The 57,563-nt window shown below is 40.9% G+C and carries 42 protein-coding genes; 38 read left to right on the top strand and 4 right to left on the bottom strand.

Translation table 11 applies throughout. The features are described 5' to 3' along the window. The first annotated feature begins 173 nt into the window (after nt 1-173). The 22 genes from AN214_RS17070 to AN214_RS16965 all read left to right on the top strand — a co-directional run bounded on the left by AN214_RS17070 (nt 174) and on the right by AN214_RS16965 (nt 33,892). The gene (locus AN214_RS17070) at nt 174-551 is read left to right on the top strand and encodes a hypothetical protein (protein ID WP_054980828.1); all 378 of its coding nucleotides are present in this window, start codon (nt 174-176) and stop codon (nt 549-551) included. A 141-nt stretch (nt 552-692) separates the two neighbouring features. Continuing rightward, nucleotides 693-1,148, top strand: coding sequence for a GAF domain-containing protein (locus AN214_RS17065; protein ID WP_054980825.1), 456 nt, complete (start codon nt 693-695; stop codon nt 1,146-1,148). 1 nt (nt 1,149) lies between these two features. After that, nucleotides 1,150-1,440 carry a hypothetical protein gene (locus tag AN214_RS17060; protein ID WP_054980824.1) on the top strand — a complete coding sequence of 97 codons (291 nt, stop codon included), beginning with the start codon at nt 1,150-1,152 and terminating at the stop codon, nt 1,438-1,440. A 17-nt stretch (nt 1,441-1,457) separates the two neighbouring features. Beyond that, nucleotides 1,458-2,108 carry an RNA chaperone ProQ gene (gene proQ, locus AN214_RS17055; protein WP_010560011.1) on the top strand — a complete coding sequence of 217 codons (651 nt, stop codon included), beginning with the start codon at nt 1,458-1,460 and terminating at the stop codon, nt 2,106-2,108. An 11-nt stretch (nt 2,109-2,119) separates the two neighbouring features. Further along, entirely contained in the window at nt 2,120-4,144 is a 2,025-nt protein-coding gene (gene prc, locus AN214_RS17050) for a carboxy terminal-processing peptidase (protein WP_054980823.1), read from the top strand. Nucleotides 4,145-4,281: 137 nt separating this feature from the next. After that, the gene (gene nhaC, locus AN214_RS17045; protein WP_054980822.1) at nt 4,282-5,742 is read left to right on the top strand and encodes a Na+/H+ antiporter NhaC; all 1,461 of its coding nucleotides are present in this window, start codon (nt 4,282-4,284) and stop codon (nt 5,740-5,742) included. Nucleotides 5,743-5,760: 18 nt separating this feature from the next. Continuing rightward, the gene (gene pepN / locus AN214_RS17040; RefSeq protein WP_054980821.1) at nt 5,761-8,364 is read left to right on the top strand and encodes an aminopeptidase N; all 2,604 of its coding nucleotides are present in this window, start codon (nt 5,761-5,763) and stop codon (nt 8,362-8,364) included. After that, on the top strand, nt 8,354-8,581 hold the full coding sequence (locus AN214_RS17035) for a DUF2835 domain-containing protein (RefSeq protein ID WP_054980820.1): 228 nt from the start codon (nt 8,354-8,356) through the stop codon (nt 8,579-8,581). Before pepN ends, AN214_RS17035 begins: the two co-directional genes overlap by 11 nt. A gap of 277 nt (nt 8,582-8,858) precedes the next feature. Next, on the top strand, nt 8,859-10,952 hold the full coding sequence (locus AN214_RS17030) for a DUF1302 domain-containing protein (protein WP_054980819.1): 2,094 nt from the start codon (nt 8,859-8,861) through the stop codon (nt 10,950-10,952). 10 nt (nt 10,953-10,962) lie between these two features. After that, nucleotides 10,963-12,330, top strand: a complete 1,368-nt coding sequence (locus AN214_RS17025) for a DUF1329 domain-containing protein (protein ID WP_054980827.1) — start codon at nt 10,963-10,965, stop codon at nt 12,328-12,330. 47 nt (nt 12,331-12,377) lie between these two features. Further along, entirely contained in the window at nt 12,378-13,364 is a 987-nt protein-coding gene (locus AN214_RS17020; RefSeq protein ID WP_054980818.1) for a YCF48-related protein, read from the top strand. A 2-nt stretch (nt 13,365-13,366) separates the two neighbouring features. Then, nucleotides 13,367-15,691 carry an RND family transporter gene (locus AN214_RS17015; protein WP_054980817.1) on the top strand — a complete coding sequence of 775 codons (2,325 nt, stop codon included), beginning with the start codon at nt 13,367-13,369 and terminating at the stop codon, nt 15,689-15,691. Nucleotides 15,692-15,894: 203 nt separating this feature from the next. Further along, complete coding sequence (locus AN214_RS17010) at nt 15,895-20,733, top strand: NAD-glutamate dehydrogenase (protein WP_054980816.1); 4,839 nt, start codon at nt 15,895-15,897, stop codon at nt 20,731-20,733. Nucleotides 20,734-20,799: 66 nt separating this feature from the next. Further along, nucleotides 20,800-21,810 carry a quinone-dependent dihydroorotate dehydrogenase gene (gene pyrD, locus AN214_RS17005; RefSeq protein WP_054980815.1) on the top strand — a complete coding sequence of 337 codons (1,011 nt, stop codon included), beginning with the start codon at nt 20,800-20,802 and terminating at the stop codon, nt 21,808-21,810. Between the two features lie 114 nt (nt 21,811-21,924). Next, nucleotides 21,925-22,458, top strand: coding sequence for a cell division protein ZapC domain-containing protein (locus AN214_RS17000; RefSeq protein ID WP_040641629.1), 534 nt, complete (start codon nt 21,925-21,927; stop codon nt 22,456-22,458). Between the two features lie 66 nt (nt 22,459-22,524). Then, nucleotides 22,525-24,657, top strand: coding sequence for a bifunctional 23S rRNA (guanine(2069)-N(7))-methyltransferase RlmK/23S rRNA (guanine(2445)-N(2))-methyltransferase RlmL (gene rlmKL / locus AN214_RS16995; RefSeq protein ID WP_054980814.1), 2,133 nt, complete (start codon nt 22,525-22,527; stop codon nt 24,655-24,657). After that, entirely contained in the window at nt 24,650-24,874 is a 225-nt protein-coding gene (locus AN214_RS16990; RefSeq protein ID WP_054980813.1) for a glutaredoxin family protein, read from the top strand. Before rlmKL ends, AN214_RS16990 begins: the two co-directional genes overlap by 8 nt. A gap of 2 nt (nt 24,875-24,876) precedes the next feature. Next, nucleotides 24,877-26,787, top strand: a complete 1,911-nt coding sequence (locus AN214_RS16985; RefSeq protein WP_054980812.1) for an ABC transporter ATP-binding protein — start codon at nt 24,877-24,879, stop codon at nt 26,785-26,787. A gap of 11 nt (nt 26,788-26,798) precedes the next feature. After that, nucleotides 26,799-28,553: a DUF3466 family protein gene (locus tag AN214_RS16980; protein WP_054980811.1), complete on the top strand. Its 1,755-nt coding sequence runs from the start codon at nt 26,799-26,801 to the stop codon at nt 28,551-28,553. Nucleotides 28,554-28,728: 175 nt separating this feature from the next. Beyond that, nucleotides 28,729-29,415 carry a translesion DNA synthesis-associated protein ImuA gene (gene imuA / locus AN214_RS16975; RefSeq protein ID WP_054980810.1) on the top strand — a complete coding sequence of 229 codons (687 nt, stop codon included), beginning with the start codon at nt 28,729-28,731 and terminating at the stop codon, nt 29,413-29,415. After that, nucleotides 29,415-30,809 (top strand): DNA polymerase Y family protein, encoded by a 1,395-nt coding sequence (locus AN214_RS16970; protein WP_054980809.1) that lies wholly within the window; start codon nt 29,415-29,417, stop codon nt 30,807-30,809. The genes imuA and AN214_RS16970 overlap by 1 nt, the downstream gene beginning before the upstream one ends. Continuing rightward, nucleotides 30,809-33,892 (top strand): error-prone DNA polymerase, encoded by a 3,084-nt coding sequence (locus AN214_RS16965; RefSeq protein ID WP_054980808.1) that lies wholly within the window; start codon nt 30,809-30,811, stop codon nt 33,890-33,892. The genes AN214_RS16970 and AN214_RS16965 overlap by 1 nt, the downstream gene beginning before the upstream one ends. A gap of 53 nt (nt 33,893-33,945) precedes the next feature. On the opposite strand, the gene AN214_RS16960 is transcribed toward AN214_RS16965, so the two are convergent. Next, nucleotides 33,946-34,458, bottom strand: a complete 513-nt coding sequence (locus AN214_RS16960; protein WP_054980807.1) for a DUF2062 domain-containing protein — start codon at nt 34,456-34,458, stop codon at nt 33,946-33,948. On the opposite strand from AN214_RS16960, the gene AN214_RS16955 reads away from it, so the two are divergent. From AN214_RS16955 to tcdA, 7 genes are all read left to right on the top strand, one after another. Then, on the top strand, nt 34,438-36,681 hold the full coding sequence (locus tag AN214_RS16955; protein WP_082428611.1) for a DNA internalization-related competence protein ComEC/Rec2: 2,244 nt from the start codon (nt 34,438-34,440) through the stop codon (nt 36,679-36,681). The two genes, AN214_RS16960 and AN214_RS16955, sit on opposite strands and share 21 nt — an antisense overlap. A 69-nt stretch (nt 36,682-36,750) precedes the next feature. Continuing rightward, nucleotides 36,751-38,484 carry a lipid A export permease/ATP-binding protein MsbA gene (gene msbA / locus AN214_RS16950; RefSeq protein ID WP_054980805.1) on the top strand — a complete coding sequence of 578 codons (1,734 nt, stop codon included), beginning with the start codon at nt 36,751-36,753 and terminating at the stop codon, nt 38,482-38,484. Further along, nucleotides 38,484-39,455, top strand: a complete 972-nt coding sequence (lpxK, locus tag AN214_RS16945; RefSeq protein ID WP_054980804.1) for a tetraacyldisaccharide 4'-kinase — start codon at nt 38,484-38,486, stop codon at nt 39,453-39,455. The genes msbA and lpxK overlap by 1 nt, the downstream gene beginning before the upstream one ends. Continuing rightward, entirely contained in the window at nt 39,445-39,642 is a 198-nt protein-coding gene (locus tag AN214_RS16940) for a Trm112 family protein (protein ID WP_010560034.1), read from the top strand. The genes lpxK and AN214_RS16940 overlap by 11 nt, the downstream gene beginning before the upstream one ends. After that, nucleotides 39,630-40,385, top strand: a complete 756-nt coding sequence (gene kdsB, locus AN214_RS16935) for a 3-deoxy-manno-octulosonate cytidylyltransferase (RefSeq protein WP_054980803.1) — start codon at nt 39,630-39,632, stop codon at nt 40,383-40,385. The genes AN214_RS16940 and kdsB overlap by 13 nt, the downstream gene beginning before the upstream one ends. Before the next feature lie 4 nt (nt 40,386-40,389). Continuing rightward, the gene (locus AN214_RS16930) at nt 40,390-41,058 is read left to right on the top strand and encodes a pseudouridine synthase (RefSeq protein ID WP_054980802.1); all 669 of its coding nucleotides are present in this window, start codon (nt 40,390-40,392) and stop codon (nt 41,056-41,058) included. A gap of 13 nt (nt 41,059-41,071) precedes the next feature. Beyond that, complete coding sequence (gene tcdA, locus AN214_RS16925; RefSeq protein ID WP_054980801.1) at nt 41,072-41,875, top strand: tRNA cyclic N6-threonylcarbamoyladenosine(37) synthase TcdA; 804 nt, start codon at nt 41,072-41,074, stop codon at nt 41,873-41,875. Nucleotides 41,876-42,202: 327 nt separating this feature from the next. Here the strand turns inward: tcdA and AN214_RS16920 are convergent, their stop codons facing one another. The 3 genes from AN214_RS16920 to AN214_RS16910 all read right to left on the bottom strand — a co-directional run bounded on the left by AN214_RS16920 (nt 42,203) and on the right by AN214_RS16910 (nt 45,229). Further along, nucleotides 42,203-42,619, bottom strand: coding sequence for a SufE family protein (locus AN214_RS16920; RefSeq protein ID WP_054980800.1), 417 nt, complete (start codon nt 42,617-42,619; stop codon nt 42,203-42,205). 2 nt (nt 42,620-42,621) lie between these two features. Then, complete coding sequence (locus AN214_RS16915) at nt 42,622-43,824, bottom strand: aminotransferase class V-fold PLP-dependent enzyme (protein ID WP_054980799.1); 1,203 nt, start codon at nt 43,822-43,824, stop codon at nt 42,622-42,624. A 118-nt stretch (nt 43,825-43,942) separates the two neighbouring features. Then, complete coding sequence (locus tag AN214_RS16910) at nt 43,943-45,229, bottom strand: citrate synthase (RefSeq protein WP_010560040.1); 1,287 nt, start codon at nt 45,227-45,229, stop codon at nt 43,943-43,945. A 389-nt stretch (nt 45,230-45,618) separates the two neighbouring features. Between AN214_RS16910 and sdhC the strand changes: the two genes are divergently transcribed. The 9 genes from sdhC (at nt 45,619) to glnS (ending at nt 57,436) form a co-directional block, all read left to right on the top strand. After that, entirely contained in the window at nt 45,619-45,993 is a 375-nt protein-coding gene (gene sdhC / locus AN214_RS16905) for a succinate dehydrogenase, cytochrome b556 subunit (protein WP_152960794.1), read from the top strand. Next, the gene (gene sdhD / locus AN214_RS16900; RefSeq protein ID WP_010560042.1) at nt 45,987-46,334 is read left to right on the top strand and encodes a succinate dehydrogenase, hydrophobic membrane anchor protein; all 348 of its coding nucleotides are present in this window, start codon (nt 45,987-45,989) and stop codon (nt 46,332-46,334) included. The genes sdhC and sdhD overlap by 7 nt, the downstream gene beginning before the upstream one ends. Continuing rightward, on the top strand, nt 46,335-48,107 hold the full coding sequence (gene sdhA / locus AN214_RS16895) for a succinate dehydrogenase flavoprotein subunit (RefSeq protein ID WP_054980798.1): 1,773 nt from the start codon (nt 46,335-46,337) through the stop codon (nt 48,105-48,107). An 11-nt stretch (nt 48,108-48,118) separates the two neighbouring features. Then, on the top strand, nt 48,119-48,829 hold the full coding sequence (locus AN214_RS16890; RefSeq protein WP_010560044.1) for a succinate dehydrogenase iron-sulfur subunit: 711 nt from the start codon (nt 48,119-48,121) through the stop codon (nt 48,827-48,829). Between the two features lie 91 nt (nt 48,830-48,920). Further along, nucleotides 48,921-51,734, top strand: coding sequence for a 2-oxoglutarate dehydrogenase E1 component (locus tag AN214_RS16885; protein ID WP_054980797.1), 2,814 nt, complete (start codon nt 48,921-48,923; stop codon nt 51,732-51,734). A gap of 10 nt (nt 51,735-51,744) precedes the next feature. Continuing rightward, entirely contained in the window at nt 51,745-53,226 is a 1,482-nt protein-coding gene (gene odhB, locus AN214_RS16880; RefSeq protein ID WP_054980796.1) for a 2-oxoglutarate dehydrogenase complex dihydrolipoyllysine-residue succinyltransferase, read from the top strand. A gap of 166 nt (nt 53,227-53,392) precedes the next feature. After that, nucleotides 53,393-54,559, top strand: coding sequence for an ADP-forming succinate--CoA ligase subunit beta (sucC, locus tag AN214_RS16875; protein ID WP_010560047.1), 1,167 nt, complete (start codon nt 53,393-53,395; stop codon nt 54,557-54,559). Then, on the top strand, nt 54,559-55,431 hold the full coding sequence (sucD, locus tag AN214_RS16870; protein ID WP_010560048.1) for a succinate--CoA ligase subunit alpha: 873 nt from the start codon (nt 54,559-54,561) through the stop codon (nt 55,429-55,431). The genes sucC and sucD overlap by 1 nt, the downstream gene beginning before the upstream one ends. A 337-nt stretch (nt 55,432-55,768) precedes the next feature. After that, nucleotides 55,769-57,436, top strand: a complete 1,668-nt coding sequence (gene glnS, locus AN214_RS16865) for a glutamine--tRNA ligase (RefSeq protein ID WP_054980795.1) — start codon at nt 55,769-55,771, stop codon at nt 57,434-57,436. The last annotated feature ends 127 nt before the right edge of the window (nt 57,437-57,563 follow it).

Below are 57,563 nucleotides of genomic sequence, written 5' to 3'. Positions count from 1 at the left end.
GATGGCTGAGTGGTCGAAAGCACCGGTCTTGAAAACCGGCATAGGTTAATAGCCTATCTAGGGTTCAAATCCCTATCTCTCCGCCACTTATTCTTATCTTTATACTTAAGTCTACTGTTAATTATTTATCTATTTGCCATGCTTATCGTGTGTTTAACGCATTTGGCGCGATTATGGATAAAAAAATTGTACTTAAGGGTGTTGCCTACTCGTTGTTTTCCCCCTTTTTAATTGGTTGTTTAATCGGTATTTATTATGTTGCAGTATTAGATGGCGCAACAACTAAACTATTTTTGTCGATTGTATTAAGTGCGGTTGCAAATGCACATGTAGTAGGGTTAACAATGGCGATATGTGTTGTACCTGTTTACATGTATTTGCAAAAGCGAAATAAATCAAATAACACCGCAATGATAATGGCAGCGATATTTGGTGGTGCGTTATTTAGTTTTATGTTTAATGTCGCGTCAGGGCAAGTATTTGTTGTAAATACGTTAATGGCAACTCTCGCAGCAGGCATATTTATTTTTACATTAAAACAGCAAAAATAGATTTCAGAGTCGAATAATTAGTAAACAATTAAGTGAATATTTAGCGATATTCACTTTTTTTAGCTTAAAAAGGTTTCATTTGTTGTTATGAAAGAGTACCTTTAAGCTTTGTGAATATTGAATTGTTAACTTTTCTACGTAATGAATAAAGAAAGCTTATATCAAAGTCTGAACAACCAAGTAGTTGCTTTGATTGAAGACGAAACCAACCTGATAGCGAACCTTGCAAATGTAAGTGCTTTGTTAAATCTTTCACTTGAAGATATCAACTGGGTGGGGTTTTATTTACTGGAAAACGACACATTAGTTTTGGGACCGTTTCAAGGTAATCCAGCGTGTGTTCGTATCCCTGTTGGTAAAGGTGTATGTGGTACAGCATTTGCCGAAAAACAAACACAGCGCATTGACAATGTTCACGACTTTGAAGGGCACATTGCGTGTGATGCCGCATCAAATTCAGAAATCGTGATTCCACTTATTAAAGACGGCAGTTATATTGGCGTGCTTGATATTGATAGCCCAAGCCTAAGTCGTTTTGATAGTGATGATCAAACTGGCCTAGAGCGAATTATGGCGTCATTGGCAGAGCATCTTTAATATGAAGGATTGGCTTAGCGTACAAGATTATTTATTTGGTATAGATCAGGTAGGTGATTGGGAAGGGCAAGAAGAAATCGTTGCGGAAAACCTGAATGAATTGATTCATGTTGCATGGCAACAATTGCCTGATGAAACAGACGCAGATACGATAGACAAGATTATTGAAGGTATTTGGCAACATTTACGCGGTGATACTGCAATTTTGGAAGCCGAACACGAAGAATTAATCGATTGGGTGTTACATTACGTGACAAACCAATTGGAAAACAACTTAGACGAAGAGATTTAAAACTTAAGGTTAAACACATGGACTCTACTAACAAGCTAAAAGACATCAAAGAGGTATTAAATTACCTTTTCACAGAGTTTCCAGCCTGCTTCAAAGAGAAAGACGGCATCAAGCCGTTGAAGGTTGGTATCTTTAAAGATATTGCTGAGCGCATCGAAAACGATGAGCGCGTAAGCAAAACACAGGTTCGCCAAGCGCTTCGTAAATATACGTCTAACTGGCGTTATTTAGAATCTGTTACAAAACATGAGTTCCGTATTGACCTTGATGGTAACGATGCAGAAAAAGTTGAGCAAGAGCATGTTGAGCATGCAAATAAAGCATTAGAAGAAAGCCGTGCTAAACTTGCTAAACGTAAAAAACCTGCACCGCGTAACGCTGGTGAAAAGAAATCTTACAAAAAGAAAGGCAATTTTGCTGATAAAAATGCTGCAAAAGGAACTAAATTTAGTTCTAGCAACACTAATAAAGACAAACCTGCCCGTCGTTCTAATAAAGTAGAAGCGCTACCTTCAGGTGATATTAAAGTGGATGCTGAGGTAAAAGTTAAACTTGGCCAAGCTTTAGTAAAAGGTACTATCACCGAAGTGAACAAGGAAGACATTCATGTAGTGCTTGTAACAGGCATGCAGGTGAAAACAAAAGCAGAGAGTCTATTTATCGTATAAGGAGACAGTGTATGAGTGAGAAGTTTAGGCTTATTCCACTGGCGGCAGCGCTATTTTCAGCAAATTTATTTGCTTCTGCCGATAATATTAGCATCGAAAACTTACCTGAGTTAAAACAGGAAATTCAGCATATTGCTGCAACCAAGCGAATAACCAATTTATTTACTCGCTCGCACTACAAACTTATTCGATTAGACGATGACTTATCGAGCCAAATCTACGACCGATTTATCGAGTCGATTGACAGTAACAAAAGCTTGTTCCTGCAATCAGATTTGGCTAAATTCGACCATTTCAAGTATGAAATTGATAATGCATTAATTAAAGGCGATATGTCTTTTGCGTTTGAAATTTTTAACTTGAATATGCGTCGTCGTTTTGAACGCTTTGAATATTCACTTTCTTTACTTGATAAAGAAATGAAATTTGACGTTGAAGACAATTACTTTTTTGATCGCGAAGATGCAAAAATTCCAACCACAATGGCGGAATTGCATGAAATTTGGCGTCAACGCGTAAAGTACGACGCGCTTCGCTTACAACTGACAGGCAAAGAATGGCCTGAAATCCAAGAAATTCTGAAAAAACGTTACCGCTACACGCTAAAACGTATTTCACAAACAAATAGCGAAGATGCTTACCAAATTGCGATGAACTCATTTGCAAGAAGCATCGAAGCGCACACTTCTTATCTATCACCACGCCGCGCTGAACAGTTTAAGCAAGACATGCAGCTTGAACTAGAAGGTATTGGCGCAGTGTTAGGTGTTGATGAAGATTACACTGTGATCCGCTCACTTGTCCCAGGTGGCCCAGCATCTAAAACCGAAAAACTAAAATCTGATGACCGCATTATTGCTGTTGCACAAGGTCAAGAAAGCTTTGTTGATGTAATCGGTTGGCGCTTAGATGATGTAGTAGACCTAATTAAAGGGCCGAAGGGCACCAAAGTAAGGTTGCAGTACTTAAAAGGCTCTGACTCACACGGTACCCCACATGAGGTGGAAATTATCCGTGATAAGATTCGCCTTGAAGATAAAGCAGCTAAATCAAGTGTATTTGAACCCGTTTACTCAGAACTTGATACTAAAATCGGTGTCATTGAGATCCCAGGTTTTTATAACAACTTGTCTAAAGACGTTAAAAAAGAGCTCGCTAAATTACAAGAACAGAACGTAGACGGTATTGTTATCGACCTGCGTGGTAATGGCGGTGGTTCGTTATACGAGGCGACACAATTATCTGGTTTGTTCTTCGACAAAGGCCCAGTTGTTCAAATACACAACATTAACGGCAAAGTTGAAAAACAAAAAGATCGCGACGGCGTTACCTATTACGACGGCCCGTTAACAGTATTAGTTGACCGTTACAGTGCATCAGCGTCTGAAATTTTTGCTGCGGCAATGCAAGACTATGGCCGCGCAGTTATTATTGGTGAACAAACCTTTGGTAAAGGTACAGTGCAACAGCATCGTAGCTTAACAAAAGCATTTGATTTATTTGAAAACCCGCTTGGCAGCGTGCAGTACACAATTGCTAAGTTTTATCGTATTAATGGCGGCAGTACGCAGCATAAAGGCGTGATCCCAGATATCACATACCCATCGCCAATTGATCCCGCAGAGTGGGGTGAAAGCCAAGAAGACAACGCATTACCTTGGGATCACATTCGTAAAGCGAATTATTCAAAGCTTGACGATTTAACGCCAGCGATTACGTTTTTGACTGATAAGCATAAAGAGCGTATTGCAGGCGAGCCTGAGTTTATCTATCTCAATGATGACATTGCCTTGTATCAAAAAGAGAAAGACCGTGCATCAGTGACGCTTGTTAAGGCAAAACGTGAGAAACAACGCGAAGAGGACAAGCAAAAATCACTCGCTCGAGCAAATGAAAGGTTAAAACGTCTAGGGCTTGATGCAATTGCATCACTAGACGATGCACCAGACGTACTTGATGAAATCGACCCGGGACTTGAAGAAGCGGTTCATATAACATCAGATTTTATTAAGTATGGCCGTTACGCAAAACATTAATTTATAACTAATGTAGTAAGCGCCGATTTTCACAAAGTCGGCGCTTTTTTATGTAAAACTAAAAATAATAAAACTCAACGCTTCGTGCTTAGACAGAAGTCAGTTGATAAATAATGACAACAATTTGAGGTATCTTTGTGAAGCAAGTAAAACAAGCGACCTTTTTAGACGCGTTAATTCCAATTAGCGTTTTAGTGCTACTGCTTGGCACATCCGTTTATCTATACAGCGACGATTCGTCGTATGGCCCAAACCAAATAGCGTTACTATTTTCAGCCGCAATAGCAGTGATCATTGGTCTTAAAAATGGTTTTAAATGGGCCGAACTAGAAGAGGCGATGATTAAAGGCATCACCATTTCTCTTGGCGCCGTATTAATTCTACTTATGGTAGGGGCATTAATAGGCACTTGGTTATTGTCGGGCACAGTACCTTCGTTAATTTATTTTGGCTTGCAGCTGATAAACCCGCATTGGTTCTATGCCGCAAGTTGCATATTGTGCGCTATTGTTGCCTTGAGTATTGGTAGCTCATGGACAACAGCTGCAACAATCGGTGTTGCCTTGCTCGGCGTATCAACGGGTCTTGGCCTTGATCAAGTTGTCACTGCGGGCGCGGTTATTTCGGGTGCTTACTTTGGTGATAAATTGAGCCCATTGTCGGAAACGACAAACCTAGCACCGGCTGTTGCTGGCAGTAATCTATTTGATCATATCCATCATATGCTTTGGACTACTGTGCCAAGCTTTGTTATCGCGCTGATTATTTTCTTAGTAATGGGTTTTAATGCTGAAGGCGTACCAAACGAAGGACGCATAGAAGAAATCTCTAATATTCTACTGCAGAATTTCAATATTGGTATTGAGATGTTAGTGCCTTTAGTTGTGTTACTGACATTAGCAATTAAAAAAATGCCTGCTTTCCCGGCGGTTGCCATTGGTGCGCTATTTGGCGCGGTTTGGGCGATTATTTTTCAACAAGACTTAATTGCAGGGCAGATTGAGTCTGGTGTATCTCACTTTGTTGGTACGTTTAAATTGGTGTGGGCCGCGCTATTTGACGGTTTTAGCATTACAACTGGTGATGCCAAAATGGATAGCTTATTAAGTGGTGGCGGTATGTCGGGCATGCTCAATACAACTTGGTTAATTATTTGTGCGTTAATGTTTGGCGCGGTAATGGAAAAAGTGGGCCTACTAAAAGTCTTCGTTTCCAGCATTTTGAAAATTGCAAAAAGTACCGGCTCATTGATTGCGTCGACAATTGCTACTTGTATTGGCACTAACCTAATTGCGGCAGATCAATATATGGCAATCGTAATGCCTGGACGCATGTATAAAGAAGAATATGAAAAACGCGGGCTTGCCAACGTTAACTTGTCACGAACATTAGAAGACGGCGGTACTATCACAAGTCCTCTTATCCCATGGAATACCTGTGGTGCGTATATGCAAAGCGTACTACTCATTAACCCGCTTGATTATGCGATGTATGCATTCTTTAATTTAATTAATCCATTATTGGCAATTATTTACGCCTACTTAGGCATTAAAATCTTAAAAATTACGCCAAAGCATTTACAGACAAGCGATGAATAATTTTGTGGAGCAAACGTTATGACAACACAAGAAAAATTAACTAACCAAGCTAAGTTCAGAACTGACTATAAAGCACCGGATTACACGGTTTCGTCACTGTATTTAGAATTTGACTTAAAAGCCACGCAAACCCGTGTATTGCAAAAAGCGCAGTATCATCGTGTCGGCGAGAATAATGAGTTATGGCTTGATGGCGTCAATCAAACATTATTGTGCATTAACGTAAATGGCTTACCGTTTAGCGATTATGAAATGTCAGAGCTGGGTTTGACGCTTAAAAACTTGCCAGCAGAGTTTGAACTACATATCGAGACTGAAATTGATCCACAAAACAATACGTCACTTGAAGGGTTATATTTATCCGATGGCGCTTACTGTACACAATGTGAAGCGGAAGGGTTTCGCAAGATAACTTATTTTCAAGACCGACCAGACGTATTAACGAAATACACAGTAAAGGTGATTGCAGATAAGGCGTTTACCCATTTATTGTCAAATGGTAACAAAATTGAGTCTGGCGAATTACCCGATGGCCGTCACTTTAATACATGGCAAGATCCTTACAACAAACCGAGCTATTTGTTTGCATTAGTGGCAGGTGATTTTGATGTATTACATGATAACTTTAAAACGCGCTCTGGCCGTGATGTAAAACTCGAGCTATTTGTTGATAAAGGTAATCTTGATAAAGCTGATCACGCTATGGCATCGCTTAAGCGCGCGATGAAATGGGATGAAGAGCGTTTTAACCTTGAATACGACCTTGATATTTACATGATTGTTGCGGTTGATTTCTTCAATATGGGGGCAATGGAAAACAAGGGGTTAAATGTATTTAACTCAAAATGTGTATTAGCAAACCAAGCTACCGCGACCGACCGAGATTATCACACCATCGAAAGCATTGTGGGTCATGAATATTTTCACAATTGGACAGGTAACCGAGTAACGTGTCAGGATTGGTTTCAATTATCGTTAAAAGAAGGTTTAACGGTATTTCGCGACCAAGAATTTAGCTCAGACATTGGCTCACGTGCATTAAATAGAATTGATGCGGTAAAAGTGATGCGTGGACCGCAGTTTAGTGAAGATGCAGGCCCGATGGCGCACCCGATCCGCCCTGAAAAAGTTATAGAAATGAATAACTTTTATACCGTTACTGTATATGACAAAGGTTCAGAAGTGATCCGTATGATGCATACAATTTTGGGGGAAGAAAACTTCCAAAAAGGCATGCAATTGTATATTGAACGCCATGATGGCACAGCGGCGACATGCGATGACTTTGTTAAAAGTATGCAAGACGCATCTAACATTGATCTTTCGCTTTTCTCGAAATGGTATAGTCAGTCAGGTACACCAGAACTTGCGGTAGAGCGAGAATTTAATGAAGCCGACAATACACTAACCCTGACTGTGTCGCAGTTTACACCAGCCATGCAAGATCAAAGCGATAAATCGCCATTGCATATTCCAATCGCACTAGAACTTATTTCACCTGGAGGTAAATCACAACCCTTAGTTATTGACGGTAATAAGATTGAACGCGTTATCAACCTAACAGATTCACGTCAGCAATTTATATTTGAAAATATTGCAAAAGACACTGCGGTCGTCTTTTTGGAAGATTTCTCAGCGCCATGTAAAGTGAAGTTTGAACAATCTCTTTCTGAATTAATCACGATTGTTAAATATGCGCGCAGCGATTTTTCGAAGTGGGATGCGATGCAGCGTATAATGGTTGACGCGCTAAAAGCCGGCATCGATAACGGCACGCAACTTGATGAAGAAATAGTGGCGTTGTTTTGCTATTTACTTACCTCAAACGTTAAGGACCTCGCGTTATTAAGCGAGCTTTTAACACTGCCGAGTTTTGATACGGTTGCAAGTGATTATCACCCAATTCCTGTAGATGCCATTACTGAACAAGTGCATGCAGTAAAATCATTTTTAGCGACTACATTGTTAAGTGATATCGCCGCGCGTTATCAAACACTAAGCGAAAACGGCGATTTAGATGCAACTAGTATTGCAACGCGTGCATTAAAAGGTCGCTTACTAGATTATCTTGCAGCGGCAGATTGGCAGGATGTAGAGAGTGAGATTGAGACGCAGTTTATCAGCGATAACATGACAAATAGCTTAAATGCACTGTCAGCAGCATGTGAAAATAAACGAACCAGCCACGAAAGCTTACTCGAGCGTTTCAAAGATAAATGGCATCACGATGTATTGGTATTGGATAAATGGCTTGCATTGAAAGGGCGATTAAAGGGTGACAATACAACAAATGTGATCCGCGCCATGTTTGAAAGTGGTGAAGTTGATATTACTAACCCAAATCGCGTACGTGCATTGCTAATGAGTTATTGTATGTTTAACCCGCAATCATTTCATGCGCTAAATGGTGAAGGGTATCGTTTGCTGACGGATTTACTGATTAAACTCGATAAAATTAATCCACAAAACGCAGCACGTTTAATTACGCCGCTGTTAAGCTTTAAGCGTCATACCGATGAACGTCAAATGCACGTTAAAGCGCAATTACAACGTCTCGCTGATTTACCAGACCTAAGCCCTGATTTGTTTGAAAAGGTGAGTAACGCGTTAAATGGAGCGTAACACCTACTACTTTTCAATTAATTTAAACTATCAAGAGTGTATGGCCTACTATAAAGGCCATTACACCAGCATTCAGGTACTAAGTGATTGTGGTAAAACAATTCGCTTCGCCGCAGAAAAATTACGACCTTTTATGTCATCAATTGGCATAAAAGGGCGTTTTCGTATCCATTTAACCACCGAAAATAAATTTATTTCAATAGAGAAAGTTAATTAAAATCATATGCTTATTTGTCTTTTTGGGGGCGTTCTTAGAACTTTTTCAAGTTCTTTTCATTAAGCACTTTTCATTTCGATTGTTTAACTGGTAAGATGTCTTACCTATGTGATTAGAAAGTAGAATATCAAATAACAAGAGCGAATATGTAATCGAATTAATAGATTACGCTATATCTCATGTTTTACTTGTAATTTTATGAATTGCTTTCTATCGTTACAAGCATACTAAAAACAATAACTTGATAACAAAACAGCCCGCCATAGGGGGAATATATATGATAAAAAGTCCTCTTTTTGTCAAAAATAAACTGGCTTTAGGTGTTACAGCCGCGTGTATGGCACTTGCAAGCCAAAGTGCTTCAGCTGCATCATTTGAAGTTGGTGGTTTTGAAGTACAATTTGACTCTACTTTTTCTTACGGTACTAGCTACCGTTTAGAAGACCGTGATTTCGATACTCACATTGGTAAATCTAATCACCCTCGCTTTGATTGGACAGGATATCATCCTGCACTTAACCCAATCTACACATCAGACCAAATCTGGGCTGAGCCAGGTATTTACTCAAATAATGGTGATGCCGGTAACCTTAACTTTGATAGCGGTGAAGCATTTTCACAGTTATTAAAAGGCACCCATGAATTAGAAATACGCAAAGACAACTTCGGTTTCTTTACACGTTTTATGTATTTCTATGATTTTGCTCTTAACGATAAAGACTTAGCATACAAAAACCCGACATCAGGACAGGGCGTTGACCCATGTGCAAATAAAGAGTCGGAAGAGCTTGTGTGTAAAGATCTTCGTTTACTTGATGCATTTGTGTATGCAGATTTTGATTTGAATGATGGCTACAACCCATTGTCAGTTCGTTTAGGTCAGCAAGTAATTAACTGGGGTGAAAGTGCCTTAATTTCACATGGTATTAATATTAACCCAGTCGACGTGGATCGTTTAAAAGCGCCAGGTGCTGAAGTTAAAGAAGCCTTTATTCCTGTAGGTATGCTTTGGGCATCACTCGGTATTACAGAAAATGTTTCTGCTGAAATGTTTTATCAATATCAGTGGCACGAAACACGCCTTCCTGTCGCTGGAACCTATTTTTCTACCAATGACTTTGCGGCGGTAAACGGTAATGCTAACAACGTTCAGCTTGGTTTTACATCAAACCCAGATATCGATTTAGCTTATTTAACTAACTCACTAAACAGTATGTATGGACAGTGGGGCCAAGTTGTTGCCGCTCAAGGTATGGATCCATCAAGCGCTGAAGCGCAATCGCTACTTGCTAGTATGTATTTAGCGCACCCAACTAAAGTTGCGATTAAAGCCAATGGCGACAAAGCACTTAAAAAACCAAAAGATTCAGGCCAGTATGGTTTGAAATTAGGTTGGTTTGTCCCTGAGCTTAATGAAACTGAGTTTGGGTTTTATTACGTAAACTACCATGAGCGCAGACCGTTAATTTCAGGTAAGGCGTCAGATTTTACTGCTGCTGGAATTGGGCACGACTTAGCGTATATCGCTACAAACACCATTACTGCAGACAACATCACTAATTTAAAAGGCTTTACTGAAGCACAACTTGAATATCCAGAAGATATTCAAATGTACGCACTTAGCTGGAACACCGCCATTGGTGAAACAGCGTTTGCGGGTGAATTCACTTATAGAAAAGACGAGCCATTACAAATTGATGACGTTGAATTGCTATATGCTGGTATGGCTGAGCAGTTGGCAAACCCAGGTGTGCCAGATGCGGTACGTCAGGACATGTTTGCAGGCATCTCACAAGTAGAAACGGTATCACCAAGTGAAGTTGCACAAGGCTATATTCTACGTGACTCTGCGCAGCTTCAATTTAGTTTGTCACACTTATTTGGTCCATCTTTAGGTGCTGATAGTTGGGCAGTCTTAGGTGAAGTAGGTGGTGTACACGTTATTGATATGCCAGAGTATGATGAGCTTCGTTTGAATGTGCCAGGTACAGGTCGCAGCGGTATTATGCAAGGTCCAGCTGATGATTACACAGCGCTTCACTTGCTATTATCTAACGGTCCTGAAACGGAGCAGTTTGCATCAGCAACATCATGGGGTTATCGCCTAGTAGCTAAAGGTGAATACAACAATCTATTCGCAGGTGTGAACTTCTCACCTCGTGTTGTATTCTCACATGATGTGAATGGTACAACACCAGATCCAATGTTCTTATTTGTTGAAGATCGTATGTCTACTTCTGTTACCCTTAATTTTAACTATCAAAACCAGTGGTCATTCGACTTTGGTTACAATAGTTTCTGGGGGGGCGGTAAAGCCAATGGCTTAGCAGACCGCGATTATGTTTCATTTAATATTAAGTATTCTATTTAAGGGTAACAATATGATTAAAAAACCTACCCTAGTGGCTCTAGCATTGTGTAGCGTATTTAGCGCTTCACAAGCTTTAGCTAAAATTTCACCAGAACAAGTTGCTCGTTTAGGTCAAGATTTAACACCACTTGGTGCTGAAAAAGCGGGTAATGCGGATGGCTCAATTCCATCATGGGAAGGTGGTATTACAAAAGCACCTGACAACTATAAAGTAGGTGATCACCACCCAGATCCATTTGCTGACGATAAAGTATTATTCACTATCGATAAGTCGAATGTTGAACAGTATAAAGAGATGCTTTCTCCTGGTCAGGTAGCGATGTTTGAAGCTTATCCAGATAGCTTCAAAATGAATATTTACCAAACACGTCGTAGTGCGTCATATCCACAGTTCATCTATGATGCAACTAAAAAGTATGCAACAACGGCAGAGCTTGTTGAAGAAGGTAATGGTATTAAAAATACTGCAATCGGTATTCCGTTCCCAATTCCTGAAACAGGTTTAGAAGCAATTTGGAACCATATCTTACGTTACCGTGGTCTTTCGATTAAGCGCTACGGTGGTCAAGCGGCTCCAACGGCAAGCGGCTCATACAACATTGTTGGCTTTGATGAAAAACTACTGGTTAAGTATTCAGAGCAAGATGCGACTCCTGAGTCACTGCAAAAGTCGAATATCCTGTTTAAGTTTAAACAAAAAGTAACGGAACCTGCGCGTTTAGCAGGTACAGCACTACTTGTTCACGAAACAATGGATCAAGTATTAACACCACGCCAGGCATGGACTTATAACACGGGTCAACGCCGTGTTCGTCGTGCACCAAACGTAGCATATGATGCACCGGGAACAGCGTCGGATAGTTTACGTACAACTGATGACTTCGATATGTTTAACGGTTCACCAAACCGTTACGACTGGAAGTTATTAGGTAAAAAAGAAATGTACATTCCATATAACAGTTACAAGCTACATAGCAACGAGCTGAAATATGATGACATTTTGAAGCCAGGTCACATTAACCCAGAACACGTACGTTATGAAAAACACCGTGTTTGGGTAGTAGAAGCGAATCTTAAAGATGGTACGCGTCATATTTATAAGAAGCGTGTATTCTTTATTGACGAAGATAGCTGGCAAATTCATGTTGCAGATCTTTATGATAACCGCGACCAGTTATACCGTGTAGCAATGGCTCATGGTGTGAACTATTACGAAGTACCAACTCATTGGAGTACTTTGGATGTTTATCACGATCTTAACTCACGTCGTTACTTAGCAATTGGCTTAGATAACGAAGAGAAGATGTATGACTTCCAAGAAATGTTCAAAGACACCGAGTTTACTTCAAACGCATTACGTCGCTCTGGTCGACGCTAAATAATAATACGGCCCGCGAGGGCCGTTTTTCTCACAACGCTACCTATATGAAAAAATATCTATTTTTAATCGGCTCTCTATTGACGACTAGCGCAATTGCGCAAGTAACACCACAGGCGGCAATTCCAGCTAAACTTGCGGCTAAAAACCTCTTAACCGATATTACCCGTGTCGGCAGCCAAACTTTGGCAGTTGGTAAGTGGGGAAACATTGTTTATAGCAATGACAACCAAGAGTGGCTACAAGCAAACTCTCCAGTCCAAAGCTTGCTAACGGGAGTTTATTTTATAAATGCAAATGTTGGTTGGGCGGTAGGCCACGACGCAACGATTTTGCATACTACAGACGGCGGAAAGAACTGGACAATTCAGCAGTTTTTACCTGAATTAGATAAACCGTTACTTGATATTCTGTTTTTTGATGCCAATCACGGATTAGCAATTGGCGCGTATGGCTTAAGTTATCGCACAACTGATGGCGGTAAAACATGGCAAAAAGAATTTTATGATTCGCTGTTGTATGAAGAAGATCGTGCGTACCTGAATGACTTAAAAGAATCAGATCCACAAGGGTACAAAATAGAAACCCAAGCGATTTTGCCGCATTTTAATAAAATATTTTTAGATGGCGAAACACTGTGGCTAGTGGGTGAGCTAGGTTTAATGGCAACCAGTAGCGATATGGGTAAAACATGGCAACGTCTAGATGAAATCTATGCCGGTTCATTTTTCTCATTCAATAAATTAGATAATCAATACCTAGTAGGTGGTCTGCGCGGTACTGCGTTTTCTAGTACTGATGGTGTTGAGTGGACACAATTAGAAACTGACACCACAGCATCAATAAATAATATTGAAATTGTCGGTAATAAAGCGGTGCTTTTGGCAAATAGTGGTGTGTGGTTTACCTACAGTGATAACCAGTTAGTTAAATTTGTTACAAAAGACGGCAAATCACTTTTGGCGGGTGCGAAGAATAATAATGAATTAATCGTCGCATCAGAAGCGGGAATACATAAACTTAGCGTGCAGTAATTATGAATTCATTATTAACAAAAATAGAAACAAGTCTTTTTAGACACCGCTTAGCAGTATTGTTTATCTTTATTGCGGCCACTGTATTTTTAGGTTTCCAAGCTACTCAAATTAAACTTGATGCGTCGTTTAATAAGAATATTCCGTTAAATCACGAGTATATGAAAACCTACCTTAAGCACGAAAAGCAATTTGGCGGTGCTAACGGTATTCTAATTTCAGTGTGTGATACACGTGGTGACATTTTTAATGAAGAGTTCTTTACCCAGCTTAAAAATGTGCACGACCAGTTATTCTTTATTCCGGGCGTGAATCGACCGCTTGTAAGTTCGATATTTGCACCGAGCGCGCGCTTTGTTGAAGTAGTAGAAGACGGCTTTGCCGGTGGACCAATTATTCCTGCAGATTTCAAAGCCGACGCGCGCGGTCTTGCAACTGTTAAATCAAACATTGAAAAAGCAAAAGTTGTTGGCCGTATGGTCGCGAACGATTATTCGTGCGCTATGGTAACAGCTCAGCTGATGGAAACTGATCCAAAGACGCAAGAAAAACTGGATACCTTAGTATTTGCTGAAAAGCTTGAATCGGAAATTCGCAACAAATTCACTACCGATAACGTATCTATTCATATTATCGGTTTCGCTAAAATGGCAGGTGATGTTGCTGATGGCGCTAAAGATGTAGTGTTGTTTTTCTTGATTGCAATTTTAATTACAACTGTAATGGTATGGCTTTTCTGTAAGAGTATGAAGCTAACCGTGTTACCAATTGTGTGCTCACTTATCGCTGTAATTTGGCAACTTGGCTTATTAAATTTAGTTGGCTTTGGACTTGATCCAATGTCAATTTTGGTACCATTTTTGGTATTTGCTATCGGTGTAAGTCATGGTGTGCAAATGATCAACAGTATTGGTCAGAAAGTTGCGAAGGGCTTGTCTAACAAAGTTGCCGCGCAATCTAGTTTTGCTGCATTGCTTGTCCCTGGTGGTATTGCATTACTGTCTGACACCGTTGGTTTTATCACATTATTATCAATCGATATTGGTATTATTCGTGAGCTTGCGATAACAGCGAGCTTGGGTGTAGCGGTAATTATCTTTACCAACCTTGTATTACTGCCCGTTATTGCATCTTACCTTGACTACACCAAAATGAAGCGTGTTGATGATGGTAATGGCGAAACGCACGACGCATTTGCAGGTATTCGTGAAATGCTTGTTAAAGCCACTGAGCCAAAAGCGAGTAAGGCTATTTTATTTATTGCTGCTGCGCTGTTTGTATTTGGTTTTATCAAATCAAACGAAATGCAAATTGGTGACTTACATGCAGGTGCGCCGTCACTTCATGAAGATGCCCGTTATAACCAAGACACCTTCCTTATCACCGACAAATATTCGATCTCGGTTGATATTTTAAAAGTGATTGTTGAGGCAGAGCCAGAAGCGTGTACTTTCCACGACACAATGGAGCGAATCGATCGTTTCCAGTGGAAGTTACAAAACGTTGACGGCGTGCAATCGGCTGTATCTCTTAGCAGTATCGCACAGCAGGTTAACGCTGGTTATAACGAAGGTAATTTAAAATGGCAAACTCTGCCGCGCAATACAGCGTCACTTGTACAAGCCTCTAGCCGCGTAGAAACAAGCTCAGGTTTATTAAATAGTGATTGCTCTGTGATGCCAATTGTTGCCTTTATTGAAGACCATAAAGCTAAAACGATTAATCACGTTGTTGATGCGGTTAAGCAATTCGCCGAAGAAGAGGGCACAGACACACTTAGATTTAAGTTAGCGTCGGGTCCTGTTGGTGTTATGGCGGCAACTAACGAATCAGTAAGCGAAGCGCAATTGCCAATGATGATTTACGTTTATGGTGCGGTAATTTTACTTTGCTTAATCAGTTTCCGTTCGTTACGTGCCACCATTGCTGTCGTGTTACCGCTTTATGTGGTGTCAACGCTTGCACAAGCACTAATGGTATCGCTAGAAATTGGTTTAACCGTGAGTACCTTACCTGTAATTGCCCTTGGTGTTGGTATTGGTGTTGACTATGGTATTTACATTCTGTCGTCAATGAGTGGGTTATTGCGCCAAGGCGTACCGTTGACAGAAGCATATCGCCGTGCGTTGATTGAGCGTGGTAGTGCGGTACTGTTTACCGGTATTACCTTAGCTGTTGGTGTAAGCACTTGGGTATTTTCTGCACTTAAGTTCCAAATGGACATGGGAATTTTGCTAACCTTTATGTTTTTGGTCAACATGTTAGGTGCTGTACTCCTCCTACCAGCGCTAGGTACACTACTGTGGCGCAAAAAAACTTCTGAATAAATGTGTACTGAAATGGCCAGAAATGGCCATTTCTATCTATATTTTGTGAATAGTAAGCCAACTGGTTGAAATATGTACTGGTTTGCTACAAAAAATGCTATTTATATCTATGCTAAAAGAGTTAGAATTCACCTGACTCCATTGCAGTTTGTTAGACTGCAAATAGTTACCGTTCACAGGTAGGTATAGATAAGGAACACATAATGACTCAACAAGAAGGCCAAACCTCAGTTTTACTCGAAAACGTATCGTCTTTGATCCGTAGTAAGGTAAAAGCCACAAATGTGTCGCTTGTCGAAAAGTTTGCTAAAACACTCTACAGTAATATGTCGACTGAAGACTTAGCAAGCCGTAATGACAGTGACTTATATGGCGCAGCGCTTAGCTTATGGAATAGCTTGGAAAAACACACTGATGATACAGCGCTTATCCGTGTATTTAATCCAGAACTCGCTAATAATGGTTGGCAATCCTCTCACACAATCGTAGAAATAATCGCAAAAGACATGCCGTTTTTAGTGGACTCTGTTCGCATGGCTTTGGCGCGTGAAAATATTGTTTCACACTTATTACTTCACTCTCCGTTAAAAATTAAGCGCGACAAAGATGGTTTAATCTCTGCATTGTCTGGTATGAAGACAGAGCAAGAATCTGACTCAAACAAAACCGTGTTCTTTATTGAAATCGACCGTCAGTCTGATAAGTCGGTTATTGCATCTATTAAAAAAGAGTTAGAGTCAGTGTTGGCAGATGTGTCGGTAGCCGTTGAAGACTGGTTAGCAATTAAAGACAAACTTGTGTCTATCAGCAAAGCGTTGCCAAAACGTAAAGGCATTAAAAATAAAACTGAAGTTAAAGAAACAGTTGAGTTCTTAGATTGGTTAGCAAAAGATAACTTCACGCTTATGGGTTATCGCCAATACGACTTATCACCAATTAAAGGTGACTATCAGTTAACAGGTGTGGCTGATACAAGCTTAGGTATGATGAAGTTATCAGATGAGACTAAATCTCGTCGCCTTTCTGATTTACCAGAAGTTGCACGTAAAGAAGCACACAGTGATAACTTGCTTATCCTTACCAAAACAAACTCACTTTCACGCGTTCACCGTCCAGCTTATATTGATTACATCGGCATTAAACGTTTCGATGACGAAGGCAATGTAATTGGTGAAGATCGCTTTATTGGTTTGTTCTCTTCAAGCTTCTATAACAACAGTGCAGCAGACGTACCGGTGCTAAAAAGTAAGATCAAGCGCGTACTTGATATGACAGACTTTGCACCTGGCACGCACGCATACAAAGCGGTACTTAATATTTTAGAAACGTACCCACGTGACGAGTTATTACAAGCACGCGAAAAAGAATTATTAGAAGTTGCTCTTGGTGTTCACCATATGCAAGAACGTGATATGTCACGTGTATTTGTACGCCAAGATACCTATGGTCGTTTCTTCTCGTGCATGGTCTATGTACCAAGAGAGCGCTATAACACGGCATTACGTCGTGAAACGCAAAGCATTCTTGCAAATGCGTTTGGCTCAAATGAACACGTTGAGTTTACCACCTTCTTCTCAGAATCAATGCTAGCACGTACGCATTATACGGTACGTGGTTGCGACCAAAATGTTGAATATACAGTGAAACAAATCGAAAGAAATCTAATTGAAGCGGCCCGTACATGGGAAGATAAACTTCACGGTGCATTGCTAGAGCGTGCAGGCGAATCGCGCGGCAATGAACTTGCACGTAAGTATTCTAAAGCCTTTGCTAGTGCATACCGTGAACAAGTACTGCCAAGTGCTGCTGTTGTTGATATTGAAAAGCTAGAAAGCTTGTCAGACGAAAACAAGCTTGCCATGCTGTTTTACCGTCCACAAGAAAGTGCCAATACAAATCAGGTACGTTTAAGCCTATATCACAAAAACGAACCAATTCACTTATCAGATGTAATGCCAATTATTGAAAACTTTGGTCTTCGTGTTATTGGTGAAACACCGTATTCAGTGAAGACCGAAGATGGGCAAGTAAACTGGATTATGGATTTCAGCATGCTGATGAGCAACGATGACCTTGATGATTTCTCAAAGGTGTCGGAGCGTTTCCAACTTGCATTGCTTAATGTATGGAACAACAAGCTTGAAGATGATGGCTTCAACAAACTCGTTCTTGCGGCAAGCTTAAAAGGCCGCGAAGCGTCGATCATTCGTGCTTACGCAAAATACATGCGCCAAATTGGTGTGACGTTCTCACAAAGCTACATTGAAAGCACGTTTGAGAACTACCCACATATTGCACAGTTACTTGTGAAGTTATTCGATAAGAAGTTCTCACCTAAGTCTAAGTTTACTGAAAAAGGCTATGAGAAAATCGTTAACGATATTATTGCTGAACTTGATAACGTTGCGAACTTAGACGATGACCGAATTATTCGACTTTACGTTGATATGATTGGTGCAACACTGCGTACTAACTTCTATCAAAAAGATAAAGACGGCATCTACAAGCCTTACATTTCATTTAAGGTTCAACCAAGCCTAATTCCTGAAATGCCATTACCACTGCCTGCGTTTGAGATTTTTGTTTACTCGCCGCGTGTTGAAGGTGTTCACTTACGTGGTGGTAAGGTTGCTCGTGGTGGTTTACGTTGGTCAGACCGCCGAGAAGATTTCCGTACAGAAGTACTAGGCCTGGTTAAAGCACAGCAAGTTAAAAACACCGTAATTGTACCTGTAGGTTCAAAAGGTGGTTTTGTTTGTAAACAGCTGCCTACTGATCGCGAAGCCTTCTTTAAAGAAGGTCAAGAGTGTTACAAACTATTCATTCGTGGTTTATTAGATATCACAGATAACATTCACCACGGTGAAATTGTACCGCCAGTAGATGTTGTTCGTCATGACGAAGACGACCCATACCTAGTAGTTGCAGCCGATAAAGGCACCGCGACTTTCTCAGATATTGCAAATGGCATTTCTGAAGAATACGGTTTCTGGTTAGGTGATGCATTCGCATCAGGTGGTTCAATTGGTTACGACCACAAAGCCATGGGTATTACAGCGAAAGGTGCGTGGGAATCAGTTAAACGTCACTTCCGCGAAATCGGCATTGATTGTCAGACGACTGACTTTACCTGTGTTGCCATCGGTGACATGGCAGGTGACGTATTCGGTAACGGTATGCTGTTATCTAAGCATATTCGTCTGCAAGCTGCATTTAATCACATGCATATCTTCATCGACCCTAACCCAGATGCAGCGTCTTCATACCTAGAGCGCCAGCGTATGTTTGAACTACCACGTTCATCGTGGGAAGACTATAACAAAGACTTAATTTCTCAAGGCGGTGGTATTTTCTCACGTAGTGCGAAATCAATTACACTGACTCCTGAAATTAAGAAAATGCTAGGTACTAAGAAAGCAACAATGACACCAAATGAGTTGTTACGTGCAATCTTAATGATGCAAGTAGACCTAATTTGGAACGGTGGTATTGGTACTTACATTAAAGCGAAATCTGAAACGCATGCTGATGTGGGCGACCGTGCAAACGATGCGCTACGTGTTAATGGTGAAGAGCTTAACGCGAAGATCTTCGGCGAAGGCGGTAACTTAGGTGCAACGCAATTAGGTCGTATCGAGTTCACAGCTAACGGTGGTCGCATGAACACAGACTTCATCGATAACGTGGGTGGTGTAGCGTGTTCAGATAACGAAGTAAACATTAAGATTTTACTAAATGGTTTGGTTTCTGAAGGTGATTTAACTAAGAAACAGCGTGACGAATTGCTTTATTCAATGACGGATGAAGTATCAGAGATGGTATTAAAAGATTGTTACCGTCAAACACACACAATTTCTGTAACACAGTTAAAAGGCCCTCAAACGCTAAAAGAGCAAATTCGCTTTATTCATGCGCTTGAAAAAGATGGCAAGCTTAACCGTGATATCGAATTCTTACCGTCAGACGAAGAGTTAGCAGAACGTCAAGCAGCAGGTAAGGGTTTAACTCGTCCAGAACTTTCTGTACTTGTTTCATACGCTAAAATGGTGCTTAAAGAGCAGCTTGTAATCGAAGAAATCACTGATAATCCGTATTACCGAAGCTTGTTAGTTGATGCATTCCCAGCACCGCTGCGCGAACGTTTCAACAATGCGATGGATAACCACCCACTGCGTGGTGAAATCATTGCAACTAAACTAGCGAACCAAATCGTTAATGATATGGGTCTGAACTTTATTGTTCGTATGAGCGAAGAGACAGGTGCGCCAGTAAGTGAAATTGTACTTTGTTACTCAATGGCTAAAGCAGTATTTGAACTGGGTAATGCATGGCAAGATATCTCTGCACTTGATAACCAGATCCCGTCAATTGTACAAACAGAAATGTTGTATCAATTACGCCGTACTGTTCGTCGTGCGACACGTTGGTTCTTACGTCACCGCAACAAAGCACTCAACATTGAACAAACAATCGAGTTCTTTGCACCAGCGTTTAATGACTTAAGTGAAAACATCACGTCGTATATGGTTAATGAAGAAGCTGAAAAACTGAATACAGAAATTAACTTATTGGCTAAAGAAGGTGTACCAAGTGCACTTGCTAAGCGCATTGCACAACTTTCAAGCTTGTTCTCAGTGATGGACTTAGCGCAAGTAGCAGATGCATCAAGTAAACCAATCTCACAAGTTTCTGAAACTTACTTCAAGCTTGGTGCGGGCATGGGTCTACACTGGTTCTTAGATCAAATTACCAAGCAACCGGTTGCCAACCACTGGCAAGCACTTGCACGTGCATCGTACCGTGAAGAGCTTGATTGGCAGCAGCGTTCTCTTTCACAAGTTGTGCTTAATAACTGTGAAACAGCAGGTTGTGATGTTGATACCATCATTGAAAGCTGGATGAACGAGCACCAAGTACTGCTTGAGCGTTGGCAGCATATGTTGGCTGAGTTTAAAACGTCGCAAACGCACGACTTTGCAAAATTCTCGGTGGCATTACGCGAATTAATGCTACTAAGCCACAATTGCGATACTGCGCAATAACAAAAATTTAGATACAATACCCCGGAATTTTCCGGGGTATTTTTTTATTAAGAGGTCAACACAATTATGTTTTATGATTTAGCGCGTCGTTTTATGTTTAGTAAAGATGCTGAATGGTCGCATGACTTTGCTTTATCAAACCTAAAGCGATTTGCCAATACACCGTTATCGATGTGCTGGTCTCAATCGGTTGCCAGTAAACCAACCACGTTTTTAGGTTTAGAATTGCCAAACCCTGTTGGTCTTGCTGCGGGTCTTGATAAAAATGCCGAATGTATCGATGCCTTTTCACAAATGGGCTTTGGCTTTATTGAAGTAGGTACGGTGACACCGCGCCCACAGGCAGGTAATGACAAACCGCGTATTTTCCGTTTACCTCAGGCTAATGCGGTGATTAACCGTATGGGCTTTAATAATAAAGGTGTTGATTACTTACTGGCGAATGTAAAAAATGCGCAATACAAAGGCATTTTAGGCATTAACATTGGTAAGAACAAAGACACTCCTAATGAGCAAGGTAAAGACGACTACATTCACTGTATGCGTAAAGTATTTACCAGTGCATCTTATATTACGGTGAATATTTCATCACCCAACACCCCAGGACTACGTGACTTACAATATGGTGAGGCGCTAGATGATTTACTTGGTTCACTTAAGAATGAGCAGCTTGATTTAGCAGCAAAACACGGTAAACAAGTACCTATGCTGGTTAAAATTGCGCCGGATCTTGATCAAGTTCAAGTTCAGCAAGTATCCGAATCATTGATCAATAATAAAATTGACGGCGTGATTGCAACTAACACGACGCTTGATCGCAGCGCAGTAGAAGGCATGCAACATGCGAATGAAGCAGGGGGCTTATCGGGTCATCCAGTTCGTCATAGATCTACGGAAATAGTTAAAGAAATTAAACGCTTAACTAACGGTGAGTTGCCAATTATCGGTGTCGGTGGCATTGATTCAGCCGAATCAGCGAAAGAAAAATTCGCCGCTGGCGCTGATTTAGTGCAAGTCTACACCGGTTTTATTTACCAAGGACCACCTATGATCAAAAAGATCATAAACTCCTTATAAGGATCGGTTATTTAACATTATGATCCTATTGAAAATATTCTAAAAAATAGTTTATTTTTAGTACCATAGCTCTATAATCCTCAAGATGTCATGTTTTGGGGATTTTTTGATATTATGTTGCAAGCAGGGAAAGATTGGCGTTGGCTAACGTGTAAAGAGCGAAACCGTTTAGTGTTGTATGTAGAATCAACACGCGAAGAGCTTGTTATGCCATATAAAACGCGTCAACTTACGCAAGCAGCAATCGAGGGCAGTTGCTTTAGCCTCGAAGATGCCGCCCTGTATGAGCAGATCTGTCATTATCTCTCAGCTTTTAGCATTTGGAGTGAAGGCGAAATAGCCGTCATTGCACTCCATGCGACTGCAGCCAAATTACACCTTAAGCCAGTACTGGCTAAAAGTTGGTTTTTCAAACCTTATCAAGGTCACACCCCAAGTACCGAAGCGATTATTACCTTGAATTCGCAAAAGCAAAGCGGTCAGTTTTTGATCATTGAATGCGGTAATGATGCCAGTGTGTGCATGTGTTTAGAGCACCAAATGCAACTAGACGATAATTTTGCATTAAGTCGTTTTGAAACCATTAAAGTGCTTAACGATCGCGTAAATCCTATCTTAATCAACCAATCACAGCTAAAACGCGCCTAGGCTTTATCGCTACTCGAATTTAAAACTGTTATACTTCAGCCAGATTTTTTAACTGGGTTTTTTGCTTTGAGCAATTCGCTTTCTTTTATTGCACTAACGTCGATTGGTGTTGAAAATTTACTCGCTACTGAAATTCAAGCGACTGGTGCTGAAATTACTAAACAGAGTATTGGTTCTATTCGTTTTAACGCATCCAATAAGCAAGCACAAACACTGTGTTTAGCGAGTCGCTATGCGACACGGGTGATGATGTTGTTGACCGAATCGGATACCGTTAATACCAAAGATGATTTATACGCGCTTGCCAAAGGGTTTGATTGGCAAGAGTACTTTGGACCAACACAAACGTTTGCAATTGATTTTAGCGGTACTAATCGTGAACTGAAGAATACTCAGTTTTCAACACTGGTAGTAAAAGATGCAATTGTCGATTCTTTCTTTGCAAGTCATCAACAACGTCCTAGTATCTCTAAAACGTCACCTAATGTGCGTATTGTTGGTCGTTTAAACAAAGAAAAGTGTGCTTTATATATCGACTTTTCAGGCCCAGGCCTTTCGAAGCGTGGTTATCGTCCTCATCAAGGTGATGCACCGATCAAAGAACACTTAGCGGCGGCGTTAGTGAGTCGTTCAGGTTGGCTAAATGATACCTCACGCCCGTTGTTTGATCCGTGTTGTGGTTCAGCAACGCTATTAATTGAAGCGGCGATGATGGCGTGGAATATTGCACCGGGTTTATATCGTAAACATTTTGCGTTCGAATCACTTCCGGGGTTTCGCGCGGCAAAATTCAAAGAACTAAAGCAAGAACTTAAAGACCAACAAACTGATCAAAAGCTGTATTTAATCGGTAATGATATTGATGAACGCGTATTACAAAAAGCGCAAAATAATATTGAAAATTTACCTTTTGCAAAGTTTATTCAGTTAAAAAAAGCAGATGCCAATAAACTCACTGCCGTAGCAAAACAGCCTGGAGTGGTGCTATCTAACTTACCGTATGGTGAGCGTTTGGGTGAAAAAGCAGAGCTAGTTAATTTATATCGTCATTTAGGTGATGCGTTTAAAAAGCATTTTAAATTTTGGCATTTAGCGCTATTTGCAACCGATGTTAGTTTATTAGCCCTCTTAAAACTTGCCAAGAAAAAGCAGTACAAACTGAAAAATGGCCCGTTAGATTGTGTGCTTAACCTTTATGATTTAGACGAAAAAAACACTGAGCAATCAAGCCAAACTAAACTTAACTACGATGGCTCAATGGCGTTTGCTAATCGCCTTAAGAAAAACCGTCAAGGCCTAAAATCATGGCTTAAAAAAGAACGCGTTAGTTGTTACCGTTTATACGATGCGGATATTCCAGAGTACAACGTTGCCGTTGATGTTTATAACGAGTACTTGGTGATTTATGAATATGCGCCACCAAAAACCATTGATGAAGCCACCGCAGAAAAGCGCTTACAAGATATTATTTATTTATCTGCGCAAACCCTTGATATTGCACCAAGCAACATTGTTGTAAAACAGCGTAAGCAGCAAAAGGGCACATCTCAGTATAAAAAAGCACAGCGTACCGACAAGTCAAAAAATAACATGACGGTAGAAGAGTACGGTGTGAAATTTAAAGTTAATCTACACGACTATTTAGACACAGGACTATTTTTAGATCACCGTTTAGCACGTCGTTATATGCAGCAAAACTGCAAAGATTTACGTGTACTTAATTTGTTTGCGTATACCTGTAGTGCATCAACGCACGCAGCGGTAGGTGGTGCAAAATCGGTCACCAGTGTTGATATGAGTAATACCTATTTAAAATGGGGCCGTGAAAACTTTGCGTTAAATAACCTTAACAGCCCACGTTATCATTTTGAACAAGCGGATTGCCTTGCATGGTTAGAACAAGCAAAAGGTCAGTTTGATTTTATCTTTTTAGACCCGCCGACATTTTCAAACTCAAAGCGTATGAAAAAAGAGTTTGATGTTCAGCGTGATCACATTAAGTTGTTTACCTGGGTAAAACGTATTTTGGCACCAAACGGTACCTTGTTGTTTTCAAATAACAAGCGCGGTTTTACGATGAACGAAGAAGGCTTACTAGACCTTGGCTTGATAGCAGAAAATATCAGCGATAAAACACTTTCGCCTGATTTTAAACGCAATAAGCAAATTCACAACGCGTGGCTTATCCGTAATGCCTAAGATAACGCTGTATCACACAGAGGGTTGTCACTTATGTGAGCAAGCGCATGCATTATTTGTGCAAGCCGGCTTAGCTGCAGAGCTAGATTTAGTCGACATTGTTGACGATGAAACGTTAATGGCTGAGTACCAAACGACGATTCCGGTAGCTGAGTTTAGCACTGGCACAAAACTATTTTGGCCATTTTATCTTGAAGACATTTTAAAAAATAAATAATCATGGATTTAATTAGAATTACAGGAGCGCAGTTAGCGTTCGGCACACACCCATTGCTTGATAATGCAGAAATGCTGATTGAAAATGGCGAGCGGGTATGTATTGTAGGTCGTAACGGCGCTGGTAAATCAAGCTTGCTTAAAGTGCTTGATAGTCAAATTCAGTTGGATGATGGTGAAATTAACCGTCTGAGTGGATTAAAAGTAGCACGCCTTGAGCAAGATCCACCAAAAGGTGCGAATGGCACCGTATTTGATTATGTTGCCAATGGCTTACCGCACATTGCGACACTGTTAATTGAATATCACGAAGTGAGCGCGAGATTAAGTCAAGATAACAGTGACAAAACACTTAAACAGTTCGAGCGCTTATCGTCTCAGTTAGAGGCAAACGACGGTTGGCGTTTCGAAACGCAAATAAACCAAGTGTTAAGTCAGTTAGAACTCGATCCAAACAGTGATTTAACCTCACTTTCGGGCGGTTGGCTTAGAAAAGTAGCGCTTGCGAAAGCACTGGTAGGTGAGCCAGATCTATTATTACTAGATGAGCCAACTAACCACTTGGACGTTGCCAGCATTGAGTGGTTGGAAAAATTCTTAAAAGAATTTAATGGTGCGATCGTATTTATTTCTCACGACCGTGCATTTATTCGTTCAATGGCAACACGTATTCTTGATTTAGACCGAGGTAAGCTGGCCTCTTACCCTGGTAATTATGAAAAATATCTAGAGCAAAAAGAGCACGCATTAAAAGTTGAAGAAAGCCAAAATGCCTTGTTTGATAAAAAACTCGCGGAAGAAGAAGCATGGATCCGTCAGGGCATTAAAGCGCGCCGTACGCGTAACGAAGGCCGTGTTCGCGCACTTAAACAACTGCGTGTGGAACGAAAAGCCCGTGTTGAAAAACAAGGTAAGGCCGATTTCAACATAGAAAGTGCTCAGCGTTCTGGCAAGTTAGTATTTGAAGCTAAAGGCATTAGCCAAGGCTTTACAAATAAGCCAATAGTGAAAGACTTCTCTACCTTAGTTATGCGTGGTGATCGTATTGGGCTAGTTGGGCCAAATGGTGTAGGTAAAACTACCTTATTGAAAATTCTATTTGGCGAATTAGCGCTGGAATCAGGCAAAGTAAAGCAAGGTGTTAATTTAGAAGTTGCTTATTTTGATCAATATCGCTCGGTACTCGACGAAGAAGCCAGCGTGCAAGATAATGTTGCTGACGGTAAACAAGAGGTCAACATCGGTGGCCGCAGTCGTCATGTGCTTGGCTATTTACAAGACTTTTTATTCCCACCAGCACGAGCGCGTTCACCGGTTAAGTCGTTATCTGGTGGAGAGAAAAACCGCTTATTACTGGCAAAATTATTTGTTAAACCAAGCAATGTATTGGTACTCGATGAGCCGACCAATGATCTAGATGTTGAAACACTTGAATTACTTGAAGAAATTCTCGCTAATTATCAAGGTACTGTGTTGGTTGTAAGTCACGACCGTGAATTTATCGACAATACCTGTAGTACGGTATGGGGCTTTTTAGGTGATGGCAAAGTAGTGGAAGTGGTTGGTGGATACCAAGATTTCCAAAATTATGCGCAGTCACTTGCTGAAAAAACAGTAATTGAACAAAAACAAAAAGACACAGAAAAGGACAAAAAAGTCGCAGATAAGCCTTTAGCTAAAAAAGCAGGCAAGTTATCATACAAATTAAAACGAGAACTCGAAGAGCTACCCGCTTTATTAGAATCGCTTGAACAAGAAGTTGAAGAACTTCAAGAAGTTGTTAACTCTCCCGATTTTTTCAAGCAAGATAGCGAGCAAACTCAGAAAACCTTGAACCAATTACAGCAAGCAGAGTCGAAGCTTGAAACCGCTTTTATGCGCTGGGAAGAATTGGAACAATTACAGGATCAGTAGTAGGAATAAAAATGAAATATAAATTACTTGCAGCGGCAGTTTTTGCTGCAATCACGCCACAGGTTCAAGGCGCTACTCCATATGTTTTAGAAGAGCTTGGCAATCTAGATTACGCTAAACACGCGTATGTAACTGATGCAAACGAAGCGGGTCAAGCCGTTGGTATGGCGCAAGGCGTATTCAATATTGTTATTGATATTGCGGAATTAGATTTTGAAGACACACGTCTTATAAATTCGTATAAAGACCGTGAGCGTATCTTCGAAAATCGTGATGAAGAAATTACCTTCACACTAGATGATATCGAAAATGGTAATATCAATGGTGACGCGCAAGAATTCCTACAAGACTTTTTACTTAGATATTACAATATCAGCACGTACCAAAAAATTTCAGGTAGTACAAGTACCGAGTTTAATATTGCCATTGAGTATAATAACTCAACGCAAGAACGTGTTATTTATGATGTTGAACACCCTGATTATGACGGTGGCTTAACACGCTCGGTTGAAAATATTTTTACTTCAATCGCTGAAGATGGTGTTAAAGCTGGCTGGGGCTCTGCACCTTACACCAAGATTCAATTTACTGAAGATGGCGAAACAGAGTCGGAAACACATTATATTCGTGATTTTACACGCCGTGGTGTTGTAATCAATAATGCTGGAGAACGAGTTGATTTAATGCCTTCAGAAGCAACCTATGGTGGTATTTCTGGTGCGTATAACATCGTTCAGAAAAGTGATGGTTACCTGGTAGTGGGTGAAACATCAATAAGTATTGCTTCAGATACTCAAGAATCATTAGATGACCGTTGTGATGGTGAAAAGTCACCTGTAGAAGTTTGTCGTGAAACATATATAAACTCTTTATATAACCGTCATGCGACTATGTGGCGTTTAGATAGTAATTTAAATGTGCTTGAAACTGTTGACCTTGGCCTTGGTTTTATACCTGATGAAGACGAGCAAAAAAAGGCTTGGCGCAGTGCAGCATTAGCGGTTAACGAAAATGAAATTGCAGTAGGTTATTCTGATGTAAAGTATCGCGATAGCAGTAGAGTCTACTCGTACCCAGTATATTATAAAAATGGCGATGTTGTAGAGTTTATCGACGAAGAGAACTATGGACCGGGTCGTGCGACAGCTATTAATAATAATAATATTATTACAGGCTATGCAATTAAAAGTATTGAGAACACTGACCGTACTAAGTTTTTTTACCATAATGTTGTAACCGGTGAGACAGTTTTTCCAACAGACTTTTTTAAAAGTAGTTCTGCGGTTGCGACAGACATAAATGATAACGGCCTTATTATTGGTCAAGGTGAAGTTGAGACAAGCTCGTCAGCAAACCGTCGTAAAGAAGCATTTATTTACGATATCAATACAGATACGTTCACAAATCTTAATGATTTATTACCGTGTTTTGCAAACGATGGTGAATCATCATTTCCATATGTGGTTGCGGAAGCAACTAGTATTTCAAATGATGGTACTGTATATGGAGTAGCTACCAAAACAGTAGATAAGCGTGATGCACAAGGTAATGTTGTGGTTGATGATAACGGCAAAGTAGAGCAAGAAAGTGTGATTGTTTCAGTGAAGCTGAAATATAACGCTGGGGGTGTAGCTGAGAAGTGTCCTGAAAAAGCGCAAGAAACATATGAGCGCCAAGGTGCATCGTTTGGTGCATTAGGGTTATTATTATTGCCACTTGTAGCAATTAGACGACGCTTTTTAAATAGGAAGTGTTTTATACAGTAATGTTTTGATGAGTTTATTAAAAGATAAGATATAAACTCATCTTTTTAACATATTGATAAAGTTATGATTGAAGGCCAACTGCAAAAACAGTTGGCCTTTTTTATTATGGATCCATTGATCCTCAACATCAAAGGGTTATACTGTATTTATATACAGTATAACCCTTGGTGTATTCATGAATTCACTGATCAAGCAATTACATCATCGCAATCTGCTTTGGTATGCATCCAACCGTATTCAAACGCAGCAGATAGAAAAGCATCAAACGGGCTTTGTGGTTTTAGATGAAAAGCTCGCTGGCGGTATGCCTACTAATGGCGTGATAGAACTATTGAGTAACCCCGGCATTGGTGAACTTCGATTGATTGCACCCAGCTTTAAAATGCGGCAAAGCTGTTTTATTGTGTTTATTTCACCGCCTGCATTGCTTAACAGTGCTGCTTTGCATCATTTAGGGGTTGATGTTAGTCAAGTGTTAGTACTGTATCCTGAGCAACATAAAGATGCGCTTTGGGCAGTAGAACAATGTTTACAAAGTGGCAGTTGTAGCGATGTTATTTATTGGCCGCAGCAAGATTTAACGATTTCCCATATCCAGCGCTTTCAGCAAGCAAGTAAATCGGGTAAAAACCGTTTGTTTTACTTAAGTAGTTATAAAACCAGTCAAGCGAGTTTACCTGTTACTTTAAGCTTAACATTACAAGCACATCCACAAGGGCTGAAAGTAAAGATAAATCGTCGAAAAGGCGGGTGGCCAAGTGATTATTTTATTGTTGATATGCAAACGACATGGCCTTATTGCACCATTGCATCTTCGCCTATCAGCAATGTGATTGCATTTCCGGTTGATAAGGCTGGTTAATGTTAAATTGGCTTTACCTTTACTTTCCACAGTTACAACTTGATGCGCAATTTGCAATGTCGAGTACTGAGGTAATTGCCTTGGCCAATCACCAAGGTAATTTAGTACAACTTTCAACGGCGGCTAAAAAAAAAGGATTAACGCAAGGGCAAGGGTTAGGGCAAGCTAGTTTATTGGTCTCTGATCTGGCGGTTTACCCATATCAAGAAGAAGTGGAAGTGGCAGAGCTTAAGCGCATAGCCAGTGTACTTTATAACTACACTGCAGATATTTGTATGATGCCGCCAAAAGGTTTACTGATAGCGTGTGATGGTATGCAGTCCTTATATAACAATAGTGATCAGTATTGGCATGTGCTTGAAACACAGTTAAAAACATTGGGAGTTCAGTATTATTTCGCAAGCGGATCTTCACCATTGTTGGCAAAAGCATTAGCACAAGCGGGTACTAATGTGATTTTTGCAAACCAACAAAATGCGCGTAATCAGCTTGCGTTATTGTCATTACAATTTGCTGATATCACTACAAAAGAAATTGCTTTGCTAACCCGCGTAGGGATTACGCACTTTAAGCAGTTGTTGCGTGTATCGCTTGATGAGTTAGCTAAACGCTACTCACGTGAATTAGTAATGTATGTAGGTAAATTAACAGGCCAATATCCGCATCGAGTGACTTTTTATATACCTGATACTCATTTTGAAAAACAACTAACCTTACATTATGAAGTATCGCTCACTAAGTATCTTGAAAAACCACTTTTGCTTGTATTAAAGCAACAACAAGCCTTTTTACTCTCTACTTGTAAGTTAGCAAAGCAAGTGACCCTTATTTTGCATTTTAGAGAAGTAGCCAATTTGGTATTTGAACTATCGTCAGCGCATGCTGAATATCGAGCTGAACACTGGTTAACGCTTTTTTTATTACGTTTAGAAAATACCGAGTTACCAGCACCCGTTATCGCATTAACTATAAAAAGCGATTACCTTGTATCTAATTTAGGTGAAGAAGGTGACTTGTTTTCACAGCATAATTCAAGCTTTGATACTGCAATATTAACCGCAATATTACAGGCAAAACTTGGGCAGGAGCAGGTTAAAACCTTAACTGTCTATAATGATTTAAGGCCAGAAATAGCTAGCCAAGAAAATACATTCAATACGTTATCAAATGCGCCACAAATGAATTTAATCCGGCCAAGTTTTATGCTGCGTTCACCTGTAGCGCTCACTCAGCCGATCACGATATCGCACGGTCCTGAACGCATAGTGACAGGTTGGTGGGATAATAATAATGTTGCTCGTGATTATTTTATTGCACGAGATGAGAGTGGACGGTGGCTGTGGGTTTTTCGTACGCCAAAAAAACAATGGTTTATTCATGGGTTTTTTAGCTAATGAATTATGCAGAATTAGTTTGCCAATCAAATTTTTCTTTTTTACATGGGGCATCACATCCCGAAGAGTTGGTTGCCACGGCCGATAACCTTGGTTACTCCCATATTGCGATTACAGATGAATGCTCTGTTGCTGGAGTTGTGCGCGCACATCGTGAGATTAAAAACCACAAACGGGCAATTAAGTTAATTGTTGGTAGCTTATTTACGCTCGAAGATAGTTTAACAGTCGTTTTGTTATGCCCAACAAGAAAAGCTTATGCAGAATTGTGTCGAATAATCACCAATGCACGGCGACGCAGTGAAAAAGGTAATTACCTGCTGACTCGATGGGATTTAATGTCAATCAAGCACTGTCTTTTTATTTGGCTACCAAAGGGCGAAAATATTGATCATCTTTGGGCTCATTGGCTTAAAAAACACCATGAAGATCGTTTATGGTTGGGGTTAACACGCTTTTTATTAGCGCACGAGTCAGAGTATATGGAGCACTGCCAACGCTTGATAGCGCAATACGATATAACGCCTGTGGCATGTGGTCATGCGCTGATGCATCAAGCCAATAGGTTGCCGTTACAGCACGTATTAAGTGCCATTAAAACACGTAAAACAGTCGCTCAATTAGGGCAAAAACTACTTTCCAATGAAGAATATGCATTACGTGAAAAACAAAAGTTGTCACGTTTATTTTCATCTGATGTTTTAGCGCAAACGACGGCTATTGCAAACCGATGCCATTTCAACCTTGATAAACTGAGGTATGAGTATCCAAGTGAATTAGTGCCAAAAGGCGTTAGTGCAATGGCTTATTTAAGGCAGTTAGTGAAGCAGGGTATTGCGCATCGTTTTCCTGAAGGGATCACAGCGGATATACAGGCGACCATTGATAAAGAACTCGCATTAATTGAAGAATTGGATTATCCATTTTATTTTTTAACTATTCATGACATTGTTATGTTTGCTAAAAACAATGGCATTTTGTACCAAGGCCGGGGATCAGCTGCTAACTCAGTGGTATGTTATTGCCTTGAAATCACCGCAGTTGATCCGCGACAAATAGCGGTATTGTTTGAGCGTTTTATTAGTAAAGAGCGAAATGAACCGCCTGATATTGATGTCGATTTTGAACATCAAAGGCGTGAGGAAGTGATCCAATATATTTATCAAAAATATGGTAGAGAACGCACCGCATTAGCCGCTACTGTGGTGAGTTTTCGTTTTAAAAGTGCCATCCGTGAGGTTGGTAAAGCGCTGGATATTGAAAGCAGCAAGCTTGAATACTTTATTAAAAATATCAATCGTCGAGATAAAACAACGCACTGGCAAACGCAGTTACAGCAGCTGGGTTTAGACCCACAATCAAATAAAGCGCAGCATTTTGTATCGCTCACGGAACAAATTTTAGGATTTCCAAGGCACTTATCACAACATGTTGGAGGCTTTGTTATTTCATCAGGCCCGTTATATGAACTGGTTGCTGTTGAAAATGCCGCGATGAAAGAACGTACGGTGATCCAATGGGATAAAGATGATTTAGAAACCCTTGGTTTATTAAAGGTCGATATTTTAGCCTTGGGCATGCTTAATGCAATACGCAAATGCTTTCAAGAAATTAAAATGCGTCATCAAAGGCAATTGTCTATCGCTGATATTACCCGAGTAAGCGATGATACTGCGGTTTATCAGATGATTCAAAAAGCCGATACGGTTGGGGTATTTCAAATCGAATCGCGAGCGCAAATGAGCATGCTGCCGAGGCTAAAACCGACAAGTTATTACGACTTAGTAATCCAAATTGCCATAGTGCGGCCTGGGCCTATTCAAGGTGATATGGTGCATCCGTTTTTAAAACGACGTAATGGCATTGAGGCCATTTCATATCCCTCAAATGAGGTTAAAGAAGTATTGGCGCGTACGCTAGGCGTGCCTATTTTTCAAGAGCAAGTTATTAAAATAGCCATGGTCGCCGCGGGCTTTACTGGCGGTGAGGCCGATCAATTAAGGCGTGCGATGGCAAGCTGGAAAAAGTCAGGGGAATTACAAAAGTTTAAGCAAAAACTGATAAATGGCATGTTGTCTCGAGGTTACCAAATGCAGTTTGCAGAACGCCTTTATCAACAAATATGTGGCTTTGGCGAGTATGGTTTTCCTGAATCGCATTCGGCGTCGTTTGCTGTGCTCGCATATGTATCGGCTTGGCTTAAACACTATTATCCTGTCGAGTTTTATACGTCCTTACTAAATAGCATGCCTCTTGGTTTTTATAGTGTGTCGCAGTTACTGCAAGATGCAAAACGACACAATATTGAAATTGCTCCGGTATGTGTTAATCACTCACATTATCAACATACAATTACTAAAGAAGGTGTATTACAAATCGGTTTTTGTATTATTAAAGGTGTGATTGCATCTGATATTGAACAGCTTATCGACCAGCGACCTAAAACAGGCTATGAAAGTATTGAACAGCTTAAACAACAAGGCGTTAAAGCGCGATTATTAGCACAACTTGCCAGTGCCAACGCTTTATCTGTGCTTGCAGGCAACCGCTTTGCAACACGTTGGCAGATTATGAACAGTGAAAGTGATTTACCACTCTTTAACGGCTTTAACACTAATCAGACAACAGAGCAAAGGCCAGCAGTGTCGTTTAACCAAGCACCCAGTGAATTAGATAATGTCGTTGAAGATTATCAATCAACCGGGTTTTCCCTTGGTTTACACCCAATTGACTTATTAGAAGCTGAGGGAGTATTACCATCGTTTTGTAAGGCGAATGAATTAACAGGAAAAACACATAAATCATTAGTGACAGTGATTGGCGTTGTGACAGGAAAACAAGCGCCGGGCACTGCTGCTGGCGTGACGTTTATTACGCTTGAAGATGCGACAGGAAATATCAATGTGGTCGTGTGGCAGGGCACATCACACGAACAGAAAAAAGCATTTCTTGGGGCGAAAATTTTACAAGTTAAAGGAGTATTAGAACGAGAAGGCGATGTTATTCATATTATTGCAGGCAAACTTATCGACCTAACTGATAAGTTAGATAAATTAGCCGCGAAATCTCGGGAGTTTCATTAGTACTTAAATGAGAATATGCAGTTAATGCTTTTCTTATGCCAAGTTAAACGTCTTTAGCCTCTGTTTTTACGTGCTTTCCATTGTTTTAGCACTGAATAGCGCCATAAATAATCAATACCAAAATAACCAATAGCGGAGGCTGCTGCTGCGCATACTAAACTGCCTACCATAAACGCAGGACCAATGCTTGATAAGCTGTCAACAAACCACTGCCAGCTTGCTTGGAAGGTAAAATCTTGCTTTTGTTGCCCTAATACCAAATAGCCAACAAGGTAGTTAAAATAAAAAATCGGTGCCATAGTTAAAGGGTTGGTAATCCAAACCAATGCAACAGATAGTGGGAGATTTACGCGAAATGGAATCGCGATTGCTGCGCTTAGCAGCATTTGAAAAGGAACTGGAATAAATGCCCAAAATAACCCAACTGCAAATGCACCACGCGCTGAGCGTCGATTTAAATGCCATAAATTTGCATCGTGTAACATATCGCCAAAAATACTAAGCGTTTTGTTTTGCTTAATCTTATTATGATCAGGTAACAGCTTTTGGATCGTTTTTTTTGGCATGGCGGTTTACATCTTCCTTTTTGGCAAAGCATAGTGTGCTTTGTTGTTGGCTGCATATTGTCACTATTTTTCTTCAATACGCTAGTCTTTTTTTCGACAATTATACTGGTTGTACTAGTCATCGTCGTTATTACAGCAAAGAACATCGCCAAATTTTACTCGATAATCACGCTACTAGTCGGTGCTAGTTACCCCATTTTATATTATCACTGTGTTTATAGCAGCAACCTAAGCTACGACGAGTTACAACAAAAACAAATACTGCACGGCGTTATAGAGCAAATAGATAACTATCAATTTAATGACCGTCTAATTGTTAAAACAACAAAAATTGCCAATACGAATTTAAAGCCTTATGCGTTAATGCGAACACAAGTTTATATATCTCGAGCAATCAATACTCAGTATAGCCCCAAAGTGGGCGACACCATATCAATACGTGCCAAGTTCAAGCCAATTAAACCAAGGTTAAATGAGGGCTTGTTTGACAGGCGCTTACATAATTTTTATGTGGGATTAAAGTACAAAGGCAGTGTTTCAAAAAGTGATGATTTTGCTGTGCTAACACGAGCTGCGCCGTCGCACATTACTAATCTGGGGAGTTTATCTCACTATAGTTGGCTATATCGAGGTGTATTATTTGGTGATACAAGTGCAATGCCTGAAAATATTAAAAGCGCAATTCGCAATTTAGGAATTGCACACTTATTTGCAGTTTCTGGCCTACATATGGCGATTGTATTCGGCTTTTCATTTTGGTTAGGAAAATTAGCGCTATTACTTGTGAGCAAGTTTTCATCTCACAATACACTTAGAATTGTACCTTATTTTATTGCCATAGCGGTGTGCGCAACTTATCTGCATGCTGCTGATTATGCTACCTCAGCAATACGTGCATTTATTATGATCGTATTAGTGTGCTTATGCTTATTTGTAAATCGCAGTTATACCAGTAAGCGGGCATTATTGTGCGCGCTATTGCTGGTTATATTAGTTAACCCATTTGTGTTGTTAAGTGCGGGGTTTTATTTTTCATTTATCGCAGTTGCCAGCATTCTAGTGGCCATTGATTTGACAAAAAAGTGGCGAATAAAGCATCCTTTGTATCAACTTGCATTTATTCAATTGGTAATTAGCATCACGTTAACGCCGTTGACTGTGTTCTTTTTTAACGGCACCAGTGTATTTAGTGTTTTTGTAAATCTTTTAGCAATTCCGCTGTTTTCTTTATTTGTCATGCCATTAATGCTTTGTGTGGTGTTAGTTGATTATGCGTTTTCTTTCTCAACTCCGTATCGTTGGCTTGATGCGCTATTGAAATTACTTATCAATTATATCGAGCGTGTTGGAGAACATATAACATGGCATTATGTGCCTCCAATCAGTTGGCAGTTAATAATGCTGACAATCGCCACTGTTTTATTGTTGCTTTATTACTATCGAAGCGCGTTGCTAACATTACCTATTCTAGTATTTTATTATGTCCATGCTCTTAATAAAGAACCGAACCTGACAATACGTATATTGGATGTGGGTCATGGCTTATCGGTGATCATAAGTAAACAAGGTGAAGCGGTACTCTATGATTTAGGCGCGCGATATCAAGACTTCAGCTATTTTAATCATCTGGTGTTACCCACCTTAGCGATTAACCGTTTGACCTTAATCAAAACAGTGATAAGTCACGATGATAATGATCACAGTGGTGGGTTAACCGATTTACGGCATGCTGGTTATTTTTCAACGATAAGTGGGTTTGAAAAAGCCTGTAATATAAATGCAAATTGGTTAGAAAATGTAAGGTTTAAGTCGTTTGCGGCGCCTCATACAGTACACAGTGATAATAACAGTTCCTGTGTTCTACTTATCACAAGTGGCCAATTTAAACTGTTATTAACAGGCGATATTGAGGCTGAGCGGGAAAACACATTGTTAGCGGAGCCGAGCATTCAGAATATCGATGTGCTTATTTCGCCCCACCATGGCAGTAATAGTTCATCAACCGAGGGCTTTATTGATAAAACACAACCACGTTGGGTAGTTCATTCGGTGAATGCATATAATCGTTGGCGATTACCAAGTTTGGCGGTTGTTACGCGTTATGCCGAATATGGTACCAAGCAGCTAACAACCTCACGCGGCGCAGTCAAAATAGAGGTTACATCAAGCGGGTATACACTTAGTTATGCAAAACAGCAAAATTACTGGTTTCTCGTTGATTAACACTGCGAAATTCTTGGGTTTTGCATCATAGCGCTATACAATAGGCGCAAATAAATTCAAGTTAGCACCATGACAACCTCATCTGATTACTACAAGCGTTTATTAACCTACGTCAAACCGCATAAACTCGCAGCCACATTCGCCATTATTGGAATGTTAGGCTATGCCGCAATGGACGGATTATTTGTTTATTTAATGGACCCGTTTATTGAGCAAGGTTTGACGGCGAAAAATCAAGAGGTGATGAAGTGGGCACCGGTTGTGGTGATTTTATTGGTGCTATTTCGCGGTGTGTTTAACTTCGTTTCAAGTTACTGTTTAGCTAATGTGGGCTCACATGTAGTGATGGCAATTCGTAAAGAATTGTTTGCTAAGTTGCTTCATTTACCGGTGTCATTTCACGATCAGCATTCAACCGGTGAATTAATTTCAAAAATTACCTTTGATGCAGAGCAAGTACAAACAGCGATAACAAAAGCCTTGATCACCATAGTGCGAGAAGGGGCGTTTGTTGTTTTCTTAGTGATCAATATGTTGATTGCCAGCTGGCAATTATCATTGTTGTTTATTTTAGTCGTGCCCATTGTTGCAGGCATTGTCTCAATCGTGTCTAAACGCTTTCGTGTTATTGCAAAACGTATTCAAGATGCCATGGGGGGCGTAACACGTGCGTCAGAACAAATGGTAAAAGGGCATAAAGTAATTCATTCATTTGGTGGTCAAGAGATTGAACAGCAGCGTTTTGCCGATGTAAATAACCGTAATCGCCAACAGCGAGTAAAAATGGATGCGACGAAAGCGCTGAGCGTTGCCAGTATTCAAATTATTGCTGCATCTGCCATCGCCATGGTGTTGGCTGCAATTGGCTTTAACCTTGTTGAACCTATTTCTACAGGCGCATTCGTTAGCTTATTAACCGCAATGATGATGATGCTACGCCCGTTAAAACAGCTATCAAATGTGAATGTTGAACTGCAGCGTGGTATTGCAGCTGCAAAAAGTATTTTTGATATCTTAGATTTGGAAAATGAAAAAGACACCGGCTCAAAAACGCTGGAAAAATGTCAGGGCCATATCACAATCGAGGGCTTGTCGTTTGCCTACCCAAATACCGAGCGCAATATTTTAAACGAACTGTCGATGGATATTAAACCTGGGCAATCAGTAGCCTTAGTTGGCCGTTCAGGCTCAGGAAAATCAACACTCTCTAACCTGTTACCACGTTTTTACGATACCTATACTAATGGCGATATCAAACTCGACGGGCTATCGGTTAATACCTTTGATTTAACTTGGTTGCGCGAACAATTTGCCATCGTGTCGCAACAAGTTGTGTTATTCAATGATACTATCGAGAACAATATCACTTACGGTTTTAAAGGTGATATCACCCCTGAAAAGCTGCAAAAAATTGTTGAGCAATCGCACGTTTGGGAATTTGTAAAAGACTTACCAGAAGGTTTACAAACCATTGTCGGTGAAGATGGCGTAATGTTATCTGGCGGACAACGTCAACGTATTGCTATCGCACGAGCGCTGCTTAAAAACGCGCCAATTTTGATTTTAGATGAAGCTACGTCAGCACTCGATACTGAGTCAGAAAAATTAATTCAACATGCGTTAAACGATTTAATGAAAGGGCGCACGTCGATTGTTATTGCGCACCGTTTATCAACGATTGAAAACTCTGATGTCATTTATGTATTAGATAAAGGGCAAATAATCGAGTCGGGTTCGCACGCTGAGCTAATTGATAAGCAAGGTGCCTATTTAGCACTGCAAAAAATGCAGGCTAATGACTAATGAATGTGATTGAAAAAAGCTGGTATCAAAAATTTGGTATTACTTGGCTTTTATTACCGCTAAGCGCGCTGTTTTACCTAATTACGTTATATCGCTTCTGTCGCAAGCGAAGATTACAATTGGCGACTGATAAACCAAAAGTCATTGTTGTTGGTAATATTGCGGTAGGTGGCACAGGCAAAACACCATTTACCTTGTTTCTTGTTGATTATTTGCAGCAAAAAGGATTATCTGTTGCGGTTATTTCACGTGGCTATGGTGGTCAAACTCAAAGCCAACCTTTATTAGTGACAGATGGCATATCGCCCGAAATATGTGGTGATGAACCTAAGTTGATAGCTGTTCGCACAGGTGCACCGGTTGTAGTGTGCCCAAATCGAAATTTAAGCATCGATTATTTAAAGAAGCGCATTAACCCTGATGTGATTATTGCTGATGATGGATTGCAACATTACCAAATGGCGCGTGCTATAGAGCTTTGCATTGTTGATGGGAAACGTCAATTTGGCAATGGTTTTGTGATGCCAGCAGGTCCACTTCGCGAAGCGAAAAGCAGACTAAAACATGTTGATTTAACCATTACTAATGGCACAGCAGTGGATAACGGTTACCAGCTAGCGGTAGATGGAGTATATGGCATAATTGATGGGCAAAAAGTTGCCAATTTAGACAACCCAGTTCACTTAGTGAGCGCAATAGGTAATCCAAGTCGCTTTGAGCAAAGTGTAAACGAGCAGAATATTCTGGTGCACGGACATACTATTTTTAAAGATCATCATACATACAGTGAAAGTGATTTTGCCGCACTAGACGGTGTAATATTAATGACAGAAAAAGATGCCGTAAAATGCCAGTCATTTGCGAAAACAAATTGGTATTATTTAAAAGTTACCGCTAAACCGACTAAACAATTGGTCGACAAACTCGACCAGTTATTAATTGAAAAAGGGATCCATAATCATGGCGTTTGACACAAAACTACTCGAAATCATTGCTTGCCCTGTAACAAAAGGTCATCTTAAATTTGACCGCGAGAATTTAGAGCTTATTAGCACCCAAGCAAAGTTGGCTTACCCAGTAAGAGATGATATTCCGGTATTGCTTGAAGAAGAGGCTCGCGAATTATCACTTGAAGAGGTTGAAAAGTGGAATTCGTAGTCATTATTCCAGCGCGCTATGCGTCGAGTCGTTTACCGGCTAAACCCCTGGCTGATATACAAGGCAAGCCAATGGTGCAGCACGTATATGAAAAAGCACTGGCATCAGGTGCGAAACGGGTAATTGTCGCAACGGATCATATAGAGATAGAAGCGGCAGTTAATCGCTTTAATGGTGAAGTTTTAATGACTCGTGAAGATCATGAGTCGGGCACAGAACGCCTTGCTGAAGTGGTGACAAAACTAAATTTATCAGATGACACAATCGTGGTAAATGTACAAGGCGATGAACCGTTAATCCCACCGCAAAACATCGCGCAAGTGGCAAACTTATTAGCATCCGATTCTGCGCCAATGGCAACGTTAAGTGTGGTAATCGACGATATTGAAGAAGCGCTTAACCCAAATGCGGTAAAAGTTGTCGCTGATAATCACAATAATGCGTTGTATTTTTCGCGTGCAACGATTCCTTACGATCGAAACCGCTTTTTAGGCAAAGATGAAATATCTGAAATTGGCGATTTCTATCAACGCCATATTGGTATTTATGCGTATCGTGCGGGTTTTATTAAAGAATATATTACTCTAGACGTATCACCGCTTGAGCAAATCGAATCGTTAGAGCAGCTACGTGTTTTATATCATGGTAAAAAGATAAAAGTACAAACCGCAATCGAAGCGCCGCAGCCAGGTGTTGATACGCCTGAAGATCTCGCTAAGGTGAATGCTTTTTTAAGCAAGTAAGTTGATGAGTTATCCAATAGTATTCGCATGCGATGAATTTTATGTGGTGAATAAACCCCATGATGTAAGCTTCCATAGCGAAGGCGGCGAGGGCTTTTTTGTACTGCTTGAAAAGCAGGTCAATGAAAAGCTTTATCCAGTACATCGCTTAGATAAAATGACATCGGGCTTAGTTATTGTTGCGAGAACCAAACAAGCTGCTGCGGAATTTGGTGACTTGTTTAGTCAAAAGCACAAAAATGCACTTGAAAAATACTACTTAGCAGTTGCTCAAGGAAAACCAACAAAAAAGCAGGGTTGGGTAAAAGGGGACTTGGTTAAGGCGCGTCGTGGGTGTTATAAACTACAAAAAACAATGGAAAACCCCTCTGTAACGCGGTTCCAATCCCAGTTAATTGAACCCAGTTTACGTCTTTATTTGCTGCAACCAATTACAGGTAAAACGCATCAACTGCGTGTTGTGCTTAAGAGTCTATCGGTGCCTATTTTAGGTGATGAACGCTATGGCGGTGAGCACAGCGAACGTGGTCATTTACATGCATATGCGATTAAATTCACGTTTGGTGATAGACCATATCAATTTAGTGTTAAGCCATGCGATGGTTTATTTGAGCACGGTGAAACAAAAAAGCTTATCGAACAATGGCACACGCCTTGGCACGAGTTTAATTAAGGTTAAAAATTACATGACAGAGTCTTATCAAAATCGTTTTGGTGGCATCGCACGCCTTTACGGAATTGAACAGCAAAAACTGCTAGATAATGCCCATTTTTGTGTTGTTGGCATTGGCGGTGTAGGTAGTTGGGTCGCTGAAAGTTTAGCACGTACCGGCCTTGGTAACATTACTTTAATAGATTTAGATGATATTTGCGTTACTAACGTTAACCGTCAAATCCACGCGTTGACATCGACCATTGGCGAGGCGAAAGTTGATGCCATGGCAAGTCGAATTAACGAGATAAATCCTGATTGCAACGTGTCTGTTATCGATGACTTTTTAACACTTGAGAATATCAGAGAACATATTCAACAATTCGACTATGTTATTGATTGCATAGATCAAGTAAAAGTTAAAGCGGCACTGATCGCTCATTGTAAGCGCAACAAATTACCGATTATCACAATAGGCGGCGCAGGCGGACAAATCGATCCAAGCCAAATCAGAATCGGGGATGTGGCTAAAACCAAGCAAGACCCGTTGCTTGCGAAAGTACGCTATTTATTACGTAAGCAGTACAACTTTTCAAGCAATCCAAAACGTAAATTTGGCGTGGATTGTATTTATTCAGAAGAGCAATTGGTTTACCCATCAAGTGACGGCAGTGTATGCCATGCGAAAGCCGGTGCTGATGGCAATATGAATATGGACTGTCAAACAGGCTTCGGCTCGTTAACCATGGTGACAGGCAGTTTTGCGTTTTTTGCAGCGGCAAAAAGTGTGAAAAAATACTTAGAAAAATGTGAGCGTAATACCAATCCGCATAAATAATTGGTCATTCAGCGAGAATTAAAAGCGTTTCAGGCAAGGCATTGACTGCAGAGAATGGTGTTTCCCTTGTTAAAGTCAATAACGCAGTATGAAACGCTTTTAAACTCGCCTGTTAGGAGCGCTCCAAAGGCGCGATGATTGCGCCAAATTTTCTCGATTTAGACCAACTAGACCTTCACAAATTTTGCTTACCCTCCCACCTTTGGATAGCTCTGAATTGGCTAATTACTTATGCGGATTGGTATAACAATCAAAGTTAGTTGCTTTGATTGTTACCTATAAAACTTCGTTATAAAAACTGCATACAATATAATCTTTGCGAGTGTTTTAATCATCACTTTGTATTGCAAACTGTGTAATTGCATCTGCAATCGCTAAAATACCGTTACCGCGACTTGGGCTCAAGTGCTGTAAAAGTCCCAATTCATTGAACTCAGTCTGAATATTTATGCGCTTAATTTCATCTACTGTTAAGCCGTTAACCAGTGTAGAAATAATATAGATAAGTCCTTTCACGATGCGTGTATCAGAGTCTGCAGTCACAACGATATGCTTTTCGCTTTCGTCAAAGTCGACATAAAGCCAAACATTGCTTTCGCAGCCATTCACTTTTGCATGGTCAACTTTGAGTTCAGCTGGTAATTTTGGTAACTGTTTACCAAGCAACATAATTTCACGGTACTTATCTTGCCATGCTTGTTTGGCGATAAAGTGTTGTTTTAATATTTGATATTGTTCTGTCATGGTTAATCTAGTAATTCGATAGCTTGTTTTAATGCAACAATAAAGCGGTCTATATCATTAATGTTGTTATAGCAACTTAAACTGACACGAATGGTACCCGCAACACCGAGTAAATTTATCAATGGCTGAGTGCAGTGGTTACCTGAACGTACAATAATGCCTGCTTGGTCGAGTAGGGTTGCAACGTCAAGGTTATGCTCATCTTTGTAGTTAAAACTAATTGTGCCGATATTATTGATTAAATCGCCGTAAATTTTTATGCCATCAATCTGTTTAAGTGCGTTTAGCGTGTAATGATAGAGCGCCTTTTCAACAGCTAGTTGCGTTGCCATATCGCTTGAGTCCATAAAATCAAGTGCAGCAGAAAAACCAATCACACCGGCTATATTGGGCGTACCTGCTTCGAAACGGGCGTTACCGTGGCGAAAGCTTGTTTCATTAAAACTAACGCGTTCTATCATTTCGCCGCCTGTTTGGTAAGTTGACAGTAAAGATAGGCTGTGTGGTTTAGCTATTAATGCGCCAACGCCAGTCGGCCCAAACATTTTGTGTGCAGAAAGCACATAAAAATCACAATTAAGTTCACTGATATTTGGCTTTAAATGTTGCATCGCTTGTGCACCATCAACCAAAGTGATAGCGTTGATTGCATGTGCGGCGTCAAGTAAGGTTTGTATTGGTAAAATATTACCTAAAGTATTTGATGCGTGACTAATCGCCATCAGTTTCGGTTTTAGCGTATTAATCATGGTTAAACTAACATCTAAATTTAGTACACCATTTGCATCGACAGGCAGAATGTGAAGCGTTGCACCTGTGCGTTTACACAGCGTTTGCCAAGGCACAATATTGGCATGGTGTTCAAGCGCTGAGATAATAATGACATCATCTTTTTCGACATGTGCATCAATTGAACTGGCAACCAGATTTATCGCTTCGGTAGCGCCTTTTGTCCAAACAATTTGTTCCGCTGTTACCTGGCAATAGTGTGCTAATTTTGTGCGCGTTTGTTCGTACAAGGCAGTGGTGTTTGATGCAAATTCACTGACACCTCGATGCACATTGGCATTATGGCAAGTATAAAACTCGGTAATTGCATCAATCACACTTTGAGGTTTTTGCGTGGTTGCACCATTATCTAAATAAACAGACTCAGTGTGTTTAAAAAATGGAAAATGAGAACGAACTTTTTGATTATCTAACATAGTGCCACCTGAGAATGCGAGCGGCGATTTTAATGAAATACACTAATTTTCGCAATTATTGACGGGATTTAGACATTAAAAAAGCCGCAAATAGCGGCTTTTTTAAACTCAAAGAGGATTAACGAGACGTTACGTCTTTATAATCACGCTTTGTTTCACCAGTGTATAACTGACGAGGACGACCGATCTTCTGACCAGGTTGAGATAGCATCTCATCCCAGTGTGAGATCCAACCAACGGTACGTGACATTGCAAAAATTACAGTGAACATGCTTGTTGGAATACCAATCGCTTTAAGAATGATACCTGAGTAGAAATCTACGTTAGGGTAAAGTTTCTTCTCGATGAAGTATGGGTCTTCTAGTGCGATTTGCTCTAAACGCATTGCTACGTCTAGTAGTGGATCTTCAATGTTTAATTCTTTAAGTACTTCGTGACACGTCTCACGCATTACTGTTGCACGAGGGTCGAAGTTCTTGTAAACACGGTGACCGAAGCCCATCAAACGGAATGGGTCGTTCTTATCTTTCGCTTTTGCAACGTACTCATCGATACGGTCTACTGAACCGATTTCTTCTAACATTGTTAGACATGCTTCGTTAGCACCACCGTGCGCAGGGCCCCAAAGTGATGCAATACCAGCTGAGATACATGCATACGGGTTAGCACCAGATGAACCAGCTAAACGTACAGTGGATGTTGACGCGTTTTGTTCGTGATCTGCGTGAAGCATGAAGATGCGGTCCATTGCTTTTGCAAGAACTGGGCTTACTTCATATTTTTCCGCAGGTACAGAGAACATCATGTGTAAGAAGTTTTCTGCATAGCTTAAATCGTTGCGTGGGTATACGAACGGTTGACCGATGTTGTACTTGTAACACATCGCCGCAATTGTTGGTAACTTAGCAATTAGACGAACAGCGCTACGGTGACGTTGTGCTGGATCTGTGATGTCTAAATCTTTGTGGTAGAAAGAAGAAAGCGCACCAACAACACCACATAGCATTGCCATTGGGTGTGAATCTACACGGAAACCTTGGAAGAAAGCACCAATTTTTTCGTGAAGCATAGTGTTAGTTGTGATTTCGTTTTCAAAACCAGCTAACTGCTCGGCATTTGGTAACTCACCATTTAATAGTAAGTAACATAGTTCGATATAGTTTGATTGTTCAGCTAAATCGTCGATTGCGTAGCCGCGGTGTAGTAAAACACCTTTAGCACCATCAATGTACGTGATAGCTGATTCACATGAACCAGTAGACATGAAACCCGGGTCGAACGTGAAGTAACCATGGCTGCCTAGGGTGCGAACGTCGATAACGTCCTGACCAGCTGTGCCAGAGTAAATAGGAAGTTCGATAGGATCTAGCCCATCAATATGGACCGTGGCTTTTTTGTCTGCCATCTAATTATCTCCTTTAAATATAACAAACCAGTTTGTTATTTTTGATACGGATGTTAAGCAAATTCTATCTATTCTAACTTATAAATAGGGAAGAAAGTCAATTTAAATGCATCAATTGATGATAACTATTCTTCAAACGGATAAATATTATACCAATGGCTACTTCGCAAGCACCTCTTATTAAACAAGAATTGTAATAGGCCATATGGTCTTATATACTGTGGTAGGCATTCTAAAAGGTGAATGCCTTTCGTCTGGAGCGAATGCTGTTTTTTCATACCGCGACTCGTCATCGCAGTGTGGCAAATTTCGCTTTGATGGTTCCATCAATATTTTGGTGGGTTATAACAACAATAGTTGGACTCCTTAGAGTCAATGGGCAAGTAACAGTGAAAAAGCAAAGACCTGTAAATCTAGATTTATCTACTATCTCGATGCCAGCAACTGCTAAAGCTTCAATTCTGCACCGTATCTCAGGTGTGGCGTTGTTCTTCGCTTTATCTTTTGTAATTTGGGCATGGTCTGAATCACTTTCTTCTCCTCAAGGTTTTGAATTCGTCAAGAGCCTGTTTACCGGGTTCATTGCCAAATTCATTGCATGGGGTGCGGTAATCGCGCTTCTGTATCACTTAATTGCAGGTGTACGTCACCTTCTAATGGATACAGGTCGTTTCGAAGAATTAGGTTCAGGTAACGCAAGTGCTAAGTTTGTAATGGCACTATGGGTTGTATTAGCCGTGTTAGCAGGAGTATGGATATGGTAGTTAATCAAGCATCTCTAAAACGCGACGGTGTACAAGATTTTGTATCATTACGTGCAACAGCACTTGTATTAGCGTCATATGCTCTGTTTATCTTAGGGTATTTTCTTACTACTCCAACTGTAACGTTTGAAGCGTGGCAGGGATTATTTTCTAACTTAGCAGTAAAAGTGTATACCTTAGCTGCGCTAGTTTGCATGATGGTTCATACCCGTATTGGTTTGTGGCAAGTTCTAACTGACTATGTTAAGAACGCTAAATTGCGCGCAATCCTAGGCTTTTTCCTAAACCTGATGGCTTTTGCATATGTAGCTGTTGGTTTCTTTGTTCTTTGGAGTGTGTAAGTGGCTATTTCAACAAGAGAATTTGACGCTGTAGTAATTGGTGCCGGTGGTGCGGGTATGCGTGCTGCATTGGCTATCAGTGAATCAGGTAAAACTTGTGCACTTATTTCTAAAGTATTCCCAACCCGTTCTCATACGGTGTCTGCACAAGGTGGTATCACAGTTGCTTTAGGTAATTCCCACGAAGATAACTGGGAATGGCACATGTACGATACGGTAAAAGGTTCTGATTACATCGGTGACCAAGACGCGATTGAATACATGACCAAAACAGGTCCTGAAGCAATTACAGAATTAGAAAACATGGGTCTACCGTTTTCACGTTTTGAAAATGGCCGTGTTTACCAACGTCCTTTCGGTGGTCAATCGAAAAACTTTGGTGGTGAACAAGCTGCACGTACTGCAGCAGCAGCTGACCGTACTGGTCACGCGCTTCTTCACTGCCTATACCAACAAAACGTTAAAAATAAAACAAATGTGTTTTCTGAATGGTACGCATTAGACCTTGTTAAAAACGACAAGGGTGACGTTGTTGGTTGTACTGCTATCGATATCGAAAGCGGCGAAGTAGTTTACTTCAAATCTAAAGCGGTTGTTTTAGCAACTGGTGGTGCAGGTCGTATCTTCGCATCAACAACAAACGCGCACATTAACACGGGTGACGGTGTTGGTATGGCAACACGTGCTGGCATTTCAATGCAAGACATGGAAATGTGGCAGTTCCACCCAACGGGTATTGCAGGTGCAGGTACACTAGTTACTGAAGGTTGTCGTGGTGAAGGTGGTTACCTTCTAAATAAAGACGGCGAACGCTTCATGGAACGTTACGCACCAAACGCAAAAGACTTAGCGGGTCGTGACGTTGTTGCTCGTGCAATGATGACAGAAATCCGTGAAGGCCGCGGTTGTGAAGGCCCTTGGGGTACGCATATCAAACTTAAGTTAGACCACTTAGGTGCTGAGATGCTAAACCTACGTCTTCCAGGTGTTTGTGATCTTTCTAAGACATTCGCACACGTAGATCCGGCAAAAGAACCAATCCCGGTAATCCCAACATGTCACTACATGATGGGTGGTGTACCAACTAACGTTAATGGTCAAGTTATTAACGTAGATGGCGCAGGCAACGAGAAATTAGTAGAAGGTTTATTCGCAGTAGGTGAAATTGCATGTGTATCTGTACACGGTGCAAACCGCTTAGGTGGTAATTCACTACTTGACCTTGTTGTATTCGGTCGTGCTGCGGGTAACTTCTTAGGTACTTACCTGAAAGATGCAGAAATTTCGAAAGAAGCATCAGAATCTGATCTAGAAGCAGCGATGGCTCGTTTCAATCGTTGGGAAACTTCTAAACCAGGCCAAGGTGAAGACCCAGTACAGATCAAAAAAGACCTACAAAAATGCATGCAGCTTAACTTCTCGGTATTCCGTGAAGGTGACTCTATGGCAACAGGTCTTACAGAGCTTAAAGAAATTCGTGAACGTTTACAGCATGCACGTCTTGACGACAAGTCATCTGAGTTCAACACGCAACGCATTGAGTGTTTAGAACTTGATAACTTAATGGAAACTGCATTCTCAACAGCTGTTGCTGCGAATTTCCGTACAGAAAGCCGTGGTGCACATTCGCGCTTCGATTTCCCTGAGCGTGACGATGAAAACTGGTTATGTCACTCAGTTTATAGCCCAGTGACGGAAGAAATGTCTAAGCGTGAGGTGAACTTCTCACCTAAAACACGTGAAGCCTTCCCACCTAAAGCACGTACTTACTAGGAGCGAAGTCAATGGCACAATTACAATTTTCTGTCTATCGTTACAATCCAGATGTAGACAACGCACCACGTATGCAAGACTATACCCTTGAGGTAGAAGAAGGTCGCGATATGATGGTATTGGATGCACTTTTACAATTGAAAGAGCAAGATCCAACGCTTTCTTTCCGTCGTTCATGCCGTGAAGGTGTATGTGGTTCTGACGGTGTTAACATGAATGGTAAAAACGGTTTAGCGTGTATTACTCCATTATCTGCACTAGGTAAGGGTAAAATCGTTATTCGTCCATTACCTGGCTTACCAGTTGTTCGTGATTTAGTAATTGATATGTCTCAATTCTATTCACAATACGAGAAAGTTAAGCCATTCTTAATCAACGATAAGCCAACAGGTGGTGAAGAGCGTCTTCAATCAATTGAAGAACGTGACAAGCTTGATGGTTTATATGAGTGTATCTTATGTGCATGTTGTTCAACTTCATGCCCATCATTCTGGTGGAACCCTGACAAGTTCATTGGTCCTGCTGGTTTGCTACACGCTTACCGTTTCTTAGCTGATAGCCGCGATACGGCGACAGAAGAACGTTTAGCAGATTTAGACGATGCATTCAGCGTATTCCGTTGTCACGGTATTATGAACTGTGTCAACGTGTGTCCTAAGGGCCTTAATCCAACTAAGGCAATTGGTCACATTAAGTCTATGTTACTAAACCGTTCGGTATAAAACGGCAGTAACACAAAACACCGCGGCGATAACTTTGTTATCGCCGTTTAACTAAAACTTAGTATTCTGCGCTAGTAAAAAGGGCTTATAAATGCACGAAGGTGTAATGAAGGCATGGCTAGAGTCTTCTCACTTTAATGGTGGTAATGTCGCATACGTAGAAGAACTGTATGAAGCGTATTTAGATGACGCGAGTTCAGTTTCTGACGAATGGCGTGAAGTGTTTGATGCACTACCGAAAGTAGAAGGTGTAGATGTCGATGTAAAACATTCCGACATAAGAGCACAATTTGCCGAGCTTGCGAAAAACAAGCATAAAGAAGTAGTCGTTGCAGCAGGTGGCGCATCTGATGCAAAACAGGTTAGGGTTCTGCAATTAATTAATGCATACCGTTTCCGTGGTCACCAAAATGCAAACCTTGATCCATTAGGTTTGTGGCAGCGTGAAAAAGTACGTGATTTAACACTTGAACACCACGATTTAACGGATTCTGACCTAGATAAAGAATTCAATGTAGGGTCATTTGCTTCAGGCAGTGACACTATGAAACTAAAAGACTTATATGCAGCACTTAAGAAAACCTACTGTGGTTCGATTGGCGCTGAATATATGCATATCACGTCTACAGAAGAAAAGCGTTGGTTACAACAGCGTTTAGAATCTAACTTTGCCCAGCCTCAATTTAGCAACGAAACTAAGTTACGCATCTTAAAAGGCCTTACGGCCGCTGATGGTCTTGAAAAATACCTAGGCGCTAAATTCCCAGGTGCAAAACGTTTCTCACTTGAAGGTGGTGATGCGCTAGTACCTATGCTTAAAGAGCTTATTCACAGAGCAGGGGAAAGTGGTCAGGAAGAAGCCGTTATTGGTATGGCACACCGTGGTCGTTTAAACGTTTTAGTTAACGTACTTGGTAAAAATCCACAGGTTCTGTTCGATGAATTCGCTGGTAAATATGGTGAATTAGCTGGTTCTGGTGACGTTAAATACCACATGGGTTACTCATCTGATTTCGCAACTACGGGCGGCAACGTGCACATGGCACTTGCGTTTAACCCGTCGCATTTAGAAATCGTTAATCCAGTGGTTATGGGTTCAGTACGTGCACGTTTAGACCGTTTAGGTTGTACTAATGGCTCAAAAGCACTACCTATCACTATTCACGGTGACTCGGCAATTGCTGGCCAAGGTGTGGTTCAAGAAACATTCAACCTATCACAAACACGTGCATTCAGTGTTGGCGGTTCGATTCGTATCGTTGTAAACAACCAAGTTGGTTTTACAACGTCTAAGCAAGAAGACGTTCGCTCAACTGAATACTGTACTGATATCGCGAAAATGGTGCAGGCACCTATTTTCCACGTAAATTCAGACGACCCAGAAGCAGTTGCTTTTGTAACGCAACTTGCCCTTGATTTCCGTAACAAGTTTAAGCGTGACGTAGTAATTGACTTAGTATGTTACCGTCGTCATGGTCACAACGAAGCGGATGAGCCAAATGCGACTCAGCCGTTAATGTATCAGAAAATCAAAAAGCACCCAGTGCCACGTCAGATTTACGCTGATACACTTGTCTCTCAAGGCGTATTAAGTGCTGATGACGCAAAAGCGCTTGCTGATAACTATCGTAACGGTTTAGACAACGGTGTGTGCGTTGTTGATGAAATTCAACCAGATACTAAACACTCATCAGATTGGTCTAAGTTTGTTGGTCATGATTGGGACGTTGCATACGATCCAGCGCTGCCGCTTGATAAATTGAAAGCATTGGGCGAATCAGTTGCTAATTACCCTGAAAACCATAAAGCACAGTCTCGCGTTAAGAAAATTTACGATGATCGTAAAGCGATGGCAGCGGGTGAAAAGCCGCTTGATTGGGGTATGGCTGAGACACTTGCTTACGCATCATTAGTAGACGAAGGTACTGATATTCGTATTACCGGTCAGGATTCTGGTCGTGGTACGTTCTTCCACCGTCATGCAGTAGTGCACAACCAAGCTGATGCATCAACCTATTTACCGCTACAAAATATTCGCCCTGAACAAGGCGCGTTTGAAGTATACGATTCGGTATTATCTGAAGAAGCGGTACTTGCATTTGAATACGGTTACGCAACTGCAGAACCAACATCGCTTGTATGTTGGGAAGCGCAGTTCGGTGACTTTGCCAACGGCGCACAGGTTGTATTTGACCAATTCTTAAGTTCTGGTGAGCAAAAATGGGGCCGTTTATGTGGCTTAACTATATTGCTACCGCATGGCTATGAAGGCCAAGGTCCAGAGCACAGCTCTGCACGTTTAGAGCGCTTCTTACAGCTATGTGCTGACCACAATATGCAAGTATGTGTGCCGTCAACGCCAGCTCAGGTTTACGCAATGATCCGTCGCCAATCAGTTAGACCACTTCGTCGTCCATTGATTGTTATGACACCTAAATCATTACTGCGTCACCCACTTGCTGTTTCAAGCCTTGAAGAGCTTTCAACGGGTGTATTCAACAATATGATTGATGAAATCGATGATATTGATGCGAGCAAAGTTGAGCGTGTTGTGTTCTGTAGCGGTAAGGTTTACTACGAGCTACTGCAACAGCGTCGTGAGCAAGAACTTAACAATGTTGCTATCGTACGTGTTGAACAATTGTACCCATTCCCTCATGCGGAAATGGAAACAATTATGCAGCGTTACCAACATGTTAAAGATTTCGTATGGTGTCAAGAAGAGCCGCAAAACCAAGGTGCTTGGTATTGCTCGCAACACCATTTCTGGGAAGCAATTCCACAAGGTGCTAACTTAAGCTATGCAGGCCGTAAAGCATCAGCATCGCCAGCATGTGGTTATATGTCTACCCATACTAAAGAACAAACTGCGTTGATCGCCGACGCTCTAACAATTAAAAAATAAGGAATAAGAGATGACAACCGAAATTAAGGTTCCTGTTCTTCCTGAATCTGTTGCAGATGCAACAGTTGCAACTTGGCACGTGAACGTTGGTGATACAGTTAGCCGCGATCAAAACCTTGTTGATATTGAAACAGATAAAGTAGTGTTAGAAGTAGTTGCACCTGAAGATGGTGTAGTTACAGAAATTTCTCAAACGGAAGGTGCAACGGTACTTGGTGAACAAGTGATTGCACTATTAGGTGCGGCAGATGCAGCAGCTGCGCCAGCAGAAACAACAGCAGCGCCAGCAGCGGCGCCAGCAGCAGAAGGTAAAGAAGTGGATATTAAAGTTCCTGTACTTCCAGAATCAGTAGCAGACGCTACGATTGCAACATGGCATGTTCAACCAGGTGAAGCGGTAAGCCGTGACCAAAACCTAGTAGACATCGAAACTGACAAAGTTGTTCTTGAAGTTGTAGCGCCAGAAGATGGTGTAATGGGTGATCACATTCACGCGGAAGGCGATACAGTACTTGGCGAACAAGTAATCGGTAAACTAGTTGCAGGTGCAGCACCTGCGGCGGCAGCGCCAGCAGCAGCAACTGAAGCACCAGCAGCATCTGACGAAAATTCAGACGTGTTAACGCCTTCTGTTCGTCGTCTAATTGCAGAAAAAGGCCTTGATGCTTCACAAATCAAGGGTTCTGGTAAAGGCGGTCGTATCACTAAAGAAGACGTAGACGCGTTCTTAAAAGCACCAGCAGCTAAATCAGCAGCACCTGCGGCGGCAGCACCAGCTGTTGCACTTGGTGAGCGTACGCAAAAGCGTGTTCCTATGACACGTCTTCGTAAGACAATTGCAAACCGTCTTCTAGAAGCCAAGAATTCAACAGCAATGCTTACAACGTTTAACGAAGTAAACATGAAACCAATCATGGATCTTCGTAAGCAATACAAAGATGTATTTGAAGAGCGTCACGGCATCCGTTTAGGTTTTATGTCTTTCTACGTGAAAGCAGTTACTGAAGCGCTGAAGCGTTTCCCTGAAGTAAACGCGTCTATCGACGGTGATGACATTGTTTATCACAACTACTTCGATATCAGCATTGCTGTTTCTACGCCTCGCGGCCTAGTAACACCAGTACTTCGTGACTGTGACAAGCTATCAGTTGCTGAGATTGAAAAAGGTATTCGTGAACTAGCACTTAAAGGTCGTGACGGAAAACTTACTGTTGATGACATGACAGGTGGTAACTTCACTATTACTAACGGCGGTGTGTTTGGTTCACTACTTTCTACACCAATCATCAACTTACCGCAGTCATCTATTCTTGGTATGCACAAAATCCAAGATCGTCCAATGGCGGTAAATGGTAAAGTTGAAATTTTACCTATGATGTACCTAGCACTATCGTACGACCACCGTCAAATCGATGGTAAAGAATCAGTTGGTTTCTTGGTTACAATTAAGGAACTACTAGAAGATCCAACGCGTTTATTATTAGACGTATAATAGATTTGGATTAAAAAATAAGCTGTGGAGTGATTCGCAGCTTTTTTTTTGCGCCTTTGGTCGTACTGGGGTTTTCATACCTGATTGGTGCGACTATACTAGGTGCGCAATTTGGGATGGTTGAACAACGGTTCAACCCTTTACGTAATACAATTGGAAAAGCATCATGAATTTGCATGAGTATCAGGCAAAGAAATTATTTGCCGACTATGGTTTACCAGTTTCTGAGGGTTATGCATGTGACACTCCTCAGGAAGCTGCAGAAGCTGCTGATAAAATTGGCGGTGACAAGTGGGTTGTTAAATGTCAGGTTCACGCAGGTGGACGTGGTAAAGCGGGCGGTGTAAAGCTTGCTGACAGCAAAGAAGAAATCAAAGAATTTGCACAAAACTGGTTAGGTAAAAACTTAGTTACTTACCAAACTGACGAAAATGGTCAGCCAGTAGCTAAAATCCTTGTTGAAAGCTGCACAGATATCGCTAACGAATTATACCTTGGCGCTGTAGTAGACCGTGCTTCTCGTAAAGTTGTTTTCATGGCATCTACTGAAGGTGGCGTTGAAATCGAACAAGTTGCAGAAGAAACACCAGAACTAATTCACAAAGCTGAGATCGATCCACTAGTAGGTCCTCAAGCTTACCAGGCACGTGAACTAGGCTTCAAACTAGGTTTAAACCCTACGCAAATGAAGCAGTTCGTTAAGATCTTCATGGGTCTTGCTAACATGTTCAACGACCACGATTTCGCACTATTAGAAATCAACCCATTAGTAATCACTGACGAAGGTAACCTTCACTGTCTAGACGGTAAAATCGGTGTAGATGGTAACGCTTTATACCGTCAGCCTAAAATCCGTGAAATGCACGATCCGTCACAAGAAGACGAGCGTGAAGCGCATGCAGCTCAGTGGGAATTGAACTACGTAGCACTAGACGGTAACGTTGGTTGTATGGTTAACGGTGCAGGCCTTGCGATGGGTACGATGGACATCGTAAACCTACACGGCGGCAAGCCAGCTAACTTCCTAGACGTAGGTGGCGGCGCGACTAAAGAGCGTGTAGCTGAAGCATTCAAGATCATCTTATCTGATGACAATGTTAAAGCAGTACTAGTTAACATCTTCGGTGGTATCGTACGTTGCGACATGATCGCAGAAGGTATCATTGGTGCAGTTAAAGAAGTTGGTGTAAATGTACCTGTAGTTGTACGTTTAGAAGGTACTAACGCTGATCTTGGTCGTGACGTTCTTGCTAACTCTGGCCTTGACATTATCGCAGCTGAGTCACTAACTGACGCTGCTGAGAAAGTTGTTGCTGCTGCGGAGGGCAAATAATGTCTGTATTAATTAACAAAGATACTAAAGTAATCTGTCAGGGTTTCACTGGCGGCCAAGGTACTTTCCACTCAGAGCAAGCGCTTGAGTACGGTACACAAATGGTTGGTGGTGTTTCTCCAGGTAAAGGTGGTCAAACTCACCTAGGTCTTCCTGTATTTAACACAGTACGTGAAGCAGTAGAATCTACTGGTGCAACTGCATCTGTAATCTACGTTCCAGCACCTTTCTGTAAAGATGCAATCCTTGAAGCTATCGATGCAGGTATCGAGCTAATCGTTTGTATTACTGAAGGTATTCCAACGCTAGACATGGTTGACGTTAAAGTTAAGCTTGACGAAACTGGCGTTCGCATGATTGGTCCAAACTGCCCAGGTGTTATCACTCCGGGTGAAACTAAAATTGGTATCATGCCTGGTCATATCCACAAGCCAGGTAAAGTAGGTATCGTATCACGTTCTGGTACACTTACTTATGAAGCTGTTAAGCAAACTACAGACGCTGGTTTCGGTCAATCAACATGTGTTGGTATCGGCGGTGATCCAATCCCAGGTACTAACTTCATCGACGTTCTTGAAATGTTCGAAAAAGATCCACAAACTGAAGCGATCGTAATGATCGGTGAGATCGGTGGTACAGCTGAAGAAGAAGCTGCTGAATATATTAAAGCTAATGTAACTAAGCCGGTAGTTTCTTACATCGCTGGTGTTACTGCTCCTCCAGGTAAGCGTATGGGTCACGCTGGTGCGATTATCGCTGGCGGTAAAGGTACAGCTGACGAGAAATTCGCAGCGCTAGAAGCAGCAGGCGTTAAGACTGTTCGTTCACTAGCTGATATCGGTAAAGCACTAGCAGAAAAAACTGGCTGGTAATTTACCTATCGTTTAAAAAAGGCTGCATCTGCAGCCTTTTTTATTACCTAAATTTTAAATCTTGAAACTAATAACCATCACCCCAAGTTATATCAACTCATAAAAATGCGTTGAAAGTACATTTATTACTCGTACATGGAATTAGTCTTTAACGGGTTAGTTATTGGATTCAATGAGCTAAATTAGCGTGTTATTTGGTTACATACTTAACAGATTCGAAATTAGTTTTTTATTTCACATTTTTTTAGTCCTTGGTTAGTTTGCACCTAGGCGATACGGCTTTTATTTGTAATAATTAGACCGTTAATTTATTTAATGAATATAGGAAAATTTCGCAATGGCGGAAGCAGAAAATCGAGCAACAAACTTTATCACTAATTTAATTGATAAAGATTTAGCATCAGGAAAACATGCAGCAACACATACACGTTTTCCACCAGAGCCGAATGGTTTTTTACATATTGGTCACGCCAAGTCTATCTGCCTAAACTTTGGTATTGCACAAGACTACAACGGCCTATGTAACTTACGTTTTGATGATACAAACCCAGAAAAAGAAGACATCGATTACGTAAACTCAATTCAACAAGATGTTAAATGGCTTGGTTTTAACTGGGATGGCGATATTTGTTATTCGTCAAACTACTTTGACGAGTTATACGGCTACGCGTTAGAGCTAATTGAAAAAGGCCTAGCGTACGTATGTTTCTTATCACCAGATGAAGCACGTGAATACCGCGGTACGTTAACAGAAGCAGGTAAAAACAGCCCTTACCGTGATACCAGTGTGGAAGAAAATTTAGCGCTTTTCGAAAAAATGAAAAATGGTGAGTTTAAAGAAGGCGAATGTGTTCTACGTGCAAAAATTGATATGGCGAGCTCATTTATGGTGCTACGCGATCCAATTATTTATCGTATTCGCTTTGCACATCACCACCAAACAGGTGATAAGTGGTGTATCTACCCAATGTACGATTTCACACACTGTATTTCAGATGCGCTAGAAGGTATTACGCACTCGCTTTGTACGCTTGAGTTCCAAGATAACCGTCGTCTATACGATTGGGTGTTAGATAACATTTCACTTGAATGTCATCCACAACAAATTGAGTTTTCTCGTTTAAATCTTGAATACACACTAATGAGTAAGCGTAAGTTAAATGCATTAGTTGAAGAAAAGCACGTAGAAGGTTGGGATGACCCGCGTATGCCAACAATTGCGGGTTTAAAGCGTCGTGGTTATACACCTGCTTCGGTACGCGAATTCTGTAAGCGTATTGGCGTTACAAAACAAGATAATATGGTAGAAATGGGCATGTTAGAAGCATGTATCCGTGATGACCTAAACGAAAATGCACCGCGTGCAATGGCAGTACTTGATCCGATTAAAGTAGTTATCGAGAATTTCCCAGAAGATAAAGTGGAAGAGCTGACAGTTCAAAATCATCCAAATATCGAAGAAATGGGCACGCGTATCGTACCTTTCACGCGTGAAGTATTTATTGAGCGTGAAGACTTCCGTCTTGAGGCAAACAAAAAATATAAGCGTTTAGTGCTGGGTAAAGAAGTACGTTTACGTGGTGCGTATGTTATTAAAGCTGAACGTGTTGACCAAGACGATGCAGGCAACATTACTACTATTTACTGTACATACGACGATGAAACACTGGGTAAAAATCCAAGTGATGGTCGTAAAGTAAAAGGGGTTATTCACTGGGTAAGTGCAAGCCAAGGTGTTCCTGCAGAAGTACGTTTATACGACCGTTTATTTACTGTGCCTAACCCGGCAGCAGAAGAAGACTTTACAACTGTATTGAACCCAGAGTCTTTAGTAAGTTTAACCTCTGCGGTTGTTGAGCCAGCACTTGCCGATGTAGAAGCTGAAGTGGGTTACCAGTTTGAACGTACAGGCTATTTCTGTCGAGATAGTAAAGCTGAAGGGTTAGTATTTAACCGTACGGTTGGCTTACGTGATTCTTGGGCTAAAGAAGAAAACAAAGGCTAAGTTTAAAAAAGGATAGGGTTTGTGCCTATCCTTTTTAAAATGACCCATCCTAGCATGGGTTGACACTTTTAATATTAAAACGCTCGATGCACTTCATCGGGCGTTTTGTATTTTAAAGCCGTGTGTG

The organism is Pseudoalteromonas sp. P1-9 (assembly GCF_001399975.1).
In the GTDB taxonomy this organism is placed as follows: domain Bacteria; phylum Pseudomonadota; class Gammaproteobacteria; order Enterobacterales; family Alteromonadaceae; genus Pseudoalteromonas.
This window is presented reverse-complemented; position numbering and strand designations above follow the sequence as displayed.

What these genes read in the sequence shown, in the direction of transcription:
- sdhD (WP_010560042.1), top strand. Translation starts at nt 45,987, where the DNA reads ATGGTAGTTAATCAAGCATCTCTAAAACGCGACGGTGTACAAGATTTT.
- AN214_RS17000 (WP_040641629.1), top strand. Translation starts at nt 21,925, where the DNA reads ATGTTGCAAGCAGGGAAAGATTGGCGTTGGCTAACGTGTAAAGAGCGA.
- AN214_RS16980 (WP_054980811.1), top strand. Translation starts at nt 26,799, where the DNA reads ATGAAATATAAATTACTTGCAGCGGCAGTTTTTGCTGCAATCACGCCA.
- AN214_RS17010 (WP_054980816.1), top strand. Translation starts at nt 15,895, where the DNA reads ATGACTCAACAAGAAGGCCAAACCTCAGTTTTACTCGAAAACGTATCG.
- imuA (WP_054980810.1), top strand. Translation starts at nt 28,729, where the DNA reads ATGAATTCACTGATCAAGCAATTACATCATCGCAATCTGCTTTGGTAT.
- lpxK (WP_054980804.1), top strand. Translation starts at nt 38,484, where the DNA reads ATGAATGTGATTGAAAAAAGCTGGTATCAAAAATTTGGTATTACTTGG.
- prc (WP_054980823.1), top strand. Translation starts at nt 2,120, where the DNA reads ATGAGTGAGAAGTTTAGGCTTATTCCACTGGCGGCAGCGCTATTTTCA.
- AN214_RS17020 (WP_054980818.1), top strand. Translation starts at nt 12,378, where the DNA reads ATGAAAAAATATCTATTTTTAATCGGCTCTCTATTGACGACTAGCGCA.
- AN214_RS17030 (WP_054980819.1), top strand. Translation starts at nt 8,859, where the DNA reads ATGATAAAAAGTCCTCTTTTTGTCAAAAATAAACTGGCTTTAGGTGTT.
- AN214_RS17060 (WP_054980824.1), top strand. Translation starts at nt 1,150, where the DNA reads ATGAAGGATTGGCTTAGCGTACAAGATTATTTATTTGGTATAGATCAG.
- AN214_RS16920 (WP_054980800.1), bottom strand. Translation starts at nt 42,619, where the DNA reads ATGACAGAACAATATCAAATATTAAAACAACACTTTATCGCCAAACAA.
- tcdA (WP_054980801.1), top strand. Translation starts at nt 41,072, where the DNA reads ATGACAGAGTCTTATCAAAATCGTTTTGGTGGCATCGCACGCCTTTAC.
- AN214_RS16960 (WP_054980807.1), bottom strand. Translation starts at nt 34,458, where the DNA reads ATGCCAAAAAAAACGATCCAAAAGCTGTTACCTGATCATAATAAGATT.
- AN214_RS17065 (WP_054980825.1), top strand. Translation starts at nt 693, where the DNA reads ATGAATAAAGAAAGCTTATATCAAAGTCTGAACAACCAAGTAGTTGCT.
- pyrD (WP_054980815.1), top strand. Translation starts at nt 20,800, where the DNA reads ATGTTTTATGATTTAGCGCGTCGTTTTATGTTTAGTAAAGATGCTGAA.
- AN214_RS16985 (WP_054980812.1), top strand. Translation starts at nt 24,877, where the DNA reads ATGGATTTAATTAGAATTACAGGAGCGCAGTTAGCGTTCGGCACACAC.
- AN214_RS16915 (WP_054980799.1), bottom strand. Translation starts at nt 43,824, where the DNA reads ATGTTAGATAATCAAAAAGTTCGTTCTCATTTTCCATTTTTTAAACAC.
- AN214_RS16990 (WP_054980813.1), top strand. Translation starts at nt 24,650, where the DNA reads ATGCCTAAGATAACGCTGTATCACACAGAGGGTTGTCACTTATGTGAG.
- AN214_RS17015 (WP_054980817.1), top strand. Translation starts at nt 13,367, where the DNA reads ATGAATTCATTATTAACAAAAATAGAAACAAGTCTTTTTAGACACCGC.
- pepN (WP_054980821.1), top strand. Translation starts at nt 5,761, where the DNA reads ATGACAACACAAGAAAAATTAACTAACCAAGCTAAGTTCAGAACTGAC.
- AN214_RS16910 (WP_010560040.1), bottom strand. Translation starts at nt 45,229, where the DNA reads ATGGCAGACAAAAAAGCCACGGTCCATATTGATGGGCTAGATCCTATC.
- AN214_RS16885 (WP_054980797.1), top strand. Translation starts at nt 48,921, where the DNA reads ATGCACGAAGGTGTAATGAAGGCATGGCTAGAGTCTTCTCACTTTAAT.
- AN214_RS16965 (WP_054980808.1), top strand. Translation starts at nt 30,809, where the DNA reads ATGAATTATGCAGAATTAGTTTGCCAATCAAATTTTTCTTTTTTACAT.
- AN214_RS16930 (WP_054980802.1), top strand. Translation starts at nt 40,390, where the DNA reads ATGAGTTATCCAATAGTATTCGCATGCGATGAATTTTATGTGGTGAAT.
- AN214_RS17035 (WP_054980820.1), top strand. Translation starts at nt 8,354, where the DNA reads ATGGAGCGTAACACCTACTACTTTTCAATTAATTTAAACTATCAAGAG.
- sucC (WP_010560047.1), top strand. Translation starts at nt 53,393, where the DNA reads ATGAATTTGCATGAGTATCAGGCAAAGAAATTATTTGCCGACTATGGT.
- AN214_RS16890 (WP_010560044.1), top strand. Translation starts at nt 48,119, where the DNA reads ATGGCACAATTACAATTTTCTGTCTATCGTTACAATCCAGATGTAGAC.
- AN214_RS16940 (WP_010560034.1), top strand. Translation starts at nt 39,445, where the DNA reads ATGGCGTTTGACACAAAACTACTCGAAATCATTGCTTGCCCTGTAACA.
- AN214_RS16970 (WP_054980809.1), top strand. Translation starts at nt 29,415, where the DNA reads ATGTTAAATTGGCTTTACCTTTACTTTCCACAGTTACAACTTGATGCG.
- sucD (WP_010560048.1), top strand. Translation starts at nt 54,559, where the DNA reads ATGTCTGTATTAATTAACAAAGATACTAAAGTAATCTGTCAGGGTTTC.
- odhB (WP_054980796.1), top strand. Translation starts at nt 51,745, where the DNA reads ATGACAACCGAAATTAAGGTTCCTGTTCTTCCTGAATCTGTTGCAGAT.
- proQ (WP_010560011.1), top strand. Translation starts at nt 1,458, where the DNA reads ATGGACTCTACTAACAAGCTAAAAGACATCAAAGAGGTATTAAATTAC.
- AN214_RS17025 (WP_054980827.1), top strand. Translation starts at nt 10,963, where the DNA reads ATGATTAAAAAACCTACCCTAGTGGCTCTAGCATTGTGTAGCGTATTT.
- glnS (WP_054980795.1), top strand. Translation starts at nt 55,769, where the DNA reads ATGGCGGAAGCAGAAAATCGAGCAACAAACTTTATCACTAATTTAATT.
- AN214_RS17070 (WP_054980828.1), top strand. Translation starts at nt 174, where the DNA reads ATGGATAAAAAAATTGTACTTAAGGGTGTTGCCTACTCGTTGTTTTCC.
- msbA (WP_054980805.1), top strand. Translation starts at nt 36,751, where the DNA reads ATGACAACCTCATCTGATTACTACAAGCGTTTATTAACCTACGTCAAA.